The organism is Streptomyces sp. NPDC107546 (assembly GCF_055639175.1).
On record NZ_JBVKBA010000023.1, the window covers coordinates 55,283 to 112,953 of the forward strand.

Here is a 57,671-nt window from a genome sequence, read left to right on the forward strand (position 1 = left end):
CGACCGCCTTGTCGGCCTGCTGGGGCTCACGCGGGTGCGGCTTGGCGTTCTGCAGGACGCCGGCGGTCTGCTTCATCGACGCGGCGACCTTCTGCGGGCCCTTGCTCTTCTTCGTCTTCTTCGCGAACACCAGGCCGATGAGCCCGAGCAGGCCGGCGACCACCACGTTCGCGCCGAAGGAGAGCAGGAAGCAGACGGCCAGGTTCCAGCCGCTCCACGTCCGGATGCCGTACGCCAGCGCGAAGTTCAGCATCGGCAGCGAGAACAGCAGGACCGCGCCCGCGGCGGAGAACGCGCCGCCGCTCATCGCGCCGCGCTTGACGTCCCGTTTGAGCTGGGCCTTGGCCAGTGCGATCTCGTCGTGCACCAGTGCGGACAATTCGGTCGTCGCCGAGGCGAACAGCTGGCCGATGCTGCGTTCGGCGCCGACCGGGCTGCCGTCGGGTGCGCTCATCGCGATCTCCCTGCTCTCTGCGTGCGGGCTCCGCGGACGCTGCGGAGTGTGGTGATGTGTCAGATCATGCCGGACGCTCGTTCTCCTCGCTTGCCCTGCCCGCCACTTCCGCAAGCGCGCCGTCAGCGCCTGCGGCAGGCAGACCGGCGTCCGTGCCGCGCCCGGCCGACTTCAGCGCCGCGAGCCTGCGGTGTTCGGCGGCCTTGCGGTCGTGGATCTCGGCCATGCGCAGGTGGTACCCCGGGTCGTCCTCCGCGTAGACGTCCGGGATGCCGTCCAGGTCGTCGTCGCGGTCCTCCTCCGCGCACAGGGCGCGGTACTTGGCGTTGCGTATCTTCAGCAGCACCGTCGCGCAGGCGGCCGCGATCAGCGATCCGGTGAGGACGGCGGCCTTCACCTCGTCGCCGAGCGCCGGATCGCCGTCGAAGGCCAGTTCGCCGATGAGCAGTGAGACGGTGAAGCCGATACCGGCCAGGGAGGCGACCGCGAACACGTCGGCCCAGGCGAGGCCCTCGCTCAGCGAGGCCCGGGTGAAGCGGACCGTCAGCCATGTACCTCCGAAGATGCCGACCGCCTTGCCGACGACGAGGCCGAGCACGACGCCGAGTGTCTCCGGCCGGGTGAACACGTTCGCGAGCGCCCCGCCCGAGACCGCGACGCCCGCGCTGAACAGGGCGAACAGCGGCACCGCGAGTCCCGCCGACAGGGGGCGTACGAGGTGTTCGATGTGCTCGCCCAGGGAGCGCTCCTCACCCTCCCGCCGGTGGCAGCGCAGCATCAGGCCCATGGCCACACCGGCGATGGTGGCGTGGATGCCGCTGTTGTACATCAGTCCCCAGATCACCAGCGCCAGCGGCACGTACACGTACCAGCCGCGCACCCCCATGCGCAGCAGCACCCAGAACACGGCCAGGCCGGCGACGGCGCCGCCGAGGGCCGCGAAGTTCAGGCCGTCCGTGAAGAAGACCGCGATGACCAGGATGGCGAACAGGTCGTCGACGACGGCCAGAGTGAGCAGGAAGGCGCGCAGGGCGGAGGGCAGGGAGGTTCCGATGACCGCGAGGACCGCCAGCGCGAAGGCGATGTCGGTGGCGGTGGGGACGGCCCAGCCGGCGAGGGATCCGCCGCCGGCCGCGTTGGTCAGGGCGTAGACGAGCGCGGGTGCGGCCATGCCGCACAGTGCGGCGACCACCGGGAGGACGGCGGCGCTGGGGTCGCGCAGATCGCCCGCGACCAGCTCCCGCTTCAGCTCGATCCCGGCGACGAAGAAGAAGATCGCGAGGAGACCGTCCGCGGCCCAGTGCTCGACCGACAGGTTCAGGCCGAGGGCGGCGGGCCCGAGGTGGAAGTGGCTGACGCTCTCGTAGCTGCTGTGGAGGCCGGGTATGTTCGCCCACACCAGGGAGGCCACCGCGGCGAGCAGGAGCAGCACGCCGCCGACGGTCTCGGTGCGCAGCGCGTCCGCGACGAAGGTGCGCTCGGGCAGGGACAGACGTCCGAGAAAGGTGCGGGTGCGGGACGCGGCCACGGTGGGGACCTCCGGGTCGGTACGGCAGACGGACGGCCGTCACGGAACGTGAGGACCGCTTGCCGACCAGACTTCCCGGCACACCTGAATGAACCACTTTACCTGATCATTGCACTCGGGCGCTCCCGGGGGGCGGAGGTGGCGTGACAACAGGGCGCCCGGCGTACGGCCGGGCGCCCTGTCGAGGCGGGGACCTCAGTCCTCGCTCGGTGCCGCCGGGAGCTTGGCCTGGATCAGGTCCATCACCGTCGAGTCGGTCAGCGTCGTGACGTCGCCGAGCTGACGGTTCTCGGCCACGTCCCGCAGCAGACGGCGCATGATCTTCCCGGAGCGGGTCTTCGGCAGCTCCGCCACCGGCAGGATCCGCTTGGGCTTGGCGATCGGGCCGAGCGTGTTGCCGACGTGGTTGCGCAGCTCCGCCACCAGGTCCTCGGTCTCCGCGGCCGTACCGCGCAGGATCACGAAGGCGACGATCGCCTGGCCCGTCGTCTCGTCCGCCGCGCCGACGACGGCCGCCTCGGCGACCGACGGGTGCGAGACGAGGGCCGACTCCACCTCGGTGGTGGAGATGTTGTGCCCGGACACCAGCATCACGTCGTCCACGCGGCCGAGCAGCCAGATGTCGCCGTCGTCGTCCTTCTTGGCGCCGTCACCGGCGAAGTACTTGCCCTCGAACCGCGACCAGTACGTGTCGATGAAGCGCTGGTCGTCGCCCCAGATGGTGCGCAGCATCGACGGCCACGGCTCGGTGAGCACCAGGTAGCCGCCGCCTGAGTTCGGCACCTCGTTCGCCTCGTCGTCGACGACGGTCGCCGAGATGCCGGGCAGCGGCCGCTGCGCGGAGCCCGGCTTTGCCTCGGTCACACCGGGCAGCGGGGAGATCATGATGCCGCCCGTCTCGGTCTGCCACCACGTGTCCACGACCGGCGTGCGGTCCCCGCCGATGTGCTTGCGGTACCAGACCCACGCCTCGGGGTTGATCGGCTCGCCGACGGAACCCAGCACCCGGAGCGAGGACAGGTCGAACTTCGCGGGGATGTCGTCGCCCCACTTCATGAACGTACGGATCGCGGTGGGCGCCGTGTACAGGATGGTGACCCCGTACTTCTGCACGATCTCCCAGAAGCGGCCCTGGTGCGGGGTGTCGGGCGTGCCCTCGTACATGACCTGGGTCGCGCCGTTGGCCAGCGGGCCGTAGACGATGTACGAGTGCCCGGTGACCCAGCCGACGTCCGCCGTGCACCAGTACACATCGGTCTCGGGCTTGAGGTCGAAGACGGCGTGGTGGGTGTACGCCACCTGGGTGAGGTAACCGCCGGAGGTGTGCAGGATGCCCTTCGGCTTACCCGTCGTACCGGACGTGTACAGGATGAACAGCGGGTGCTCCGCCTCGAACGCCTCGGGCGTGTGTTCGGCGGACTGCCGGTCCACGAGCTCGTGCCACCAGATGTCCCGGCCCTCGCTCCAGGCGACCTCCTGGCCCGTACGGCGTACCACGAGCACGTGCTCGACGTTGTCGACCTTGCTGACGGCGTCGTCGACGGCAGGCTTGAGCGCGGACGGCTTGCCGCGCCGGTAGCCGCCGTCGGTGGTGATGACGACACGTGCGTCGGCGTCCTGGATGCGGGTGGCGAGCGCGTCCGCCGAGAAACCGCCGAAGACGACGGAGTGGGCGGCGCCGATGCGGGCGCAGGCCAGCATCGCGATCGCGGTCTCGGGGATCATCGGCATGTAGACGGCGACCCGGTCGCCCTTGCGGACGCCCAGCTCGAGGAGGGCGTTCGCGGCCTTGGAGACCTCGTCCTTGAGCTCGGCGTAGGTGATCGAGCGGCTGTCGCCGGGCTCGCCCTCGAAGTGGATGGCGACGCGGTCGCCCAGACCCGCCTCGACGTGCCGGTCGACGCAGTTGTACGCGACGTTGAGTGTGCCGTCCTTGAACCACTTGGCGAACGGCGGGTTGGACCAGTCCAGCGTCTCGGAAGGCTCCTTGGCCCAGGTCAGCCGGCGGGCCTGCTCGGCCCAGAAGCCGAGCCTGTCAGCCTTGGCCTGTTCGTACGCCTCCGCCGTGACGTTGGCGTTCGCGGCCAGCTCGGCGGGGGGCGCGAACCTGCGCTCTTCCTTGAGCAGGTTGGCCAGGCTTTCGTTGCTCACGACATCTCCCTTTCCCAGGGTGTCCGTTGTGTCCCAGGCCACAGCTCACCAGACCGGAGGGCCCGGTGACAAGGGCCGACCCGGAAAATGGTTTAGACCTTTCGCGTTCCGCGGCCGGACGTTCTGCCCCAGGTCACGTGCGGGCCGCCCGCCCGGTTCACATGGGGGGCTCGTTCGGCGACACATCTCACACTCGCCCGGAGGGGGGCCCGAGACGGTCCGGAAGGGGATCCGGGAGGGTCCGGTGGCCGGGAGGTCCGGAGGGGATCGGGAGGTCGGGAGGAGGTGTCGTCACGGTGGTGCGCGGCGCGGCGCGGTGGTGCGCGGCCCGGACCGGCCCGCGCACCACCGCCGTGTCACACCGGGTGGCGGAGGTCTCCGGTCGCCCCCACTCGGCTGAAGACGTCGCAGCCGCCCTCGGGCGGGGCCAATAGATACGCCTGGGCCTCGCCGACGTGGAAGTACATCCCGTGCAGTTCCAGCGCGCCCTCGCCGAGCGCCCGGGCCACGGACTCGTGCGCACGCAGATGCTCCAACTGCTGCACCACATTGGTCAAGCACAGCTGTTCGACCGTGTCGGCCGGCTCACGCCCGGCGATCCGGGCCCACGGCCGCTCGTCGTCGGCCATCCGCTCCAGGCTGGGCAGCCCGTGCCGCAGCCACCGCCTCAGCGGGGTCCGGGCGCCGTCCGCGTCCGAGGTGAGCAGGGCCTGCATCGCGCCGCACCCGGAGTGTCCGCACACCGTGATGGAGCGCACCTGGAGCACGTCCACCGCGTACTCGATGGCGGCCGCCACCGAGTCGTCCCCGCTCTCCGCGCCGGGCAGCGGCACCAGGTTGCCGACATTGCGGACGACGAAGAGGTCGCCGGGCCCGCTGGAGGTGATCATCGAGGTGACGAGCCGGGAATCGGCGCAGGTCAGGAACAGGTGCGATGGCCGCTGCCCCTCACGCGCGAGACGGGCCAGCTCCTCGCGGACCAGCGGGGCGGTGTTCTGCTGGAAGGCGCTGATGCCGTACGCGAGTTGCCGCCCGCTCGGTCCGGGGGCCTCGTCCGGTGCCTCCGGGCCGTCGCCTGCGGGCGCGGTCGGTGGGCGGTCGCACCGGTGGTTGCGCCACGGCGTCCAGGGCCGGCACCGGCATGCCGACGGCCCGGCGGACTCCGCGCCCGAGCCGGCCCGGGCCGAGCTCAGCGAGGGCACCGCGACCGGGGAGCCGTCCCGGCCGGTCAGGGCGACGGTGCCGCCCCGCGCGCGGTGGGTGCGCTGCCAGTCCTGCAGCGACTCGTGCGCAGCGTGGTCCATGAACGACCCGTCCAGCTCCACGACGGCCTGCGCTCCGGCGGGCACCAGGTGCAGTGCCCGGCTGAGCCGGGGAACCGCGAGGAACGTCAACTGGCCTCGTACGCGTACGTGATGGACTCCCTTCCGCTGCTCATGGGTGATACGGGTGCGGGTGAGGCGGTGCAGGGCGACGCCGACGGCAGCTGCCACGCCCAGCGCCACGCCCTGGAGGACGCCCAGGAGGACGACGCCGAGTGTGGTGACGGCGTAGACCAGCACCTCTCGGTGGCGGGTGACCGTGCGGATGTGGTGCAGGGACACCATCTGGATGCCGACGGCCATCACCAGCGCGGCAAGCGAGGCGAGGGGGATCAGCTCGAGCACCGGGACCATCAGCAGCGCGGCCACCACCACCCAAACGCCGTGCAGCATCGTGGAGTTCCGGCTGACGGCTCCGGAGTTGACGTTCGCCGTACTTCTCACGGCGACGCCCGCGATCGGCAGTCCGCCGAGGGCTCCGGAGACGATGTTCGCGGCGCCCTGTCCGAGCAGTTCGCGGTCCAGGTCGGAGCGGCCGAGGTGCGGATGGCGCCGGGCCGCCAGCTTGTCCACGGCGACGGCACCGAGCAGGGACTGCACGCTGCACACCAGCGTGATGGTGAGGACGGCGGCGGCGATGCCGAGCGCCGGGCCCTCGGGCAGCCCGGCCAGGGCGTGGCTGCTCCAGGACGGCAGATCGACCCTGGGCAGGGTCAGCCCGGCGAGCGAGGCGGTCGCGGTGGCGCCCGCCACGGCGACGAGCGGGGCAGGGACGCGGCGCAGCAGGTGCCCGGTCCGTCCGGGAAGCCGTGGCCAGGCCAGGAGCAGGGCCAGGGTCAGCACGCTCGCCGACACGGCCGCCGGGTGCAGGTGCGCCAACTGGGCGGGCAGTGCCCGGAGGTTGTCGAGGACGGCGCTCTGCGGAGTGCCGCCGAGCACGATGTGCACCTGGGCGACGGCGATGGTGGCGCCGATGCCGGCGAGCATGCCGTGCACGATCGCGGGGCTCACCGCGAGCGCGGTGCGCGCCACACGCAGGCAGCCCAGGGCCAGTTGGGCGAGGCCGGCGAGGACGGTGACGGCGCATGTCGTACGCCATCCGTAGCGGTGGATGAGGTCGGCGGTGACCACGGTGAGGCCGGCGGCGGGGCCGCTGACCTGGAGCGGGCAGCCTCCGAACCGGCCGGCGACGATTCCGCCGACGGCCGCTGCGACGAGGCCGGCCTGAAGCGGGGCGCCGGTGGCGAGGGCGATGCCCAGGGACAGGGGGAGGGCGATCAGGAAGACGGCGAGGGAAGCGGACAGATCGGCGCCCGCGAAGCGGAAGCGGCGGGGCGGGGCGGGTGGGGGGCTGTGGGGCGGGTGCACGCGCTTCGTCCGAGTCGAGTCGGCGGCGCGGGCGGGGATGCAGGCGGGCATGGTCCCGTCTCCTCCGGTGCGGCGCGGTCGCGGAACTGGTGGCCCCGGCGGGGCCAGGGGTCGGGCGCGGCCGTGGGTCACGGCGTAAGCGGCGGGATGTCTCACTGCTTCGGTAAATGGATCGTAATGGTCGGTAAAGGAAAAGTATCCAATATAGGGGCAAATGGTGCATCGAACCACTCAAAAGGGTGAAGCGGTTATTTCATCGGCTTGTCATACAAATTCCTTCAGTGTTCCGTGCGACCTTGATTTGGCCGCGTGGGCACGGGCTTCCGTTTGTGTCTGCCGCGTCGCACCACACCTGCTCAGCACCACACCTGCTCAGCGTGGCCCGACCGAAGGAAGAAGGTGGTTGGAAGATGACCGCCACCCCGCGAACCGCCATCCCGAGAACCGGAACACCCTCCCGCAGGACCGCCACGGGCGTCGCCCTGGCCGCCGTCTGTGCCACCGCGCTGGCAGGCTGTTCCCTCGGACCGGCCCGTTCCGAGCAGGGCACGCGGAAGGAGGCCGGTTCCGGTTCCGGTGCCGGGGCTCCGGGCAGCGCGGTCCGCCTGATCGGCGACGGCTCCACCGCCTACACGGGCGCCCAGCCGCATCTGCCGAGCCCCGAGCGGCTGAAGCCCGGCCGGAAGCCCCCGCAGTTCGTGGTCTTCTCGTGGGACGGGGCCGGTGAGGACAGCCAGAAGCTCTTCTCGCACTTCCGCGAGGTCGCCAGGGCCAACAACGCGACGATGACGTTCTTCCTGAGCGGTGTCTACATGCTGCCCGAGGAGAAACGTGACCTGTACCGGCCGCCGCAGCACTCGCCGGGCCGCTCGGACATCGGCTTCAACGACGAGAAGGGGATCAAGGACACCGTCGAGCAACTGCGGCTGGCGTGGCTCGAGGGCAACGAGATCGGCACCCACTTCAACGGGCACTTCTGTGGCCCCGAGGGCGGGGTCGGTCAGTGGTCGGTGGAGGAGTGGAAGGACGAGATCGCCCAGGCCAAGGCGTTCGTGAAGTCCTGGAAGACCAACTCCGGGCTGAAACAGGAGCCTTCGCTGCCCTTCGACTACGACAAGGAGCTCATCGGTGGTCGCACCCCGTGTCTGGAAGGGCAGCAGAACTTCATGAAGGCGGCCCGGGAGCTGGGTTTCCGGTACGACACCTCCGGCGTCGACGCGCAGGTCTGGCCGAAGAAGAAGGAAGGGCTGTGGGACCTGTCGATGCAGCTCGTGCCGTTCCCGGAACACACCTACGAGCAGCTGACCATGGACTACAACTTCATGGTCAACCAGTCGGGGACCCAGACCCAGGGCGACCCCGACAAGTTCGAGGAGTGGGGCGACCAGATGCGGGACGGCCTCTACCAGGGCTTCCGGCGGGCGTACGACGGAAACCGCGCGCCCCTGATCATCGGCAACCACTTCGAGTCCTGGAACGGCGGCACCTACATGCGTGCCGTCCAGGAGGTCGTCGAGCGCGTCTGCAACGAGCCCGAGGTGCGCTGCGTCTCGTTCCGCCAACTCGTCGACTGGCTGGACGCACAGGACCCGCAGGTCCTGGAGAAACTGCGCACTCTGAAGGTGGCCCAGGCCCCGGCCGAGGGCTGGAAGAGCTTCCTGGCCTCGTCACCGGCCCCGGCACCGAGGGGGGTGCCCGGGGCACCGCCGGCCAAGCGGTAGGCGGGGCGGCCGTCGTTCACACCGCGGCCGTCAGGGCCTCGCTGAGCACGAAGCCCGGGTCGATCTGGGCCGCGAGGTCCGCACCCGTGCGCTCGTTTCCCCAACTGGTCGCGTTCTTCCGGTGGAAGTGCACCATCTGGCGTGTGTACCGCTCCCAGTCGCGCAGTTCGTACGTCGCGTCGGCGGCCGCCCGGAGCACGCGAAGGGAGCGGCGGCTCGCGTCCTCCAGGGACTCGAACCGGGGCGGGCGGCCCTTCTCCATGGACCGCACCCAGTCCGAGTGCCCCACCGTCACGAGCAGGTCGTCACCCACGTGGGCGCGGAGGAAGTCGATGTCGTCCCGGCCCTGCACCTTGTTGCCGACGACCCTCAGGATGACCCCGTAGTCCCGCGCGTACTCCTTGTACTGGCGGTAGACGGAGACCCCCTTCCGGGTCGGCTCGGCGACCAGGAACGTCATGTCGAAGCGGGTGAACATGCCGGAGGCGAAGGAGTCCGAGCCCGCCGTCATGTCGACCACCACGTACTCGTCGCGGCCGTCCACCAGGTGGTTCAGGCACAGCTCCACCGCTCCGGTCTTGGAGTGGTAGCAGGCGACCCCCAGGTCGGCGTCCGTGAAGGGGCCGGTGACCATCAGACGGACGGTGCCGCCGTCGAGTTCCACCGGGCGCGCGCAGGCGTCGTAGACCGGGTTGTCCTCCCGCACCCGCAGCAGCCGCGACCCCTCCCCGGGCGGGGTGGTCTTGATCATCGTCTCGGCGGAGGCGATCCGCGGATTGGTGCCGCGCAGATAGTCCTTGATCAGCGGCAGCCGCTCGCCCATGGCCGGCAGCGCCGCGGCCTCGTCCTCGTCGAGCCCGAGGGCGGCCCCGAGATGCTGGTTGATGTCCGCGTCGATGGCGATGACGGGCGCACCGACGGCGGCGAGATGGCGGACGAACAGGGAGGACAGGGTCGTCTTGCCGCTGCCGCCCTTCCCGACGAAAGCAATTTTCATATTCACGAAGCGTAGCGTTGTCGTTGCTGTCCGTGGCAGGGCTGTGGAAAGAAGACCACCCCTTCGAAGGAGGGGCCCGGGGTGCGTAGGGTCGTACCCATGAGTACGACAGGTGCGTCCGCCGACCCGCTGGCGGCCCTGGGGGAGCTGCCCGGGGTCGCCGAGTCCGTGGAATCCGTGCGCAAGGCGGTGGACCGGGTCTACGGGCACCGGGTCATGCGGCGCCGCAGCAATGAGATCACCTCCGAGGCGGCGCTGCGTGGCGCGCGCGGCTCGGCCGCGCTGTCCGGCGCCGACTGGGCACTGGAGGAGGTGCGGCGGCGCACCGACTTCAGTGGTGACGACGGGGCCCGTACGGTGGGGGCCGCGCTGCGGCTGACCGCCGAGGCGGGGCAGTTGCTGTCCATCTGGCGGCAGTCACCCCTGCGGGTGCTGGCGCGGCTGCACCTGGTGGCGGCGGCGGATCCCGACCCACGCGTGGGGCGACCCCGGCAGGACGGTGAGGGCGTCGACGAGCCGCTGGTCGAGCTGCCGCTGCCGGACGCGGCCGAGGTCTCCGGCCGCCTCGAGGGGCTGTCCGAGCTGATCATCGCGGGCAGCTCCGCGCCCGCCCTGGTGACCGCCGCCGTGGTGCACGGCGAACTGCTCGCCCTGCGTCCCTTCGTGTCCCACAACGGCCTCGTCGCCCGCGCGGCGCAGCGCATCGTCCTGGTGGGGAGCGGACTCGACCCCAAGGCGATCTGTCCGGCGGAGGTGGGCCACGCGGAACTGGGCCGGGCCGCCTACGTCGCCGCCCTGGACGGCTATGTGTCGGGTACCCCTGAGGGCATGGCGGCCTGGATCGCCCACTGCGCGAAGGCCGTCGAACTCGGCGTCCGCGAGTCGACGGCCGTCTGCGAGGCGCTGCAGCGCGGGGCCGCCTAGGGATGGGGGAAGGCCCCTTCGGGGGCCTTTCGCAATGGTTGCGGCGGTACGAAGTCTCGTACCGCCGCTGGCATGTTCACCGAGTTACCAAGCGTCCTCGATGGTCGCCCATCAGGTCGGGAACTTTGCCCGTCACCTGGTGCGGCTGGCCCGTAATCGACGGGTCGACGTCGCGTGGGTGCCCGGTGTTCATGCTCGGTCCGTGGGGCCAATTGCGTTTAAAAGGTGATCCTTTCGGATGTCCTTTGGTCTCGCGGGCCGTTAACCCCTTTGTACTCCAGGGCACGGACAAGCGGAAGCCTTTGATGCAGTTCTTTACTTTTAGGTTCAAAGAGGTGTGAATCGGGCGGGAGTGTGCTTCTCCGATGCGTCCGGAGGTTCACACGAGGGGTGCGCGGCGCCGGCTCGCATACCAGACGAGTCCTGCGGTGGCCGCCGCCGCGCCTAGCGCCGCCACCGCGAGGAGTGCGGGGCGCGGCGGTACCGACAGTCGCTGCTTCAGCCGCACCGGGCGGTGAAAATCGAGAACCGGCCATCCTCGCGCGAGTGCCTCGCGGCGCAGCGCCCGGTCGGGATTCACGGCGTGCGGATGGCCGACGGCCTCCAGCATCGGCAGGTCGGTGATCGAGTCGCTGTACGCGTAGCAGCGCGCCAGGTCGTATCCCTCCGACTCCGCGAGTTCCCTGACGGCCTCCGCCTTCGTCGGCCCGTAGGCGTAGTACTCCACCTCGCCCGTGAAGCAGCCGTCGTCGCCCACGACCATCCGGGTCGCCACCACCCGGTCCGCGCCGAGCAGTTCGCCGATCGGCTCGACGACCTCGGCGCCCGACGTGGACACGATCACCACGTCGCGCCCGGTGCCGTGGTGCTCCTCGATGAGGGAGGCGGCCTCGTCGTAGATGATCGGGTCGATCAGGTCGTGGAGCGTCTCGGCGACGATCTCCTTCACCTGTCGGACGTTCCAGCCGCGGCACAGCGCGGACAGGTACTCCCGCATCCGTTCCATCTGGTCGTGGTCGGCGCCGCCGACCAGGAACACGAACTGGGCATATGCGGTACGCAACGCCGCCCTGCGGTTGATCAGTCCGCCTTGGTAGAAGGACTTGCCGAAGGTGAGAGTGCTCGACTTCGCAATGACCGTCTTGTCCAGGTCAAAGAAGGCCGCTGTGCGGGGCAGGGAGTGGTTTTCCACGGGCCTGAGCATAGGGGCCCACCATTCGGCGTAAGGTGGGGCGTGTGGGTTTGCCTGAGAGGGCTCTCGGGTACACCATGGAAGTCACGGATCGTTCGCGACCGTGCTAACCCGGTCCGACTCCTCCCCCCCCGAGTCGGCCGTGGGGACGACCCCCGCTCTCCCCCCCGGCGGGGGTCGTCGCATGTCCGGGTGGGTTTTTCTGTTTTTCGACGCGGTACCCCAGCCCTGTGGCGGCGCTGTGACGCGCGATTGATCACGCCCAGGCACGGTGACGCACCGTAGTCATGGCGCTGCTCTGCGGATGCCTCCGAGCCCTCACCGGTATGGGTGAAGGCGATATTCACAACCGCCGAGTTGTCCACAGTTATCGACCAAGATCCACACGATTTCCGGGTTCGCTGCACCTTGATTCCAGCGCGTCCGGCCGACGGCGAGTTCACGCCGGTTCACGGCAGCCAGTTCATGGCCCGTGTACGGCCGGTTCCGTTTGTCGGGCGCGTATGGCCGGTTCGTATCGGCCGGTCATAGGGAGGCCGGTTGCCGGTTCTCCACCCGGGCGGGAAGCGCGGGCCGAACAGGCCCGCGGACGCGCCGGAAGGAAGCAGCGAAGGGGGCTGGAAACCGTGGCGGGAGCCATCACACACGACGGACCGGCCGCCGCCGAGGGGCGGCGGAGCGGACCGCTGATCGTCACCGAGGACGCCGAGCTCCTCGACGACCTGCTGCGCCTGTGCGCGGCCGCGGGCGCCAGAGCGGAGGTGCACCCGGGGGTGCCCGTGCAGCGGGGCGGCTGGGAGGCGGCACCCCTGGTCCTGGTCGGCGACGACGCGGCGCGCCGCGTGCGCGGGGCCGTGCGCAGACGGGGAGTGGTGCTGGTCGGCCGGGATCAGGACGATCCCGGAGTCTGGCGGCGCGCCGTCGAAATCGGCGCCGACCACGTCCTGCTGCTGCCGGACGGCGAGCAGTGGCTGGTGGACCGCATCGCCGATGTGGCCGAGGGGGTCGGCCGGCCCGCTCTCACCGTCGGCGTGATCGGCGGGCGAGGTGGGGCCGGCGCCTCCACGCTCGCCTGCGCCCTCGCCGTCACCTCCGCGCGTGAGGGCAGGCGCACCCTGCTCGTGGACGCGGATCCGCTGGGCGGCGGACTCGACGTACTCCTCGGCGGCGAGACCACGAAGGGGCTGCGCTGGCCGGCGTTCGCCGCCTCCCGGGGACGGGTGGGAAGCGGCGCCCTGGAGGAGTCCCTGCCCCAGGTGCACGCGCTCCGGGTGCTGAGCTGGGACCGCGGCGACACCGTGGCCGTCCCGCCCCAGGCGGTCCGCGCGGTCCTCGCCGCGGCCCGGCGACGCGGCGGCGCCGTCGTCGTCGATCTCCCGCGCCGCGTCGACGAGGGGGTCGCCGAGGTCCTCGCGCAACTGGACGTCGGGATCCTGGTGGTCCCCGGAGAACTGCGGGGGGTCGCGGCCGCGCGGCGGGTGGCGTCCGCGGTCGGCATGGTCCTCGGTGACCTGCGGATCGCGGTACGGGGGCCGTACACGCCCGGGCTGGACGACCGGGAGGTGGCGCGACTGCTGGGGCTGCCGCTGGTCGGCGAGGTGCCGTACGAGACGTCACCGGCGGACGGTTCGGTACCGCCCGGGGGAGCGGCGCGGGGGGCGCTCGCCCGGTTCTGTTCGGCCTTCTGGGAGCGGGCGCTCGCCGAGGCGGGTGACCCCGTATGAGCACGGGCTGGGGCATGACGGCAGGTTCAGCGGGGCCCGGTGTCGGGGCGGACGTGGGGCCCGGCGGCGCGGTGGGGCCCGGCGAGCGGTCGCGGCTGCTGGACGGAGTGCGGCAGTGGCTGGCCGAGAGCGGGGCCGAGCCGACCCCCGCGCGCGTCGCGCAGGCGCTGCGGGAGCAGGGGCGGGTGCTCGGGGATGCGGAGGTACTGGGCGCGGCCCGGCAGTTGCGGTCCGAACTGGTCGGCAGCGGCCCTCTGGAACCGTTGCTCGCCGACCCGTGCGTGACCGACGTGCTGGTGTCCGCGCCGGACCGGGTGTGGGTGGACCGGGGAGCCGGACTGGAGCTGACGGAGGTGTCCTTCCCGGACGCGGCGGCCGTACGGCGCCTCGCGCAGCGGCTGGCGGCCGTGGCCGGGCGGCGGCTCGACGACGCCCGACCGTGGGTCGACGCCCGCCTGCCGGACGGCACCCGTCTGCACGCGGTGCTGCCGCCTGTCGCGGTCGGCTCGACATGCCTGTCCCTGCGGGTCGTACGGCCCCGGGCGTTCACCCTCGACGAACTCGTGGCGGCGGGCACGGTGCCGCCGGGCGGGGACCGGGTGCTGCGGGCGCTGATCGCCTCCCGGCTCTCCTATGTGATCAGTGGCGGAACCGGTTCGGGCAAGACCACGCTTCTGAGCGCGCTCCTGGGCGTTGTGGGGCCGGCCGAGCGGATCGTGCTCGCCGAGGACTCGGCTGAGCTGCGCCCCGACCACCCGCATGTGGTGCGTCTGGAGGGGCGGCCCGCGAACCAGGAGGGCGTGGGGCTCGTCGAGCTCCAGGACCTGGTGCGGCAGGCACTGCGCATGAGACCCGACCGGCTCGTCGTCGGTGAGGTGCGCGGCCCCGAGGTGGTGTCCCTGCTGGCCGCGCTGAACACGGGCCACGAAGGCGGCTGCGGCACGCTCCACGCGAACGCGGCGGCCCAGGTACCCGCCCGGCTGGAAGCGCTCGGCACGGCGGCGGGCCTGGACCGGGCCGCGCTGCACAGCCAGCTGGCGGCCGCGCTGTCGGTGGTCCTCCACCTCGTGCGCGACCGGACCGGGCGGCGCCGGATCGCGGAGGTGCATGTGCTGGAGCGGGACGCGTCGGGGCTCGTGGTGACGGTGCCCGCCCTGCGGTGGGGGCCGGAGGCCTTCACGCGCGAGCGGGGGTGGGAGCGGCTGTGGGAGCTGCTCCGGGACGGAAGCGAGGGGAGTGAGGTGGAGGTGCTGTGAGTGGGGTCGGTCGGGTGGCAGTCGATGGGACGGGGCTCAGGCAGATGACGGCTGGGGGTGTGACGGGGATCGGTCATCTGGCGGTCGGCGTCGGCCTGATGTGCGCCGGGACGGCGGCCTGGATGGTGAGCGGCTCGAACACGGCGGCCCGCCGTGCCCGGTTGCTGTTCGCGGGCGGTGGCGCCGCGGCGCGGGGTGGTCCGTCGCCCTGGGAGCGGTTCGTGCTGCGGGTGCGGCGGTTGCCCGTGGAGTGGTGGTCGGTGGCCGTGGGTGCGGTGGTCGCGGTGCTCGGCACCTCTCTTCTGCCCCTGGTGGCCGGAGCCGTCGGCGTGCCGGTGTTGCGCCGGGTGCGACGCACGCGGGAGGCGGGGCAGGCACGGGAGGCGCGTGGCGAGGGGGTGATCGCGCTGTGCGGAGCGCTCGCCGGGGAGGTGCGGGCCGGGCGTCAGCCGGGCGAGGCACTGCTGCGGGCGGCTCGTGACTCCGGCGGGCTCGGTGAGGCCCAGGCGGCGGTGCTGGCGGCTGCGCGGTTCGGCGGGGACGTCGCGGGCGCGCTCGTGGACGCGGCACGGCAGCCGGGGGCCGACGGGTTGTCCGGGCTCGCCGCGTGCTGGCGGGTGGCCGTGGACCGGGGTGCCGGCCTGGCGGCCGGGCTGGACCGGCTGGAGGCGGCACTGCGTGCGGAGCGCGACCAACGCGCCGATCTGCGGGCGCACTTGGCGGGCGTCCGGTCGACGGCGGTCCTGCTCGCCGGGCTGCCGGTCCTCGGACTGCTGCTGGGCACCGCGCTCGGCGCCCGCCCGCTGCACGTGCTGTTGCACACCGGGGCGGGACTGGCGTGTCTGGTGGCCGGTGGCGTGCTGGAGGCGGCGGGGCTTTGGTGGGCGCTGCGGATCGTGCGCGGGGCGGAGGCGGCGTGAGCGCGGGCGTTGTCCACAGGCTGGGGATGTTGTGCGCGGTACTGGCGCTGTGGTGGTCGGCGCGGACACTCGTCGTCGCGCGGCGGAAGCGGAGGGTGCGGAGGCGGGTGGATGCGGTCCTGGCGGGTGCGGCTGCGAGTGCCGGTGCGGCGCAGGAGCGGTCGCGCGAGCGGGTGCCGCGTGGAGTCCTGCGGCGGGCCGAGGTGCGGGACGCCGTGCGGCGGTGGCTGCCGGTCACCGGGGCGCTGTGTGCCGGCTGGGTGGTGATCGGAGGGTTCGTCGGGCTGGGGGTCGGACTGGTCACCGGGTTCGGCGTGGCGCGTTGGAGGGCCCGGCAGGAGCGCGACCGCCGCACCGAGGAGTACGACCCTGTCGTGGCCGCCCGTCAGCTCCCGCTGGCCGCCGACCTGCTGGCGGCGTGCATCGCGGCGGGCGCGAGCCCGGTGTCTGCGGCCCAGGCGGTGGGCGAGGCGTTGGCGGGGCCGGTCGGGGAGCGGCTGGCGCGGGGCGCGGCCGAGGTGCGGCTCGGCGCCGAACCGGCCGATGCGTGGCAGCGGCTGGCCACGCTCCCCGGCGCGGGAGCACTGGCGCGGCTCCTTGAACGGGCGGGCGATTCCGGGGCCCCGGCGGCCGCACCGGTCGGGCGCCTCGCAGCTCGGGCGCGGGCCGAGTGGGCCCGAGGGGCGACGGCGCGGGCACGCCACGCGGGCGTCCTGGTCACCGCCCCGGTGGGCTTGTGCTTCCTGCCCGCGTTCATCGCGGTCGGGGTGCTGCCCGTGGTGATCGGGCTGGCGGGAGGGCTGCTGGGAGGGGGTGGGAGATGAGGGTGCACCGCATCCGGTGACGACCGACGGACCGGACGGACGGACCGGAGAACGGCCGCGGCCGGACAGAGAACGACCGGACAAACGGCCACGCAAACGAGCAGACGACGACGAGAACCCACGGGGGTTGAAATGAGCAAGGCGGTACGAGTACGAGCCCGGGCGCGCGCGCTGGCGCGCCGGCTGCGGGCGGTGGTGCGCAGGGACGCGGGCATGGTCACGTCCGAGTACGCGGTGGGGATCATCGCCGCGGTGGCCTTCGCGGCGGTCCTCTACAAGGTGCTGACGAGCGGGCAGGTCAGCGCGGAACTGCAGGCGATCGTGAAACGGGCGCTCAGTGTCCGGATGTGACGGCGTGAGGGCGCGCACGGGAGCGGGCCGTGGCCGGGACCAGGGCTTCGTGACGGCGGAGACCGCGGTCGTGCTGCCCGCCCTGGTGCTCTTCGCGATGGCCCTCGTCTGGGCCTTGTCGGCCGCGTCCGCGCAGATCCGGTGCGTGGACGCGGCCCGCGCGGGGGCCCGGGCGGCGGCTCGGCAGGAGCCGCCGGGCGTGGTGCGGGACATGGCCCGGCAGGCGGCTCCGGACGGCGCGAGGATCACGGTGAGCCGGCAGGGCGACCTGGTACGCGTCCTGGTGGTGGCGCATCCTCCGGGCCCGGACGTGTTCCCTCTCGAACTGCGCCACGAAGCGGTGGCATTGGCGGAGGAGACGGTGGGGGTGAAGCAGTGAGGGGATGTGGACCGGCCGCCGTCCGGAAGCGCGTGGCAGCCCTCGACGTCCGGTTGGTGGCGGCCCGTTCGGATCGCGGCTCCGCCACCGTCTGGGTCCTGTGCCTGCTCGGCGCGATGTGTGCCGTGTTCGGCGTCCTGCTGGCCCAGGGCGAGGTCGTGCTGGCCCGGCACCGTGCGGCCGGTGCGGCCGACCTCGCCGCGCTCGCGGCTGCGGACCACTGGGTCGACGGGGGCGGCAAGGCGTGCGCCACGGCGGCCCGGGTGGCCCGGGTCCAGGGGAGCAGGCTCGTGCGGTGCGCGCTCGTGGGGGCGGTATCCGACGTCACGGCGGCGTCGGCCGCGGGGCCGTTCACCACCGAGGTCAGGGCGAGGGCCGGGCCGGCGGAGCCGAGGGCGCCGGAGCCGCCGGACCGCTCGCCGCCTCCTCGGGCGCCCCGCGCAGCAGCACCGTGAGGAGGCGTACGGCACCCCTCTTGTGCAGCGGATCGTTGCCGTTGCCGCACTTGGGGGACTGGATGCAGGACGGGCAGCCCGCCTCGCACTCGCAGGATGCGATGGCCTGACGGGTGGCGGACAGCCAGGCGCGGGCCGTGTGGAAGGCGCGCTCCGCGAAGCCCGCGCCGCCCGGGTGGCCGTCGTACACGAAGACCGTGGGCAGGAGCGTGTCCGGGTGCAGCGGCACGGAGACGCCGCCGATGTCCCAGCGGTCGCAGGTGGCGAAGAGCGGAAGCATGCCGATCGAGGCGTGTTCGGCCGCGTGCAGCGCGCCGCCGAGGATCTCCGGGCCGATCCGGGCCTGGTCCAGCTGGTCCTCGGTGACCGTCCACCACACGGCGCGGGTGCGCAGCGTGCGAGGAGGGAGGTCGAGTTTCGTCTCGCCCAGCACCTCACCGGTGATCAGACGCCGGCGCAGAAAGGAGACGACCTGGTTGGTGACCTCCACGGAGCCGTAGCACAACCGGCCCTCGCCCCAGGGGATTGCCACGTCCGTCTCCAGGACGGAGATGGAGGTCGTGTCGCGGGCGACCGTCGTGTACGGCGGGTTGGCCTCCTCGACCAGGGCGACGGAGTCCTCCAGGTCGAGCGACCGCACCAGGTACGTACGGCCCTGGTGCAGATGGACCGCGCCCTCGTGGACCGTGGTGTGGGCGGCGCCCGCGTCGACCGTGCCGAGCAGCCGACCGGTGCCGGCCTCGACGACCTGGACCGGGCGCCCGCCCGCACCGCGGATGTCCGTGAGGTCGGCGGCACGCTCCCGGCGCGTCCAGTGCCAGGTCTTCGTGCGGCGGCGCAGCAGCTTCGCGGCCTCCAGCTGTGGCAGCACGTCCACGCACGCGGGACCGAACAGCTCCAGGTCGTCCTCCGTCAGCGGCAGCTCGGCCGCTGCCGCGCACAGGTGCGGCGCGAGGACGTAGGGGTTGTCCGGGTCGAGGACCGTGGACTCCACCGGCTGGTCGAACAGGGCCTCGGGGTGGTGGACGAGGAACGTGTCCAGAGGGTCGTCACGGGCGACCAGCACCGCGAGGGCGCCCTGCCCGGCACGGCCCGCGCGCCCTGCCTGCTGCCACAGCGACGCGCGTGTCCCCGGGTATCCGGCGATCACCACGGCGTCCAGCCCGGACACGTCCACGCCCAGCTCCAGGGCGGTCGTCGCGGCGAGGCCGAGGAGTTCGCCGGAGTGGAGGGCCCGCTCCAGGGCGCGGCGCTCCTCGGGAAGGTAGCCGCCGCGGTAGGCGGCCACGCGGCGGGCCAGGGAGCGGTCGACCTCCGCCAGGCGTTCCTGGGCGATCACCGAGATCAGCTCGGCGCCGCGGCGGGAGCGGACGAAGGCGACCGAGCGCACGCCCTGCACGGTCAGGTCGGTCAGCAGGTCGGCGGTCTCGGCGGTGGCCGTGCGCCGGACGGGCGCGCCCCGCTCTCCGTGCAGCTCGGTGAGTGGCGGCTCCCAGAGGGCGAAGACCAGCTCACCGCGCGGGGAGGCGTCGTCCGCGACCTCGACGACCGGCAGGCCGGTGAGGCGGCGGGCGGCCACCGAGGGCTCGGCGGCGGTCGCGGAGGCCAGCAGGAAGACGGGTGAGGCGCCGTAGCGGGCGCACAGGCGGCGCAGTCGGCGCAGGACCTGGGCGACATGGGAGCCGAAGACGCCGCGGTAGGTGTGGCACTCGTCGATGACGACGTACTTCAGGGCGCGCAGGAAGGAGGACCAGCGCGGATGGGAGGGCAATATGCCGCGATGCAGCATGTCGGGGTTGGTGAGGACGTAGTTGGCGTACTGGCGTACCCATTCCCGTTCCTCGGGCGGTGTGTCGCCGTCGTAGACCGCGGCGCGGATCGCCGTGCCGAGAGGGTGTGAAAGTTCCTTCACCGATCGGCACTGATCCGCCGCGAGGGCCTTGGTGGGGGCGAGGTACAGCGCGGTCGCGCCCCGGCCGTTCGGAGCCTCGGCGCCGTCCAGCAACCGCGACAGCACCGGGGCCAGGTAGGCGAGCGACTTGCCCGACGCCGTGCCCGTGGCGACGACCACCGAATCGCCGTCCAGGGCGTGCTCGGCGGCGAGCGCCTGGTGGGCCCAGGGGTGCTCGATGCCCGCGCGGCGCACGGCGGCGACGACCTCGGCACGGATCCGGTCCGGCCAGAGGGCATGGCGGCCCTCTCGCGGGGGCAAGTGCTCCGTATGAGTGATGCGCGCAGCCCGGCTCGGACCCGAGGCGAGTCGGTCCAGCACCCTGCCCGGCGAGGGGCGGGACACGGGGCCCGTCGTGGGTCGATCGGATCGGTGATTCTTGGCCATCGGCACCGAGTGTGTCACTGGCGTGACGGACAATGGGTCCAAGGCGTCGTACACGCCTGCCGGTAAGTGATTGAATGCCATCGCGGCTGGCGAACCGTTCCGGGGGCTGAAGCCGAGGTGCCCTTGGGGCGACCGCTCGATAGCAAGGTGCTGGAGGATCCGTGGACCTGTCCCTGTCGACCCGTACCGTCGGCGATCGTACGGTCGTCGAGGTCGGTGGCGAAATCGACGTATATACCGCGCCCAAGCTGCGCGAGCAGCTGGTCGAGCTGGTGAACGACGGGAATTTCCACCTCGTCGTCGACATGGAGGGCGTGGACTTCCTCGACTCCACCGGGCTCGGCGTGCTGGTGGGCGGCTTGAAGCGTGTTCGAGCCCATGAGGGCTCCCTGCGCCTGGTGTGCAACCAGGAGCGCATTCTCAAGATCTTCCGCATCACCGGCCTCACCAAGGTGTTCCCGATCCACACCTCGGTCGAGGAAGCGGTGTCGGCCACCGACTGACCCCGCTTCCGGGCCGTGGCGCCCGGACGGCAGAAGCAAGAGCGGGGGGTGCGGGCCAGTGCGGCCCGGGCCCCCCGACCGCACGCCCGAAGTTCTGAGGGGGATGCATGGCCACCGTTGAACTCCGCTTCAGCGCGCTGCCCGAACACGTCAGGACCGCCCGGCTCGTGGCGGCGGCGGTGGCGCGCCGGGCCGGAGTGGAGGAGGCCGCACTCGACGAGGTCAGGCTCGCCGTCGGGGAGGCCTGCTCCCGGGCCGTCGGACTGCACCAGAGCAACGGCATCTCGGCGCCGGTGCGTGTGCTGTTGACCGAGGAGGAGAAACAGTTCTCCATCGAGGTCGGCGACGAGGCACCGCACATCGTGCCCGGGGACGAGCCGGCGGGCGCCGACGCGGTCGAGGCGGAGGCCGAGGAGGACGAGATGGGTCTCGCGGTCATCAGTGGCCTCGTCGACGATGTGGAGGTCACCACCGGGGAGAACGGCGGACTGATCAGAATGAGCTGGCCCACCACGCCGCCCGGCACCGCCCCGTTCCCGGCCTGACGGCACGTTTCTCCCCCAAGCCCCGAAGACTTCTCCGGAAGGGCCCTGCCTGTGCAGGGCCCTTCTTTTTGTAAAGTCGTATCCTAATTCGTGAACCGCTTCACGTGAATACGTTCACGATCAATAGCGCGATAATTTGATCAAGGGTCTATCTCGTCAATGGTTTTGAGGCGTTACCACTTTCGGGTTCTGTGGCTGACGTGCGATCTTTTCCTGAAGAGCAAGTGACGTCTCAATCGGTTTACCGCGCACTGTTTTGATCAGGTTCCGGTACCTACAATCCGTCCACATCTTGAGCTCAGCCCAAGCGTCAAGGAGGACGAATGGCGGGGCTTTCTACCCCTCAACAGTTTGACTACCCCTCAGCCCTCGCGGCCGCGGTCCTGACACACGACAACCGCATGATCGTGGTGGTCATCGGGGCCGTCGCGCTGGCGGCCCTCGTGGTGGCCGGGATTCTGGTGCGCGAGGTGCTCGCGGCCGGCGAGGGCACCGACAGCATGAAGAAGATCGCGGCCGCGGTCCAGGAAGGCGCGAACGCCTATCTGGCCCGGCAGCTGCGCACGCTCGGCGTATTCGCCGTGGTCGTGTTCTTCCTGCTCATGCTGCTGCCCGCGGACGACTGGAATCAGCGCGCCGGACGGTCGGTGTTCTTCCTGATCGGTGCGGCGTTCTCGGCGGCCACCGGCTATATCGGTATGTGGCTCGCCGTGCGCAGCAATGTGCGCGTCGCCGCGGCGGCGCGCGAGGCGACCCCGGCGGAGGGCGAGCCGGAAAAGGACCTCACCGCCGTCTCGCACCGGGCGATGAAGATCGCTTTCCGCACAGGCGGTGTCGTCGGCATGTTCACGGTGGGGCTCGGTCTGCTGGGCGCCTCCTGTGTGGTGCTCGTCTACGCGGCGAACGCCCCGAAAGTCCTCGAGGGCTTCGGTCTGGGCGCCGCGCTGATCGCCATGTTCATGCGTGTCGGCGGCGGCATCTTCACCAAGGCCGCCGACGTCGGCGCCGACCTGGTCGGCAAGGTCGAGCAGGGCATTCCGGAGGACGATCCGCGCAATGCCGCGACCATCGCCGACAATGTGGGCGACAACGTCGGCGACTGCGCGGGGATGGCTGCCGACCTCTTCGAGTCGTACGCCGTCACGCTCGTCGCCGCGCTGATCCTGGGCAAGGCCGCGTTCGGCGACTCGGGGCTGGCGTTCCCGCTGATCGTGCCCGCGATCGGGGTCGTGACCGCGATGATCGGCATCTTCGCGGTGGCCCCGCGCCGGGCCGACCGCAGCGGCATGTCCGCGATCAACCGGGGCTTCTTCATCTCCGCGGTGATCTCGCTGGGGCTCGTCGCGGCGGCCGTCTTCGCCTATCTGCCGTCGTCGTACGCCGCCCTGAAGGGCGTCACCGACGCGGCGATCCGCGCCAAGAGCGGCGATCCGCGGATCCTCGCGCTCGTCGCGGTCGCCATCGGCATCCTGCTCGCCGCCCTGATCCAGCAGCTGACCGGCTACTTCACCGAGACCAGCCGCCGTCCCGTGCGGGACATCGGCAAGACCTCGCTGACCGGTCCCGCCACCGTGGTCCTCGCCGGCATCTCCGTCGGTCTGGAATCGGCGGTCTACACGGCGCTGCTGATCGGTCTCGGCGTCTACGGGGCGTTCCTGCTCGGCGGTACGTCGATCATGCTCGCGCTGTTCGCGGTGGCGCTGGCCGGCACGGGCCTGCTCACCACGGTCGGCGTGATCGTCGCCATGGACACCTTCGGTCCGGTCTCCGACAACGCACAGGGCATCGCCGAGATGTCCGGCGACGTCCAGGGCGCGGGCGCGCAGGTGCTCACCGACCTGGACGCCGTGGGCAACACCACCAAGGCGATCACCAAGGGCATCGCCATCGCCACCGCCGTCCTCGCGGCCTCGGCGCTGTTCGGCTCGTACCGCGACGCGATCACCACGGCCGCCCAGGACGTGGGCGAGAAGGTCGGCGACGGCGGGCCGATGAGCCTGGTCATGGACATCTCCCAGCCCAACAACCTGGTCGGCCTCATCGCCGGCGCGGCGGTCGTCTTCCTCTTCTCGGGGCTGGCGATCAACGCGGTGTCCCGGGCGGCCGGTGCGGTGGTCTTCGAGGTGCGGCGGCAGTTCCGCGACCGGCCCGGGATCATGAACTACACGGAGAAACCGGAGTACGGCAAGGTCGTCGACATCTGCACCAAGGACGCCCTCAGGGAGCTGGCCACGCCCGGCCTGCTCGCCGTCATGGCGCCCATCGCCCTCGGGTTCACGCTCGGCGTCGGAGCGCTCGGCGCGTACCTCGCGGGCGCGATCGGCACCGGCACGCTGATGGCGGTCTTCCTCGCCAACTCCGGAGGCGCCTGGGACAACGCCAAGAAACTCGTCGAGGACGGCCACCACGGCGGCAAGGGAAGCGAGGCGCACGCCGCGACGGTGATCGGCGACACGGTCGGCGACCCGTTCAAGGACACCGCGGGCCCCGCGATCAACCCGCTGCTCAAGGTGATGAACCTGGTGTCGCTGCTGATCGCGCCCGCGGTCGTCAAGTTCTCCTACGGCAGCGACAGGAACATCGGCGTGCGGATCGCCATCGCGGTCGTCGCGCTCGTCGTGATCGTGCTCGCGGTGTACATCTCCAAGCGGCGCGGGATCGCCGTGGGTGACGAAGACAACGCCGAGAAGGTGTCCAAGCCCGCTGATCCGGCGGTGGTGTCGTAGCCCGGCGGCACGGCACCCCGCACTTACGCCTGGTCAGATACGGGCACACGGGCGGGCGTACGGCGCTCCTCAAGAGGCCGTGCGCCCGCCCTTGTCCGTGTGCGGAGCCTTCTCGTGAGCCTTCTCTCGCTTGGTACAAAAGGCTGCAATAACAGTCAAAGGTGATATTCGGCCATCGGGCGTCGCCCGATTGGCGTGTATCTTCCGGGCCGAGAGAGCCATGGAAGGGACCAATCCGGTGAACAAGAAGCTCGCGGCCACAGTGTCCGGCGGTGCGGTGCTGGTACTGGCGCTGTCGGCCTGCACCAGCGGTGGCAAGAGCCAGACCGACGACAAGCTGGCTTCCTGGGCCAAGCAGGTCTGCGACGCGGTGCCGGCGCAGAACACGAAGATCAAGGCCGCCAACGACGCGATCACGAAGGCGGCCTCGGACGCCACGAACCCGCCTCAGGCCATCCAGAAGACCGACTCGCAGGCCTTCCAGGACATGTCCGACGGCTACAAGGCGCTCGCGACCGCCCTGAACAACGCCGGAGCGCCCCCCGGTGTCGACGGCGGCGCGCAGCGGCAGCAGGACGCCGTCAAGACCCTGAACAACCTCTCCGCGTCCTACGCCGACCTGAAGAAGAAGGTGGACGCGCTCAACACGAAGGACCAGGGCAAGTTCGCGTCCGGGCTGCACGACATCGCGGCGCAGATGACCGAGCTGGAGAAGCAGAACCAGAGCGGGACCACGGCGCTGAAGAACCTCGAGCAGGGCGACGTGAAGAAGGCGATCGCCGAGCAGGCGAGCTGCAAGAAGGCGGCCGCTACGGCCTCGGCGACCGCGGGCTGAGTCCGTCCGCACGCCACAATGGGGTCGTGAGTACCCCCAGTCGAACCCTGCCCTCCCTGGACCGCACCGATGTCGCCGCACGGCTGCGGGACGCCCTGCTCTGCGCCTCCTTCACCGCCGACGGGCTGCTCGACCTGCTCGGAGCGCCCGCGTACGCGGCGCTCGCGCGGAGCGAGACCGTCCCCGCACTCCGGGCGACGCGCGGGGACACGCCGCTGGAGACACTCGTACGGCTGTTCCTGCTGCAACAACCCGTGCTCCACGCGCGCGTGGCCGACGTCCTGCCCCTCGACGCCTGCCTGGAGGCCGACTGGCTGGTGCGCACCGGCGGGGACGAGGTCGCCGCGACCGTGGACGTGCGGCCGTACGGCGGACCGGACGGCGAGGACTGGTTCATCGTCTCCGACCTCGGGTGTGCCGTCGGTGGTGCGGGGGGCATCGGCAGCCGGGACGAAAGCGTCGTCCTCGGGGTCGGCGGCGCCTCCACCACACTCGCCGGCATCACCGTACGGACCCCCGTCGGCTCCGCCCTCGACCTCGGCACCGGCTCCGGGATCCAGGCGCTGCACGCCGCCCAGCACGCCACGCGCGTGATCGCGACCGACGTCAACGCGCGCGCCCTGCACATCGCCGCACTCACCCTGGCACTGTCCGGCGCGTCGGCCGCCGATCTGCGCGAGGGTTCGCTCTTCGAGCCGGTCCGGGAAGACGAGACGTTCGACCTGATCGTCTCCAACCCGCCCTTCGTGATCTCCCCCGGCGCCCGGCTCACCTACCGCGACGGCGGAATGAGCGGGGACGATCTGTGCCGCACGCTCGTTCAGGGATCGGGGGAGCGGTTGAACGCGGGCGGGTTCGCGCAGTTCCTCGCCAACTGGCAGCACGTGGAAGGGGAGGACTGGCAGGACAGGCTCAGGTCATGGGTGCCGCGCGGCTGCGACGCGTGGGTCGTGCAGCGCGAGGTGCAGGACATCACGCAGTACGCCGAGCTGTGGCTCAGGGACGCCGGGGACCACCGCGGCGATGCGGCCGACTACCAGGCGCGGTACGACGCGTGGCTGGACGAGTTCGAGGCGCGCAAGGTGCGCGCCGTCGGATTCGGCTGGATCGCCCTGCGCAGGACCGACGCGGCCGAGCCCTCGATCACGATCGAGGAGTGGCCGCATCCGGTCGAACAGCCGCTCGGAGACACGGTGCGTGCCCACTTCGACCGCGTCGACTACCTGCGGGCGCACGACGACGCGGCCCTGCTCGCCGGGCACTTCAAGCTCGTCGCCGAAGTCGTCCAGGAGCAGGTCGGGCTGCCAGGCGCCGAGGACCCGGAGCACGTGGTGCTGCGCCAGAACCGGGGGATGCGTCGCGCCACCAAGGTGGACACGGTCGGCGCGGGCTTCGCGGGCGTCTGCGACGGCACGCTGAGTGCGGGACGGATCCTGGACGCCATCGCCCAGCTGGTCGGCGAGGACCCCGTGCTGCTGCGCGACCGAACGCCCGCACAGATCCGGCTGCTGGTCGAACAGGGTTTCCTGGAGCCCGCGCGTTGACGGAGGTGGCGCGGCCGAGTGGGGCCCGGGCCGTGGAGCCCGATGGCGGCGCTGGGGCTGCGATTGGGCCACTCTTCGGCGCGAACCGCCGCACCAACGAGTTCGAGCCGAGTTCGTTCCGGTGGCCGGCCGCCGGCCGCCGGCCGCCGACCCCCGGCCCCCCGGCCCCCCGACCCCCCGGCCCTGAACGCTGTCGCGCCGGAGCGCACAGGGCGTGCGGGGTGAATTGTCCGCCGCCCGCCACGCGTTCACCTCACGTTCGCGTGCAGGCTTTCCCGGCGTGCCAGCCTCCCGTCGCCGGGGCGGGTCGGGCGGGAAGGAAGCCGGGTCGGCCGGGCGGGAGGGAAACGACATGGAGAGCGGGCCGGCGATCATCACGGGGACGGTGTTCGCCCTGTTCGGCGGCGGTCTGCTGACCTGGACCGCGACCAGGCTGTACCGTGGTGAGCCGGTGGCGGACGGTGTGAGCCGTATCGCATCCGCCACGCTCGCGGGCCTCGCCGCCGTGGCCGCGCTCGCGGCCGGTACGTGGTGCTTCCTCCGCCTCTGACATCACCGTTCCCGGTTCCCGGGCGACCGGAGCGGGAGTAATGGGGAGATCACGCTCCGGACCGGCAGGAAAAGGCCGCTGGACAGTCCGGGCGGCAGGAATGCCGGTAGTCGGGTTACCGTTCGAGTGGCCGTTGTGGGCTTTTCCCGTTTGACACGGGGGCGGGATGTACCGTCACACTCCGCAGCGTCACCAGCGAGCCAGAAAGCGACCTCACCCCGGGACCAAGGCCTGGGGAGGCCCCAGCGTCGACCGGAGAGAAGAGCGAAGTTGTCCCCGACCAGCGAGACCGCACAGGGCGGCCGCCGACTCGTCATCGTCGAGTCGCCTGCCAAGGCGAAGACGATCAAGGGCTATCTCGGCCCGGGCTACACCGTCGAGGCGAGCGTCGGGCACATCCGCGACCTTCCGAACGGCGCCGCGGAGGTGCCCGAGAAGTACACCGGCGAGGTCCGCCGCCTCGGCGTGGACGTCGAACACGACTTCCAGCCGATCTACGTCGTCAACGCCGACAAGAAGGCGCAGGTCAAGAAGCTCAAGGATCTGCTGCGCGAATCCGACGAGCTCTTCCTCGCCACCGATGAGGACCGCGAGGGCGAGGCCATCGCCTGGCACCTCCAGGAGGTGCTGAAGCCCAAGGTCCCGGTCAAGCGGATGGTCTTCCACGAGATCACCAAGGACGCGATCCAGCAGGCCGTGCGCAACCCGCGCGAGCTGAACCAGAAGCTCGTCGACGCCCAGGAGACCCGCCGCATCCTCGACCGGCTCTACGGCTACGAGGTCTCGCCGGTCCTGTGGAAGAAGGTCATGCCGCGCCTGTCGGCCGGCCGTGTCCAGTCGGTCGCCACCCGTCTCGTGGTGGAGCGGGAACGCGAGCGCATCGCGTTCCGTTCCGCCGAGTACTGGGACCTGACGGGCACCTTCGCCACCGGCCGCGCGGGTGACCCCTCGGACCCGTCGTCGCTGGTCGCGCGTCTGCAGAGCGTCGACGGCAGGAGGGTCGCGCAGGGGCGCGACTTCGACTCCCTGGGACAGCTCAAGAGCGGCCAGGTCCTGCACCTCGACGAGGCGGACGCCCGCGCCCTCGCCGCCGCCCTGGCGGACACCCGCTTCTCGGTCAGGTCCGTCGAGTCCAAGCCGTACCGCCGCTCGCCGTACGCCCCGTTCCGTACGACGACGCTGCAGCAGGAGGCGAGCCGCAAGCTCGGCTTCGGCGCGAAGGCCACCATGCAGATCGCGCAGAAGCTGTACGAGAACGGCTACATCACGTACATGCGTACGGACTCCACGACGCTGTCGGACACGGCGATCGCCGCCGCCCGCGCCCAGGTAACGCACCTGTACGGCGGCGAATACCTGCCCGACGCGCCGCGCACCTACGCCGCCAAGGTCAAGAACGCGCAGGAGGCGCACGAGGCGATCCGGCCCTCGGGTGATCGTTTCCGCACCCCGGCGGAGACGGGACTGACCGGCGACCAGTTCAGGCTCTACGAGCTGATCTGGAAGCGGACCGTCGCCTCCCAGATGAAGGACGCGACCGGCAACTCGGTCACCGTCAGGATCGGCGGCACCGCCGCCGACGGCCGGGAGGCCGAGTTCAGCGCCTCCGGCAAGACGATCACCTTCCACGGCTTCCTGAAGGCCTACGTCGAGGGCGCCGACGACCCGAACGCCGAGCTCGACGACCGCGAGCGCCGGCTGCCGCAGGTCGCCGAGGGCGACGCGCTGAGCGCCGAGGAGATCACCGCCGACGGCCACGCGACCAAGGCCCCGGCCCGCTACACCGAGGCCAGCCTGGTCAAGGAGCTCGAAGAGCGGGAGATCGGCCGTCCGTCGACGTACGCGTCGATCATCGGCACGATCCTGGATCGCGGCTACGTGTTCAAGAAGGGCACGGCCCTCGTGCCGTCCTTCCTTTCCTTCGCCGTGGTCAATCTCCTGGAGAAGCACTTCGGGCGGCTCGTCGACTACGACTTCACCGCCAAGATGGAGGACGACCTCGACCGCATCGCCCGGGGCGAGGCGCAGGCCGTGCCGTGGCTGAAGCGGTTCTACTTCGGCGAGACGGCATCCGGCAGCGGCTTCCCCGCGGGCGCCAACGGCACCGCGGCCGACGCCGGGAACGGTGACGGGGATCACCTCGGCGGCCTCAAGGAGCTGGTGACCGACCTGGGCGCGATCGACGCGCGCGAGGTGTCGTCGTTCCCCGTCGGGGACGACATCGTGCTGCGGGTCGGCCGTTACGGCCCGTACATCGAGCGCGGCGAGAAGGACACCGAGCAGCACCAACGCGCCGACATCCCGGCCGACCTCGCGCCCGACGAGCTCACCGTCGAGCTGGCGGAGGAGCTGCTGGCCAAGCCGAGCGGCGAGCGCCCGCTGGGCACGGACCCGGAGACGGGCCGCCCGATCGTCGCCAAGGACGGCCGCTACGGCCCGTACGTCACCGAGATCCTCCCCGAGGGCACCCCGAAGACCGGCAAGAACGCGGTCAAGCCGCGCACGGCGTCGCTGTTCAAGTCGATGTCGCTGGACACGGTGACCCTCGACGACGCGCTGAGGCTGATGTCGCTGCCGCGTGTCGTGGGCACCGACGCCGACGGGCAGGAGATCACCGCGCAGAACGGTCGCTACGGCCCGTACCTGAAGAAGGGCACGGACTCGCGCTCGCTGCAGTCCGAGGACCAGATCTTCACGATCACGCTTCAGGAGGCCCAGGCGATCTACGCCCAGCCCAAGCAGCGTGGCCGGGCGGCCGCCAAGCCGCCGCTGAAGGAGCTGGGCGAGGACCCGGTGAGCGGGAAGCCGGTCGTCGTCAAGGACGGCCGCTTCGGGCCGTACGTCACCGACGGCGAGACCAACGCGACCCTGCGCTCCGGCGACAGCGTCGAGGCGATCACGCCGGAGCGGGGCTTCGAGCTGCTCGCGGAGAAGCGCGCCAAGACGCCCGCGAAGAAGACGGCGAAGAAGGCCGCGGCCAAGAAGGCACCGGCCAAGAAGGCGACGTCGACCGCGGCGAAGAAGACGGCCGCCAAGAAGACCGCCGCGAAGAAGACAACGGCGAAGACGACGACGGCGAAGAAGACCGCTGCCGCCAAGACGGCGGCGTCGAAGGGCACCGCGGAGGACTGACGCGGACGAGGGACCGGGCCCGCAGAGCCACCGGTTCCTCACAATCCCTTCGTCAAACACACGGTCCGGCATCGGTTCGGTGTCGGGCCGTGTGTACATGGCGAGTGGCCGCATCGAGCTGTCGGTGGCTCCCGATAGTCTGAATGCATGACGCGAGCCGAGCAGCCAACGGCCCCCCAAGCGGCCCCCGACGACGCCCTGGTCGCAGATTCCCGCGAACGCGCCGTGCGCGCCCTGCTGCGCCAGCCGCAGCTGAAGCGGCTGTGGAGCGCCCAACTCGTAAGCGGCATCGGTGACGCGCTCGCCGTGCTCGTCCTGGTCCTGCTCGTCCTCCAGGCGGCCATCGCCGAGGGCTCTTTCGGCGGCGGCTACCGGGGCGTGGCGTTCGCGATCGCGACCGTCTTCGGCGCGCGGATTCTTTCCACTCTGCTCTTCGGGGCCGTGCTCCTCGGTCCGCTCAGCGCGCTGACGTCCCAGGAGGGGCCGCTCGACCGCCGCTGGACCATGGTCGGCGCGGACGGTTTGAGGGCCGCCCTGCTGATCGTCGCCCCCCTGTGGATCGACTGGACCCCTGGCAACGCGCTCGCGCTCCTGCTGGTCACCGCCTTCGTCACCGGTGTGGCCGAGCGCTTGTGGACGGTGTGCCATGAGAGTGCGGCGCCCGCCCTGCTGCCCGCGCCGCCACTCGAGGGCGCGACGGTACGTCCGCTGCCGGACCACATGGACGCCCTGCGCCGTCTGTCGCTGCGGACGGGATTCGTGGCGGTGCCGCTCGCCGCTGCCGGACTGGTCGTGGTGGCGCTGGTGAACAACCTGCTGGGCACGGGCATCGCCTGGTTCGGCCAGCACCAGGCGGCCCTCGCGTCGTACGTGGCGGCCGGGCTGTTCGCCGCCTCCCTGTCGGTGGCCACCTCGCTGGAGGTGCCCGACACCCGCACCCCCCGGGCGCGGTCGCCGCTGGAGGGCCTGCGCCGTCCCCGGACGGACGCGGGCGTCGCGAAGGGCCGCACGGGCGCACTCCCGCTTCTGGTGCTCGCCTGCGCCGCCGTCGCCGGAGCGGTCGCGGCCGCCGTCGCCGTCTGTGTGCTGCAGGCCAAGGACCTGGGCGGCGGCCCGGTGCTGTACGGCCTGCTGGCCCTCGCGCTGACCGGCGGCACGGTCGTCGGCATCCGTACGGCGCCCCGCGTGCTGCCCGCGCTGTCGCGGCGCCGGCTGCTCGCACTGGCGATCGCCTTCACCGGGATAGCGCTGCTCGCCGCCGGGCTCGACCCGGACGTCACCAGCGTGCTGCTGATCGCGCTGCTCGCGGGCATCGGCGCGGGTGTGGCCGCGAACACCGGGCACACGCTGCTCGACCAGGAGGCCGAGGAGCACCGCCGGGCGCGGACGACCGAGCATCTGCACGCGGTCGTCCGGGTGTGCGTCGCGCTCTGCGCGCTCGCGGCGCCGCTGGTGGCCGGGGCCATCGGACCGCACCGGATGGAGAACGGCAGGTTCGTGTTCGCGCACGGCGGCGCCGCCTTCACGCTGATGCTGGTCGGCGCGCTGTTGTTGCCCGTGGCCGCACTGGTGCTCGCCAAGGTCGACGACCGCTCCGGTGTGCCGCTGCGGCAGGACCTGCTCGACGCCGTGCGTGGCGGCGACGATCCGCAGCACGCCCCCGCGGCGAACGGATTCTTCATCGCCCTGGAGGGCGGCGACGGCGCCGGGAAGTCCACCCAGGCCGAGGCGCTCGCCGAGTGGATCCGCGGCAAGGGCCACGAGGTGGTGCTGACCCGCGAGCCGGGCGCCACTCCGGTCGGCAAGCGGCTGCGGTCGATCCTGCTGGACGTCTCCAGCGCCGGCCTGTCGCACCGCGCGGAGGCGCTGCTGTACGCGGCGGACCGCGCGGAACACGTGGACACGGTCGTACGACCGGCCCTGGAGCGGGGCGCCGTCGTGATCTCGGACCGCTACATCGACTCGTCCGTGGCCTACCAGGGCGCGGGCCGTGATCTGTCCCCGACCGAGATCGCCCGCATCAACCGCTGGGCGACCGACGGCCTCGTGCCGCACCTCACGGTCCTGCTGGACGTCGCGCCGGAGACCGCGCGGGAGCGGTTCACCGAGGCGCCGGACCGGCTGGAGTCGGAGCCGGCCGAGTTCCACGCACGTGTGCGGTCCGGTTTCCTCACGCTGGCCGCCGCCGACCCCGCGCGCTACCTGGTCGTCGACGCCGGACAGGAGCCCGAGGCGGTCACGACCGTGATCCGGGCCCGGCTCGACCTGATGCTCCCGCTGTCCGAGGCCGAGCTGAAGGCGCAGGAGGAGGCGCGCCGCAAGGCCGAGGAGGAGGCCCGGCGCAAGGCCGAGGAGGAGGCAGCACGCAAGGTCGAGGAGGAGCGGCTGGAGCGCGAGCGCCAGGAGCAGCTCGCCAAGCTGCGAGCCGAGGAGGAGGAGCGCAAGCGGCGCGAGCTGGAGGAGGCGCAGCGTCGCGAGGCCGAGCGGCAGGCGGAGGAGGCCCGCCGACGGGCCGAGGAAGCCCGGCGGCGCGCCGAGGAGGAGAAGGCGCGGCTGCTGGCCGAGGAGAAGGCCCGGGCCGAGGAGGAAGCGCGGCGCAGGGCCGAGGAGGAGCGGCGGCGCAGGCAGGCCGAGGAGGAGGCCCGGCTGCGGGCGGAGGCCGAGGAGCTGCGGCTGGAGAAGCAGCGGAAGGCCGAGGAGGCGCTGCTGCGGGCCGAGGAGGCGCGCAGGGCCGCGGCGGAGGCGGCGGCGTCGGCCGCGGCGGCATCGGCCCCGCCCACCACGGGAGCCGCCGGACCCGACGCGCCCGCACGGGGCGCGTCGCCGGACAACGAGACGACGGTCCCCACGCCGCTGGTGACGCCGACGAACGCGTCCGGCGGTCCGGTGGACGAGACCGCGGTCCTGCCGCCGGTGCGGGCGCGCGACACCGACGCCGAGACCACGGCGGAGCTGCCGGCGCCGCCCGAGCCGCACGGAGCGGCCGACGAGACGGCGGTGCTGCCTCCCGTAGTGCCGGGATCCGCCGACGAGACGGCCGTCCTGCCGCCCGTCCGGGACACGGGCGCCGGTGATCCGGCGGACAGGGTGCCGCCCGGCTTCTTCCGCGACGGGCGCTCGGCTCCTCGACCGGACGGCGCCGAGGACCGCACGCGCGAGCTGCCGCAGCTGGATGCCGACGGCCGCCCTCGCCGCCCGCGCCCGGACTGGGCGGAGGAGACGCCCCTGGACGACCTCCCGACTCTGGCGGACGAACTGCTCGGCCCCCGTCACGACGAGGACTGGGACGACGGCCGGGACGGGCGGGGGCGCGGCAGGCGCCGCTGAGCGGGGCCTGCCCCGGCTGCCGGTGGCCGCCGCCGTTGTCAGTGGTGACCCGCACAATGGATCGCGGTAGGGCGCAGTACGCGCAGTACGACGGAAGGGCGGTGTCCCCGTGAGCGTGTGGGACGACCTGGTGGGCCAGGAGAAGGTGTGCGAGCAGCTCGATGCGGCTGCCCGGGACGCCGACGCCCTGGTCACCGCGGCCGCCGCCGACACCCCGCCGCCCAAGGCGTCCAAGATGACGCACGCCTGGCTGTTCACGGGTCCGCCCGGCGCGGGACGTACGCAGACGGCGCGGGCCTTCGCCGCGGCGCTGCAGTGCGTGAGCCCTGACCGCGCGCTCGGCGGAGCCCCCGGCTGCGGCTTCTGCGACGGTTGCCACACCGCCCTGATCGGCACCCACGCGGACGTCACCACGGTCGCCGCCGTCGGCACCCAGATCCTCGCCGACGACATGCGCGACACGGTCCGCAAGTCGTTCACGTCGCCGGCGACCGGCCGCTGGCAGGTGATCCTCGTCGAGGACGCCGAGCGGCTGAACGAGAAGTCGGCCAACGCGGTCCTGAAGGCGGTGGAGGAGCCCGCCCCCCGCACGGTCTGGCTGTTGTGCGCGCCGTCCCTGGAGGACGTCCTGCCGACGATCCGCTCCCGCTGCCGCCACCTGAACCTGCGCACGCCCTCCGTGGAGGCGGTCGCGGACATGCTCGTACGGCGTGACGGCATCGAGCCGGAGATCGCCGCCGCCGCCGCCCGCGCCACCCAGGGACACGTCGACCGTGCCCGCAGGCTGGCCACGGACGAGCGGGCCCGCGCCCGCCGGGCCGCCGTCCTGAAGCTCCCCCTGCGGCTCGACGACATCGGCGGCTGCCTCAGAGCCGCCCAGGAGCTGGTCGACGCGGCCACGGACGACTCCAAGCAGCTCGCCGAGGAGATCGACGCCAAGGAGACCGAGGAGCTCAAGGCGGCGCTCGGCGCGGCGCAGGGCGGCCGGATGCCGCGCGGCACCGCGGGCGTCATCAAGGAGCTGGAGGACAAGCAGAAGCGCCGCAGGACGCGCACCCAGCGCGACAGCCTGGACCAGGCCCTCACCGACCTCACGGGCTTTTACCGCGACGTCCTCGCCCTCCAGCTCGGCTCCCGCGTCGCCCTCGCCAACACGGACGCGGAGGACGTCCTGGAGCGGCTGGCCCGCGGCAGCACACCCGAGGCCACCCTCCGCCGTATCGAGGCGATCGCCGCGTGCCGGGACGCCCTGGACCGCAATGTGGCGCCGCTGCTGGCGGTGGAGGCGATGACGATGACGCTCAGAGCGGGATGAGGAGCGAAAGCCTTCGCTCTTTCGTGGGCAGGCGGGCGGTCGATCGACCGCGTACTTGACCGTGTCACTCGTACGAGGTACCTGCGTCACTGAACGGCATCAATCCGTCGCCCACGGTTACGCTCACGAAATGCACACCAGGCGCATTCCCGGACCGTCCCGCCTACTGCACCCCCTCCGCCGTCCCCGAAGCTCCCGTCGTTCCCTCACGGCGATGCGGACGGGCGGCACGCTGCTCGCCGCCGCCGCGCTGCTTGTCTCCGCCTGCTCCACCGGCGGTTCGACGACCGCACAGACGGCCCTGGCCGCGCTGCCCCAGTCGCCTCCCTCGGCGCTGGCCCGGTACTACACACAGAAGCTGACCTGGCGCACCTGCGGCGTCCCCGGCTTTCGATGCGCCACCATGAAGGTCCCGCGCGACTACGCCAAACCGGACGCGGGCGACGTACGGCTGGCCGTGGCCCGCAAGAGGGCCACCGGCCAGGGCAAGCCCCTCGGGTCGCTGCTCGTGAACCCGGGCGGGCCGGGCGGCTCGGCCGTCGGCTATCTGGAGCAGTACGCGGGCGTCGGCTACCCGGCCGAGATCCGCGCCCGCTACGACATGGTCGCAGTCGACCCGCGCGGCGTGGCCCACAGCGAGCCGATCGAATGCCTCGACGGACCCCGGATGGACGCGTACGCGCAGACCGACATCACCCCCGACGGCCCTGCGGAGACCCGCCGCCTGGTGGATGCCTACAAGCGGTTCGCGGAGGGCTGCGGGCGGCACTCGGCGGCCCTGTTGCGCCATGTCTCCACGGTCGAGGTGGCCCGGGACATGGACATCCTGCGCGGGGTGCTCGGCGACCGGAGGCTGAACTACGTGGGAGCGTCGTACGGAACGTTCCTCGGGGCGACGTACGCGGGACTGTTCCCGGAGCGGGTGGGCCGGATGGTGCTGGACGGCGCGATGGACCCGGCCCTGTCCGCGCGCAGGCTCAACGAGGAGCAGACGGCGGGGTTCGAGACGGCGTTCCAGTCCTTCGCCAAGGACTGCGTCCGGAGACCGGACTGTCCGCTGGGCGGCCAGGGCACGTCGCCGGCGGAGGTCGGCGACAAGCTGAAGGCGTTCTTCAAGAAGCTCGACGCGTCACCCATCCCGACGGGCGACGCGGACGGCCGCAGGCTCGGCGAGGCCCTGGCGACGACGGGAGTGATCGCCGCGATGTACGACGAGGCGGCCTGGCCGCGGCTGCGCCAGGCGCTGACCTCGGCGATGAAGCACCGCGACGGCGCCGGGCTGCTCATGCTGTCGGACGGCTACTACGAGCGGGACGCGGGCGGCAGGTACGCGAATCTGATGTCCGCGAACGCGGCCGTGAACTGCCTCGACCTGCCGCCCGCGTTCGCGGGCCCGGAGGACGTGGAAAAGGCGCTCCCGGCGTTCGAGAAGGCATCCCCGGTGTTCGGGCGGGGACTGGCCTGGGCGTCGCTGGGCTGCGCGTACTGGCCGGTGCGCGCGACCGGACGGCCGCACCCCATCCACGCGAAGGGGGCGGCGCCGATCGTGGTGGTGGGCACGACCCGCGACCCGGCCACCCCCTACCGCTGGGCGCGCTCCCTCGCCTCCCAGCTCTCCTCCGGCAGGCTCCTCACTTACGACGGTGACGGCCACACCGCATACGGCCGCGGCAGCAGGTGCGTGGACTCGACGATCGACGCGTATCTGCTCCGCGGTACGCCACCGGCGAAGGGAAAGCGCTGCTCGTAGGCGCCGCGCCACTCCCTGGGGGTTCCCCCTCCGGGGGATGGTCAGAGCACCCCCGGAATCTGTGTAGACTTACCGATGTTGCTGATCGCACCATAGTGCGGGCAGCGCGCCGCCTTAGCTCAGATGGCCAGAGCAACGCACTCGTAATGCGTAGGTCTCGGGTTCGAATCCCGAAGGCGGCTCACCTGAACCCCAGGTCGGAAATGCTTCCGACCTGGGGTTTTATCGTTAGGCGGACGCGACGGCGACGCCGGGAGCGGGCCGCGCGGGTGTCGGCAGGGCCTCCCGATGCTGTCCGGCTGCTCCCGGTATCCGACGGCCCCCGGTCATCAGTGACCGAGGCCCAGCACGGACCGTCGCGGCCCGCACAGGTGGACAGGACCTCACCCCGCTTGCCGCGGCCCCCCTGCTGACGCGCGCCAGAGAGCCGGCGAGCGGGGCGAGTGCGACACCGCGCGAGTCCCGTCGGCCGGGCCAGCCGGCACCGCCGTGCAGGGCCCTGTCCGGCCGCGCCACCGAGTGACGCACTCGAATCCCGAAGGCGGCTCCAACGGACCCCGGGGCGGATATCTTTGCGCGGCGTCCAGGCCGCGGTCCTCCAGAACGGCCGGGTGCAGCCCGCGCACCAGACTGCTCAGCTCCTCTATCGCCTCCTTCGCCTCCCGGTGCGCCTCGTCGATCACCCGGCGGGCGTCCTCGGGCAGGTCCCCGAGCGGGGCCTTGGCCAGCCCGAGGTTGACCGCCAGTGAGACCAGCCCCTGCTGGGCTCCGTCGTGCAGGTCCCGTTCGATGCGCCGCCGTTCGGCGTCGGCCGCGTCCACCAGGCCCGCCCGGCTCTCGGCCAGGGCCTCGACCCGGCGTGCCAGTTGCTCCTCGCGGCTCGGGCCGAGCAGCACGGTGGCGGCCCGGGTGTCGAGCCGGACGAGGGCTCCGGAAAGCCAGGAAGCCGCGTAGAGGAGGGCGATTCCGGCAGCGGTGACGTAGGCCGCCCAGGTGGTGTAGCCGGGGTGGTCGACGCGCCAGTCCAGTGGCACCAGCCAGAGCCACACGTAGACGGAGGCGGCGGCGATGGCCGCGGCCCATGTCAGAAGGACGAAAGCCGAGGCGAGGGCCAGCAGCGGCCCGTCCAGCAGGTGGTACATGAGCTGCCGCCGGCCCTGCGGGGACCGTAGCCACTTGCGCAGCGGGGGTCGCCTCCCGCTGTAGGGGGAGGGGATGTCCACGCCCAGCCGGGCATGGAAGCGGTCGTGCTGTGCCACGGTCAGCAGCGGGCCGGAGAGCACGACGGCGGCGAGCGGGACGAGCACCGCGAGGAGGACGGCAGCCATCGACACCGGGACGAAGAGCATCCAGGGCAGGGCCATGACCAGCAGTACGCCGAGTTGGATCAGGACCCCCGTGGCGATGAACGCGACCGGTCGTCCGGCTCCTTGGAACGGCCGCAGGACAACACCCCGCAGACGGGCGGTAATGGGCATGGGCCAACGGTAGGTGTCGAGGTCAGGGGCGGTCCATGGCGTAAATGGCCGCCTTGGGGGTGCAACCGGTGCCACCCCGGAACGGACACCTGCGTTACTGACCGTGAGCACCACGCGCTGAAGGCTTGAGGACGTGAAGGAAAGCGGGGAACACGAGGAGACCGAGCCGATGAGCGTGCTGTGTGTCCGTCGCGGTCAGGGCCGTAGGTCGAGCTCCGCCGGGATGCGGATTCGCCGCCGGTGCCGTGCGGAACACGTCCTGGTCGTCTGCGGGGTGGCTCTGCTGCCCTGGCTGGTCGTGTTGGCCAACGGCCTGCCGGGAACCACCACCGCCGCGCACTGGTGCAGTGCCTGGATCGGCCTGGATGCCTTGGAGGCACTGGGCCTGATCACCACGGGAGTGCTGGCCGTACGCGGCCATCATCTGCACGCGCTCACGGCCGCCGCCACGGCGACGCTGCTGGTGGTCGACGCCTGGTTCGACACGATGACGGCGGCACCCGGCGCGGACCGGTTCTCGGCGGTGGCGATGGCGTTCGGCGCGGAGCTGCCGCTGGCGGTGGTGTGCGCCGTGCTGGCTGTAAGAGGGCGTGTCCGCGCGACGGCCTGACCACCTCCTGGCCCTAGGCCTCGTTTCCCGCTGCCGCCCACCACCGCATCGGAGAAGACCCATGCCCCACCCTGTCCTGACCAAGCCCGGCGTCCGCTGGGCACTCGCCGCGGGTGCCGTCGCCGCGGGCGCCTGGTGGTTCGGCGACCAGGCCCCTTACCCCTACAGCCAGCGAAGGCTGCTCGACCTGCAGTTGCCCTGCCTGACATCGCGCAACCTGGACTCCGTACTCAGGCCCCGGCCGGGGGAGCGGATGCTGGAGGTCGGCCCCGGCAGCGGCCTGCAGTCATTGCATGTCGCGCCGCAACTCGGGCCGGACGGACGGTTGGACGTTCTGGACATCCAGCCGGAGATGCTCGACCACGTGATGCGCGGCGCGCAGCGGCGGGGTATCGCCAACATCACGCCGACCCGGGCCGACGCCCGCGAACTCCCCTTTGCCGACGGGACGTTCGACGCCCTGTACCTGGTGACCGCACTGGGCGAGATACCGGAGCCGGAGCGGGTGCTGGCCGAGGCGGTCCGGGTGCTGGCCCCCGGCGGCCGAATCGTGGTCGGCGAGTTCTTCGACCGCCACTGGATCCCGTTCGGCACGTTGCACCGCCTCGCCGACGGGTCCGGCCTCCACCTGGCCGGCCGCCACGGGTCCACCTTCGCCTACCTGGCCCGCTTCCACCCCTGCTCAGCGGCGGCCTGACCCTGCCGTCCGGCCGACCACGGGGAGGCGGGCCGGTCCGGCCGGACGTCCCGTCCTGAAGGCTCGTTTCCACCGCAACGGTTGCCCATCCACCGCCACGGTTTCCCATCAACGCGAAGGGGCCCGCGTGCGCCCTGGTCAGGACGCACGCGGGCCCGTTCTCACCCGGTGTCCGAGTGCGGGATCGATCTCCCGCCGGTACCGGTCAGCTCAGCCGGTAGCCGCCGTAGCCGAATCCGACCTTGACGCGGGAGGCCAGCGGGTGCGAGACGTCGCCGGTGCCTTCGTACAGCCACAGGTTGTTGCTGCTGTCGCGGGCGATCAGGTCGGAGTGACCGTTGCCGGTCATGTCCCCGTTCATCACGTACGCGTTGTAGTGGAAGCCCCAGCCGATCTTCACGCGGGGCGCCAGCGGGGTCGACGGGTTGCCGGTGCCCTTGTACAGCCACAGGTTCCCGGAGGAGTCCTGAGCGAGCAGGTCGAGCTTGCCGTCGCCGGTGAAGTCGCCCTTGCCGAAGACGTTGCTGCCGTACGCGCCCCAGCCGGTGCCGATCTCGACACGCGAGCCGAAGTTGCCGTGGCCGGTGCCCGGGTAGCGCCAGAAGTTGCCGCTGGAGTCGATGGCCAGCATGTCCTGCTGGCCGTCGCCGGTGAGGTCGCCGGGCACGAGCAGGACCTTCATGCTGTTCCAGCCGGCCCCGAGCTTGGTGACGTCGGTGTTGCCGGTGGACAGGTTGAGGTGCTGCCAGTACAGGGTGCCGTCGGTGGTGCGCACCAGCAGGTCGGCGTAGCCGTCGCGGTCGAGGTCGGCCTGGCGCACCAGGTTGACCCCGCTCCAGTCGCCGAGCGAGATCCGCGGCGCGAAGGACTTGCCGCGCGAGTCGTACTCGTAGCCCTGGCCGTTGGAGGCGATCGCGAACATGTCCGCGCGACCGTCACCGCTCAGGTCGGTGTCGTCGATCCGCGGTTCGGTCGCCCCGACGTACGTGCTCAGCTTGGTGAAGACGCTGTACGAGCCCTTGGCCACGCAGTCCTGCACGCCCCACGACACGACGCCGACGACGCGTCCGTTCACGACCAGCGGACCGCCGGAGTCGCCGTTGCAGGTGGCGACGGTGTCGGTGTCCGTGCCGCTGGCCGGATTGCCCACGCACGTCATGGCGCCCGTGACGAAGTCGCTGCCGTAGAAACTCGAGCAGGTCGAGTCGCCGTTCACCGGCACGGTGGCCTTGCGCAGGGTCTGCGAGATGTCCTGGCTGGTGGAGCTGGTGCGCCCCCAGCCGTAGATCTGCGCCGGGGTGCCCGCCTTGTACGACGTGGTGTCGTCGGAGGTGGTGATGGGCAGCGGTTGGGCGCTGATCGGGTCGGGCAGCGTCAGCACGGCGACGTCGTTGACGGCGGTGCCGGTCGAGGTGATCCGGAACGAAGAATCGTTCCACTGCCGCCAGACGCCCGCCACCGTTCCGCCGTGGAAGTCGGTGGTGTTGGTCGACGAGTCGGTGGTCGGCAGCTGGGCGGTGCCGTAGATGATGGCGCCGTTGTTGTGCCAGTCGTAGCCCGAGACGCAGTGCGCGGCGGTGAGGATCTTCGTGGGCGACACGACGGTGCCACCGCAGAAGAAGCCGACGTCGTCACTGGTGTCGCTGGTGCCCTTGTCGTCGTAGTACCACAGCTGCACCATCCACGGGGCCGTGGAGATGCTGGTGGTCGTGCCGCCGATGATCTGCGGGCTGGCGGTGCCGGAAGCCGACGGCTGCGGCTTCGGGCTGGTGGTGGTGCCGGACGCCGTGCCCGCGCTCGCGGCGGGGCGCAGGCTGGCGGGGGTGTTGGCGGCCGGCGCGGTGATCGCGCCCTGCACGCGGGCCTTGAGCTGCGACTTGCCGACGCTGTCGTGGCCCTGGACGCCGATGTCCGTCGGCAGGGGCGCCGCGTTGGCGGGCGCCATGAGGAACGCGCCGGCGCCGCCGAGGAACAGCGTGGCGGCAGCGGCGCGTACGGCTATCCGGCCCCGGCGGCGGTGATTCCCGCCTCTGTGGGCAGAGGACACTCAGGTCTCCTGATGAGTGAAGATGCTGGAGAAGTGCTTGAAGACAAGCGGCTGATAGTACTGTCGACTCGCTGATCTTCACCAGTCGCACAGGCCACAGATGCTTAAAGTTTTCGCCTAGGACACCGGTTGCCCCTCCTGTGCGGAAGCGGATCGCGAACGCTCGTGCGGCGAAGTCGAGTTGTCGCTGTCAGCGCTGTCAGCGCTGTCAGCGCATCGCCGTGTCCCGCGTGCGGGGGCACGGCTGCACCGCAGGGCGGCGACCACGCGCGGGGCTCGGCCGGAACTCCCCTTCACGGACGGGACGTTCGCCGCCCCGCCTCAGCGTCGGCCCGACGCCATCCGCTGCCGTACGGCCTCGTAGGTGAACAGCGCCGCCGACACTCCGACGTTGAGCGAGTCCACCTGGCCGAACATCGGGATCTTGGCCTTCGTGTGGCTGCCCCCCAGCCACCGGTCCGACAGGCCGTACTTCTCGCTGCCGACGAGGATCGCCGTGGGCCCGGTCATGTCGACGTCCGCCATCAGGACGTCGGTGTCGGGGGTGGTGGCGACGACGTTCACCTCGTGGTCGGCCAGCCAGCGCATGACCTGTTCGGAGTCGGCCGAGGCGATCGGGACGGCGAACACCGTGCCCTTGCTGGCCCGGATCACGTTGGGGTTGCCCCAGTCGGTCACCGGGTTGGCGGAGATGACCGCGGTCACTCCGGCCGCGTCCGCGGTGCGCAGCATCGAGCCCAGGTTGCCGGGCTTCTCGACGCTCTCGCAGATCAGGAAGAGGGACCGGTCGTCGACCTGGATGCGGGAGAGGTCGGTCTCGATGTCCGGGACGACGGCGAGCCAGCCGTCCGGGCCCTCGCGGTACGCCGCCTTGTCGAACGCCTGCCTGCTGAGGCTGTACAGGGCGGCGCCGCGCTCGGCCGCACGGGCCACCACGTCCCGCGGGTCGGACCCGCCGGTCAGCGCGGGGCAGAAGTACAGCTCACGGGGGCGCACACCGGCCCGCAGCGCGAGGTCCAGTTCCTCGTACCCCTCCACGAGGGTCACTCCGGCTGCCTGCCTGCTGCGTCGGCGGCGGAGGGCGGCGAGTTCCTTGACGTGGGGGTTGCTCGGGCTGGAGATCTCCTTGGGCGACCCGGCCCGGGGGTTGGACGGCATGGGCGGTGGGAGTCACGGTCCGCGGCGGGCTCCGATCCTCCGCCCCCTTTCTCGTGTTCTCGCTCGTGCTGCTGTGGTGCGCTGCGCTGCCGCGCGGTTGCGGCCAGCGTACATGCGGGCCCGGGGACGGGGCGCCGCGTGCCCGCGCGCCCCGTCCCGTCCCCTACGCCCCGGAAAGTCGTCCGGTACGGGGGGAACCGGCGGACACCGGGCGTCCTCTTGGTGAACGGCTAGCATCGCGTGGTCAGTCGTCGGTGGGATGGGGTGGGTGTCGTGTCGCAAGCGCAGGCGCAGGCGCAGGCGCAGGCGCAGGCGCAGCCGCAGCAGGAGCAGGGGCCCAGGATCGCCGTCGCCGTCGTGACCATGGGTAACCGGCCCGCCGAGGTCGACGCGCTCCTCAGGTCCGTCGCCAAGCAGGACCTCGCCCCCTCCCGCATCGTGATCATCGGCAACGGCTGCCCGCTGCCCGAGTTCGCCGAGCGCCTTGACCTCCCGGGCGAGGTCACCTGCATCGAGACCGACGAGAACCTCGGCTGCCCCGGCGGCCGCAACGTGGGCCTCGCCCGGTTGCGGGAGTTCGGGGACGTCGACGTCGTGGTGGAACTCGACGACGACGGGTTGCTCGTGGACGCCGACGTGCTGCGCCGCGTACGGGACCTGTACGCCGCCGACCCCCGGCTCGGCATCGTCGGTTTCCGCATCGCCGACGAGCACGGCGAGACCCAGCAGCGGCACGTGCCCAGGGTCGGGGCCGCCGACCCGATGCGCGGCGGGGAGGTGACCGGCTTCCTCGGCGGCGGGCACGCGCTGTCCATGGCCATGCTCGCCGAGACCGGCGACTGGCCCGCGGAGTTCTTCTTCGCACACGAGGAGACCGACCTGGCCTGGCGGGCCGCCGACGCCGGGTGGACCATCCTGTACGCGCCGGAGTTGCTGCTCCAGCACCCGAAGACCTCACCCGCCCGGCACGCCGTCTACTACCGCGTCACGGCCCGCAACCGCGTCTGGCTCGTACGGCGGCGACTGCCGCTTCCCCTCATCCCGGTCCACCTCGGGGTGTGGATCGCCGTAACCCTCCTGCGCACCCGGTCGGTCGGCGGGCTGAAGGCCTGGTTCGGCGGGTTCCTGGAGGGACTGCGGACCTCCGGCGGCGCACGGCGGCCCATGCGCTGGCGCACGGTGTGGCGGCTCACCAGGCTCGGCCGGCCGCCGATCATCTGAGGGTTCCGGGGTGATCCGGAACCCCCGGATCGGATGGTCCGGAACCCCGGATGGTCCGGGACCCCGGATGGTCCGGGACCCCGGATGGTCCGGAACCCCGGATGGTCCGGGACCCCGGATGGTCCGGAACCCCGGATGGTCCGGACCGCCGGTTGCCGGAGGCCCCGGTTGCGGGACGCCCGAGGAGTAGCCCGCGCGGTGGTGGGCAGGCGCACCCCATGGAGGCGGCCCGCGCGCGGAGACGACGAAGGACCCGGTCGTTCACCTCTACCGACCGGGTCCTCGTGCGATCCCGGATCCGGCCACGGCGGCGACACTCCCCCGAGCTACGCGTGAACGCGCGCACCGTCGGGCCAGATCCGATGAAAGGATCACATCAGGCCACGCCAACAGATCGCTAACATGGGGCCAACGGCTGGCGAGGAAGCCGTGAGCTGGCCTGTTTTACTAGGAGTTGTGGCCCGGTTCGATGGAAACGCGCCGTTCGTCGACGCGATCCGACGGCGGGACGCGGGGGTCGGGCCGCGCGATCAGGCGTTACGCGGCGGTCGTGCCGCACGGTGAGGCGAGGCACGGCGAGCGTGCCATCGGGGTCCCCCCTGCTCGAGCGAAGCCGAGAGGTCGGGGGAGGAAGGGCGACGGGGCGGCGATGCGGGACGGGCTGCGGTTCGGACTGCTGGGTCCGCCCGTCGTGTACGGCGCCGACGCCGAGGTGCGCACGATCGGCAGTGGCAAGGTGCGCGCCCTGCTGGTCGCGCTGCTGCTGGAGCCCGGCCGGGTCGTCTCGGTCGAGGCCCTGAAGGACGCGCTGTGGGCCGGCGCGCCGCCGGCCTCCGCACAGGCGTCCCTGCAGAACCACGTCACCCGGCTGCGCCGCCTGCTCGGCGACGACGGCAGTGAGCGGCTGCGCGCGGTGCCGCCCGGCTATCTGCTGCGCGTCGACGAGGGCGAACTGGACGTGCGCGTCTTCGAGGAGCACCTGATCGCGGCCCGCGCCGCACACGCCGCCCGGGACTGGGAGGGCGCCCTGCGCGAGGCGTCCGCCGCGCTCGCACTGTGGCGCGGCACCCCGCTCGCCGGGCTTCCTCACGAGACCGGAGCGCATGCGCTGGTGCAGCGGCTTCAGGAGGCGCGGCTGCTCGTCCTGGAGTGGCGGTACGACGCGGAACTGCAGCTCGGTGGGGCGCGGCTCGGGAACCTGGCACCGGAGTTGGCCGCGCTGGTCGCCGAGCATCCGCTGCGGGAGGGGTTCCACCGGCTGCTGATGCTGGTCCTGCACCGCGCTGGGCGCCCGGCGGAGGCCCTGGCCGTCCACCGCGACCTGCGGGCCCGTCTCATCGAGGAGCTCGGCGTCGAGCCCGGCGCCGCGGTGCGCGAGGCGCATCTGGAGATCCTCCGGGAGGGGCAGGCCGCGAGCGGCGACGGGACGGGAGCGGACGCTCAGCAGGCGGACGACCCGTGCACCGACCACCCGGGCCGCGACCGTACGAAGGCGCCCAGGCCCGCCCAACTCCCACCCGCTCCCGCGCACTTCACCGGTCGCGAAGCCGTCCGCGAGGATCTGCTGCGGTTCCTCGCCGCCGAACGCGACACGCCTGGCATCGCCGTGGTCAGCGGTATGGCCGGGGTCGGCAAGAGCGCGCTGGCCCTGCATGTGGCGCATGGACTGCGAGAACGCTTCCCCGACGGTCAGCTCTACGTCAATCTGCACGGCGCCACCCCCGGCATGACCCCGCTCGTCCCCGCGCAGGCACTCGCCGCGCTGCTGCGCGACCTCGGCGCCGAGTCGCACCGCATCCCGGAACACCCGGACGCCGCCGCCTCGTTGCTCCGCTCGCTGCTCGCCCCGACCCGCACCCTGATGGTGCTGGACGACGCGGCGCACGCCGCCCAGGTGCGTCCGCTGCTGCCCGGCGGCCCGGGCTGCGCGGTGATCGTGACCAGCCGTTCCCCGCTCACCGCGCTCGACGGCGCGCACCGGGTCCCGCTCGCCCCGCTCAGCGACGAGGACAGCGCGGCCCTGCTGCGCGCGCTCTCCGGCCGGGACGGCCTGCACGCCGGGCACCCGCTCGTCGAACTCGCCGGGCGGCTCCCGCTCGCCCTGCGCATCGTGGCGGCGCGACTCGCCGCCCGCCGCGCCCTCACCCCGGACGTGCTGGCCGGTCAACTCGCCGCCACCGAGGGGCGGCTGCACCATCTGGAGTACGACGACCTGAGCGTGCGCCGGTCGCTCGCCGTCGCACACGACGCGCTGCGCGCCTCCGACCGCGAGGCCGACCGGGACGCGGCACGCGCCCTCGCCCGGATCGGCGCCCTGGACCTGCCCGGCTACGGCGCGTCCCTCCTCGCCCGCCTCCTCGGCACGGACGAACGCCGCGCCGAGGCCGCCCTCGACCGCCTGGTCGACGTCGCCCTGCTGGAGGAGACCGCCTACGGCCGGTACGCGCCGCACGACCTCGTCCGGGACTTCGCCCAGGAGACCGTGGCGAGCGAACAGGGCGTCGAGCCGGAGCGCTGCGGCGCCGAGGTCGCCCTGCGCTGGTACGCCGCGATGGCCACGCGCGCCCTCGAGGCGCTGGTCGAGCCGGGCACCGAGCGCACGGACCGGCTCCGGGCGACCCCCTCACAGCCCCGGACGCACACGGCGGACGTGGCGTCCGTGCCCGCCTTCGGCTCCGCCGAGGCCGCCGCCGACTGGATCGTCCTCGAACTGGAGAACATCGTCGCCCTCGTGGAGCGTCACGCGGACACCTTCGCCCATGTGCCCCTGCTCGTCCGCATGATCGCCTCCCCCTTGCAGCGCCGTGGCCGCGTCGCCGAGTCGGAGGCGCTCGTACGCGCCGCCCTGCGCGGGGCGCGGGCCCTCGCGGACGCACCGGCGGAGGCCTACGCGCTGCTGGACATGGCCGGGGTGCAGTTCCTGAAGGGCCGGGGCAACGACGCGCTCTCCCTGCTGGACGAGGCGCTGGAGATCTGGCGGCGGCTCGGCGATCTCTCCTGCCTGTGCCGTGGCCTGAACAACCGGGGGCTGCTGCTGGGGGTCCTCGGGCGCTACCAGGAGTCCGGTGAGGCGCTCAGGCAGTGCCTGGAGTACACGCGTGTGCTCGACGACCCGATGCAGGAGGCCATCACCTACAGCAACCTCGGCAACCTGTACGAGCACACGGACCCGCGGGGCGCCATCGGCCACCACCGCCGCAGCCTGGAGATCGGCGAGCGGATCGGTCATGTGATCGTCCGTCACTCCGCACACTGCAACATGGGCTTCGCCCATCTCGCGCTCGGTGAACCGGACGCCGCGGTACCCCACTTCGAGGAGAGCCTGCGCATCCTCGGCGGACACGGCCACTGGCAGGGCGAGTCCCAGACCCGGCTGGGCCTGGTGCGGGCGCTGCGGGAACGGGGGGACCCCGGGCGGGCCGCGCGCGAGTGCGATGTGCTGCTGTGTCTCGCCGCCCGGCGCGGCGACCGCTACACCGAAGGGCTCGCCCGCCACCAACGGGGCCTGCTGTGCCGGGCCGAGGGCGACGCCGAGGAGGCCCGCCGGCAGTGGGAGGCGGCCCTTTCGGCCCTGGAGTGCACGGACAGTCCGGTGGCGGGGGAGCTGAGGGAACTGCTGGCGGAGGGGTGAGACCGGACGGGCGCCGGCACTCGGCACCCTCGGTTCCGCGCCGCCTCACTTGGCGTCCGCGTAGCACTCCACCACCGCCGTCGTGAACGGAATCCGCACCGGTGTCTCGCCGAACGTCAGCCGCATCGCCAGGTCCGACGCCTCCTGGACGGCCGCGGCCACCGTCTCCGCCTCCTTCGCCGGGCAGTGCACGATCACCTCGTCGTGCTGGAAGAAGACCAGCTCGGCGGCGAGGTCCGCGCAGGCGCGGCGGAGCGCGGCGAGCATCAGCAGCGCCCAGTCGGCGGCGCTGCCCTGCACCACGAAATTGCGCGCGAAGCGGCCCCGGGCCCGGTTGGGGGACCTCCCTGCTCGAGTAGAGTCGAGAGCTTGGGGGACGGTGGAGGCGTACCCCGGCATCCACTGCTGGGGTTCGTCGGTCGGCGCCGGTGCCGTGTCCTCTTGCGGAATGCCCGCTTCCTCCGCAGCGTCGTCCGACGCCCCGGCCGCCGGCGGCGAAGTACGCCCCAGCCAGGTGCGCACCAGGCGGCCCTCCTCGCCGGCGCGGGCCGCGTCGTCGACGTAGGCGACGGCCTTCGGGAAGCGGCGGCGCAGCGCGGCGAGGTTCTTCAGACCGTCGCCGGACGTCTGGCCGTAGATCGCGCCGAGAACGGCGAGCTTTGCCTGGGCGCGGTCGCCGGAGAACGCCCGGTCGGACACCGACTGGTACAGGTCGGCGTCGCGGCCGGCGACCTCCATGAGCGCAGGGTCGCGGGAGATCGCGGCCAGGACGCGCGGCTCCATCTGGGCGGCGTCGGCCACGACCAGCCGCCGGCCGGGGTCGGCGACCACGGCACGCCGGATGACCTTGGGGATCTGCAGGGCGCCGCCGCCGTTGGTGACCCAGCGGCCGGTGACCGTGCCGCCCGGCAGGTACTCGGGGCGGAAGCGGCCGTCGCGCACCCAGTCCTGGAGCCAGGACCAGCCGTGGGCGACCCAGATGCGGTAGAGCTTCTTGTACTCGAGGAGCGGCTTCACCGCGGGGTGGTCGACGGACTCGATCTCCCAGCGGCGGGTGGAGCGCACCTTGATCCCGACCTGGGCGAACGCCTTGACGACGTCCGCGGGCAAGTCGGGGCGGACACGGCGGCCGAAGGCGGCGGACACCTCGTCGGCCAGCTCCGCCAGGCGCCGGGGCTCGCCCCCGCCCGCGTACCGCTCGCCGAGCAGTTCGTGCAGCACCTCCCGGTGGACGTCCGCGCGCCATGGCAGACCGGCGTGGTGCATCTCGGCGGCCACCAGCATGCCGGCCGACTCGGCGGCGGTGAGCAGCCGCATGCGGTCCGGGTGCGTGGCGGTGTAGTGCCGCCGCTGCTGGTCGGCGTAGACCTCGACGAGGTCCTTCAGGGGGACGTGGACGGGGCTCGGCTCGAACAGCGAGGACTGCGCGCCGGGCTCGGCGGAGCGCGGAGGCGGATCGGGCGGTACGGGGCCGCCGCGCAGCCGGGCCAGCGCGGCGGCGGCCGACCGGGGCTCGCCGAGGCGTCCCTCGTGGCCGAGGAGGAGGGCCTCGGCGGCCTCGACGTCGTAGCACCGGTCGACTCGCACCCCCGTGGCGAGCAGACGTGGCTGGACGTCGGCGGTGGACCGCCACACCCACCGGGTGACCTCGGGCCGTGTGCGCACGGCCTCTGCGAGGTCCTCCTCCCTGACCACCGGCCCGGCGAGCAGCCCGTCCGGGCCGAGTGCGGCGACCTCCACGCCACCGTCCCCGGCCGGAGCGAGAGCCCAGCGCCCGGTCATGCTGCGAGTGTGACAGGGGGGTCTGACAATGGGCACTGACCTGCAAAAACGCCTTAGTGGTCCTTCTTGTCACGGGTCTTTAGGGCATCGGTGATCTCGGTCAGCTCCTTCTTGACGTTCTCCTCGGCCGTCGCCTTGTCGATGCCGAGACCGCTGAGCGGGCCCTCGCCGTTCTCCTGCTCGAGGAGCGCGAGGAGGATGTGCTCGGTCCCGATGTGGTTGTGGCCGAGGCGAAGAGCCTCGCGGAACGTCAGCTCCAGGGCCTTCTTGGCGGCGGGGGCGTAGGGGACGAGTTCCGGGACGTCCTCGGCGGGGGCCGGGAGTGCCGCGGCGGCCGCCTCGCGCACCGCCTCCAGGGAGACGCCCTGCGCGGTGATCGCCTTGGCGGCGAGCGCCTCCGGCTCGCTGAGGAGCCCCAGCACCAGGTGGGCGGGGGCGGTCTCGGCGTTGCCTGCCTCCTTCGCGGCGTTGTGCGCGGCCATGACCACCCCCCGCGCGCGGGGGGTGTAGCGGCTGAAGCCCTGGCTGGGGTCGAGGTCTGCGGACTCCTTGGGCACGAAGCGCTTCTGGGCCGCCTGCCGGGTGACGCCCATGCTCTTGCCGATCTCGGTCCAGGAGGCGCCCGAACGCCGGGCCTGGTCCACGAAGTGGCCGATCAGGTGGTCGGCCACGTCGCCGAGGTGCTCGCCGGCGATCACGGCGTCCTGGAGCTGCTCCAGGGCGTCGCTGTGGACCTTCTTGATGGCGTCGATGAGGTCGTCGAGACGCAGGTTCGCTGAGATGTAGGGATTCACCGTCATGTGTCAACCGTAAGTTGACGGCCGGGGGAGTGTCAACCTGAGGTTGACAATTGCCGGGTGCCCGCCCGTGTCACGATCGACCGTGTGAGTACGACGACCACCGTGGACCGCGCCTTGCGGGCAGCCCTCTACGACGACACCGACTCCGCCCTCGACACCGGCGCCTCACTGCTCGCCGCCGATCCCGCGGCCGACGCGGAACTCGCGCGCCGTGGGCAGGAGTTCGTCGCGGCGGCCTGGCGGCGCGGCTGGCAGCCCGCCGACGTCGTCCGCTTCGTGCGCCGCGAAATGGACGACGTGCACGTACGGCTCGTTGCGCAGCTGATCATCGGCGAGGCGGGCCGGCGGCCCGCCCCCACGCCGCGCTGGGCCGCCCAGCTGAAGGAGCTCAGGGAACTCGACGGCGAACCGCAGCGCGGCCCGGACCGTTTCTCCCACGCCACCGCAGTCCTGGAGCTGTACCGCCTGCTGTTGCGCCTGCCCGCCCTCGAACGTCTCGACGAGGCCCGGCCCTCCGCCGCCCCCAGGCAGCCGGAGTCCCGCATGCTCACCCGCATCCGCGCCCTGCTCGCCAAGGCGGAGGCGACCGGATACCCGGAGGAGGCCGAGGCGCTCAGCGCCAAGGCGCAGGAGCTGATGGCGCGGCACAGCATCGACGAGGCGTTGCTCGCGGCCCGTACGCACCCCGGGGACGCGCCCGGCGCCTGCCGCATAGGCGTCGATCCGCCGTACGAGACGGCCAAGGCGGTGCTCCTGGACGCCGTGGCCGCCGCGAACCGCTGCCGGGCTGTGTGGCACGACGCGCTCGGCTTCTCCACGGTCGTCGGCTTCGAACCCGACCTGGAAGCCGTCGAACTCCTCTACACCTCGCTGCTGGTGCAGGCCACCACCGCGATGACGAGGGCGGAGACGGCACAGCGCAAGGGCGGCCGGAAGCGTACGAAGACGTTCCGGCAGTCGTTCCTGGCCGCGTACGCGCACCGCATCGGCGACCGGCTCCGCGCCGCCGCCGAGGGGGCCGAGGGGCAGGTGACCGGCGGCGGGAGCGAGTTGCTGCCGGTGCTCGCGGCCCGGGACGTCGCCGTCGCGGACCGCATGGAAGAGATGTTCCCCGACACGGTCACCACCCGGCTGCGCGGCGTCAGCGACGCGGCCGGATGGGAGCAGGGGGCCGCGGCCGCCGACCGTGCCCAGGTCACGGGGCGGCCCCGGCTCCCCTGAACGTCGCGTCAGTCGCCCGCGACCTGGATCGGGCTCACCGAGGCGTCCGGGGTCTTGCCGCCCTTCAGTGCGACCTCGCCGTACGACCACGGGTAGCTGTGCGCGTCACCGGCGCCCGGGACGGTGATCTTCACGTTCTTCGCCGCGGCGCTGTCGGTGCCGCCCGCCTTCCCGCGCACGTAGGTGATCGTGAAGGTCGCGGTGTCGCCCTTCTGCAGCGTCACCTTCTCCGGGTTCGCACCCTCCTGGTAGGCCACCTTCCAGCCGGTGTCACCGCCGGTCAGCTCGATGGCCGGGAAGCCGTCGAAGGCGCACGGACGGCTGCCGTCGTTGGTGAGGGTGACCGGGACGTTGCCGGTGTCGCCGGCGGTGGTGGCGGCGTTGGCGGGGCCGACCTTGATGCCGAGGGTGCACTCGGCGGTGTTCTTGCTCTTGCCGCTGTCGCCGCTCTTGTCGGCGCTGCCGCTGTTGCTGCTGCTGTCACAGGCGGTCAGCGCCAGGGCCGCCACGAGGGCGGTGACGGCGAGACGGACGGGAAGGGCGCGCATCGGGCTCCTCTGGTTCGTGATGGTGCTCATGGATCATCACGCAGGCGTGCGGTCCCTCGTTGCGCGCCCTCCCCTTACGCGGGCGCCGTCGGCCACGGTTGTCGCGATTCGCCCCGTATGCTGCCCGCCGCCGGTCCGGGTCGGGGCCGCGGTGAAAGGGCGGGTCGTCACGGCCCCGGGCTCGCCGCCGGGAACCCGCTCGGGAGCTTGCCGCCCTCCGCCTTGGTGTACGTCTCCGTGCCCCCGCCGCCCTCCCACGTCACCTTCATGCTGCTGGAGGTGACCGAGTCGACCATGCCGGTGCTGCGGCTCTTGCCGCCGCCGGTGCACTTGAGGTGGATCATCTGCATGCCCGCCTCCTCGCCCGCGGTCCCGCTGCACACGGTCCCGCCCATCGCGAAGAGCCCGGCCTGCCTGCCGTTGATCACCAGGGCCACGGCCTTCCCGCCGGTCGTGGCCAGCCAGCTCCCCTCGAGCTTCCCGGCCTTCCCCGCCGAGGAGGCGGAGCTCCCGCCGTTGTCCGCGGAAGCCGAGGACGAGGACGCGCCGGGCGTGGCCGACGCGCCGCCGCCCGAGGCGCCGGAGCCGCTGCTGCAGCCGGTCAGCATGAGCGCCGCCGCACAGCCCGCGGCCGCGAGCGCGACGCGGGCCTGTCGACGCGTGACATGGGTCGCCGTGGTCACTGAAGTCTCCCAGGGGTGCCGATGACGTCGTGGGGACGGCCGCTGGCAAGCTACCAGGACATCGGCGACCACCATAGGTAGGGGATCTCCTACGTTTGACGGGTAGGAGATCCCCTACCTATTGTGCGGCCATGACCATCACGCACGCTTCTTTCGTCACCCTCCCCGTCGCCGATCAGGAGCGAGCCCTGCGCTTCTACACCGACGTCCTCGGGTTCCAGGTCACCGCGGACCTGGACGTGCCCCAGGGGCGCTGGCTCCAGGTCGCCCCCGAGGGCGCCCGGACCGTCTTCACGCTGTCCGGGCCGGGAATGGGTGATTTCGAGCCCGGCAGCGCCCGGGGGATCATGTTGGTCACGACCGATGTCGACGCCGACTGCGCCCGCCTGGCCGAGGCGGGGGTCTCCGTACAGGGCCCGGACGACCTCCCCTGGGGCCGGATGGCGTCCTTCCGGGACCCGGACGGCAACGGTCTGATGCTGCTGACGGAGGCTCACGGATAGGAAGACCGCCATGACCACGACCGGGGCCGGGGCGGACACCGCCGCGGAGGACCGCGTCTTCGCCGCGCTCGCCAACGCCACGCGCCGCGAGGTACTGCACCTGCTGCGGGAGAAGGGGCCGCAGCCCGTCCAGGCCCTGGCCGACCACTTCGCCATGCGCCGACCGAGTCTGTCGGAACATCTGAAGGTGCTGCGCGAGGCCGGTCTCGTCTCCGAGCAGCGCTCCGGCCGGCAGCGCATCTACCGTCTTCAGGCCGCGCCGCTCGCCGAGGTGCAGGACTGGCTCCATCCGTACGAGCGGTTCTGGCGCGAGGCGCTGAAGGGTCTCGGCGATCTGCTCGACCGTATGCCCGACGATGACCAGCCATGAGCACCGCAGACGACGACGATCTCACCACCGTCCGTGTCGAGCAGTTCCTGCCGCACCCGCCCGCCAAGGTCTGGCGCGCCCTCACCGAGCCCGTACTGCTCGCCCAGTGGCAGATGCCCGGCAGCGAGAACTTCCGGCTCGAGGTCGGCCACCGCTACACGATGACCTCGGTGCCGCGACCCAATGCGCGCTTCTCCGGCACCGTCGAGGTGCGGGTTCTCGCCTACGAGCCGGAACGGATGCTGCGCGTCCGCTGGGCCGACGCCGACCCCGGCAACCCCGCGGACTGGACCATCACGTGGACATTGGAACAGGAAGGCCGTGGAACGCGTCTCTTCCTAGTGCACGAAGGGTTCGACCCGGACGACCCGGCACAGATGATGGCGCGGAAGATCATGCACGGGGGCTGGAGCTCACATGTGATGCGAGCTCTGGGGCAGACGCTTGACCGACTGTAGCCAGACCGCAGCCGGAGCGTAGTCAAGGAACTGTAAAAGCTGTAACCACAGGGCCACCCCGCGTGCACGTGCATCTGCTCCTGCATCTGCACGTGAACGGGGTTATGATCCGGGGAAGTTGACCGCTGCATCAATGGCCATACCAGCCACAGCACCACCCGGGGAGCGACCTGTGGACCACGACGTGTGCGACGTGGACGACGTGTACAACGGCATGGCTGCGACAGAGCTGGAGGGAGTGGCCTGGCAGAAGAGCCGGCACAGCAACTCCCAGGGGTCATGTGTGGAGTTCGCCCGGCTGCCCGGGGGAGAGGTGGCGGTGCGCAACTCGCGCTTCCCCGACGGGCCCGCGCTGGTCTACACCCGCGCGGAGATCCAGGCGATGCTGCTGGGCATCAAGGACGGCGAGTTCGACCATCTGATCGCGTGAGACGCCGCACCGGCGTTGCATCCGGTGGATCACGGGAGCGGCGGACGTCTCCCGCCGCAACAGGGCCGGTTCGGTGGCGCGTGGAAGCGCGCGCGTCCGCAACAGGCTGAAGCCTGCGGCCACATGGGGCGTCGCAGGCATGTAACACGCGTAGAACTCCGGCACCCGAAAATGCCGCGGGACATCACTCAGGACACACCTGCGCCGGCGGCAGCCGGAACAGCGCCCAGACCACCTTGCCGCTCAGCGTGCCCGCCAGCGGGTGCCAGCCCCAGCTGTCCGCGAACGATTCGACGAGGAACAGCCCGCGGCCCGACTCGGCCGAGCAGTCCTCCGAGTCGCCCGCGACCGGACTGTCATGACTGGGGTCGCGCACGGCGCACACCAGACGCGTGGTCCAGCGCATCAGGTGCAGTCGTACCGGTGCGTCCTGCTCGCCCGAGCGCACGGCGGAGGCCGGAAGGGCGTGGCGCAGGGCGTTGGTCACGAGTTCGGAGACCACCAGGCACACGTCGTCGAAACGCTCGCCCACATCCCACTGCCCGAGCGTGGCCCGGGTGAACCGCCGTGCCTCGCGCACCGCTTCGAGGCGGGCGGGCAGGGCACAGGAGGCGGCGCTGGACACGGCCGCGGGATCGAGCGGCGGAAGTCCCTGCCGTAAGGGCTCGAGCATGGTCGATCCATTCGTCCCCATGCGAGGCACTCCCGGGTGTTCGCGGTCGAGGCGATGCAGCGGTGGCGCGGAACCATGGTTTCGGATGAGCCAAGCAGATGCAAGGGCAGATGCACGTGCACGCGCCGGAATTGGCCGTTCCCGTACCGCTTTCCCCTTATTTCTTCAGCCACTTTCTTCCCTTGTGCTTGCCCTCTCCCATCTCTCCCTGCGCCTCATCTTTGTCTCCTTTCCATTTCTGTAACCGCACGAGTACAGCTCGGAGTGTTTTAGTGGCAGACTGCGCGATCTGAAGGACGTTGGGGAGGCTGACGAAGTGAGCGCTGGGGACTCGAGCGGTTCGGTGGTGCGGCGCATTCTGCTGGGATCCCACCTCAGGCGGCTGCGGGAGGCGCGCGGCATCACCAGGGAGCAGGCCGGCTACTCGATCCGCGCCTCCGAGTCGAAGATCAGCCGCATGGAGTTGGGACGCGTGAGCTTCAAGACGCGGGATGTCGAGGACCTGTTGACGTTGTACGGGATCACCGACGAAGCCGAACGCACGTCCCTGCTCTCCCTCGCGAAGGAGGCCAACGTCGCGGGGTGGTGGCACAGTTACTCGGACGTCCTGCCCAACTGGTTTCCGACGTACGTCGGCCTGGAGGGCGCAGCGCACCTGATCCGGTCCTACGAGGTCCAGTTCGTGCACGGCCTGCTGCAGACGGAGGCGTACGCGCACGCGGTGGTCTCCCGGGGCATGAAGGGCGCGAGCGCCGAGGACATCGACCGCCGGGTGGCGCTGCGCCTGGAGCGGCAGAAGTACCTCGTCTCGGAGAACGCCCCGCAGTTCCACGTCGTCCTGGACGAGGCGGCCCTGCGCCGCCCCTACGGCGACCGGCAGGTGATGCGCGGTCAGCTGCAGCATCTGATCGACATCTCCGAGCGCCCCAACGTACGGCTGCAGGTCATGCCGTTCAGCTTCGGCGGCCACTCCGGCGAGAGCGGTTCCTTCACGATTCTCAGCTTCTCCGAGTCCGACCTGTCCGACGTGGTGTACATGGAACAGCTCACCAGCGCGCTCTACCTGGACAAACGCGAGGACGTGACCCAGTACGAGGCCGCGATGAAGGAGCTGCAGCAGGACAGCCCCGGCCCGGACGAAAGCCGTGATCTGCTGCGAGGGCTGCTCCAGCTTTCCTGAGAGTCTCACCGGGAGTATCCCCAGGGAGCCCTCCAACGCCCGGCTGCCGCAAGTACGATGACGCGCAATCAGGCCGTGACGTGAGCGCGGGTGCGGAAACGGGTGTCTGCTTCGGCTGCCAAGGGATTGAGGGATCACATGTCGTCGTCCTACTTCACCGATCTGGCTCGGCAGTACATCGGCGGTGAGTGGCGCCCGGGCACCGGCTCCTGGGACATCATCGACTTCAACCCGTACGACGGCGAGAAGCTGGCGTCGATCACGATAGCCACGGTCGACGAGGTCGACGAGGCCTACCGGGCCGCCGCGGCCGCGCAGAAGGAGTGGGCCGCCACCAACCCCTACGTCCGCCGCGCGGTGTTCGAGAAGGCGCTCGGGCTCCTTCAGGACCGCGAGGCCGAGATCACCGAGGCGATCATCGCCGAGCTGGGCGGCACTCGGCTGAAGGCCGCCTTCGAGCTGCACCTCGCCAAGGAGTTCCTGCGCGAGTCCATCCAGCTGGTGATGCGCTCCGAGGGCAAGATCCTCCCCTCGCCCGTCGACAGCAAGGAGAACCGCCTCTACCGCGTGCCCGTCGGCGTCGTCGGTGTGATCAGCCCCTTCAACTTCCCGTTCCTGCTGGCGATCAAGTCGGTCGCCCCGGCGCTCGCGCTCGGCAACGGCGTCGTCCTCAAGCCGCACCAGGACACTCCGGTCGTCGGCGGCTCCCTGGTCGCCAGGATCTTCGAGGACGCGGGGCTCCCGGGCGGACTGCTCAACGTGGTGATCACCGACATAGCGGAGATAGGCGACGCTTTCCTCGAGCACCCGATCCCGAAGGTCATCTCCTTCACCGGCTCCGACAAGGTCGGCCGCCATGTCGCCACCGTCTGCGCCGCCCACTTCAAGCGCTCGGTCCTGGAACTGGGCGGCAACAGCGCGCTGGTGGTCCTGGACGACGCGGACGTCGACTACGCGGTCGACGCGGCCGTCTTCAGCCGGTACGTGCACCAGGGCCAGGTCTGCATGGCCGCCAACCGCGTCCTGGTGGACCGCTCGCTGCTGGGGGAGTTCACCGAGAAGTTCGTCGCCAAGGTGAAGTCGCTGAAGGCGGGCGACCCGCGCGACGCGGAGACCGTCATCGGTCCGGTCATCAACTCCTCGCAGGCGGACGCGATCACCGGTGTGGTGCAGCAGGCGATCGCCGAGGGCGCCACGGCGCTGGTGCACGGCGCGACCACCGACAACCTGGTCGAGCCGACCGTCCTCACGGACGTCCCCGCCGACTCCCCCATCCTGCGGCAGGAGATCTTCGGCCCGGTCGCGCTGCTCATCCCCTTCGACGGCGAGGAGGAGGCCGTCCGCCTCGTCAACGACACCCCCTACGGCCTCAGCGGCGCTGTCCACACCTGCGACGTCGAGCGCGGTGTCGCCTTCGCCCAGCAGATCGACACCGGCATGTTCCACGTGAACGACGGCACGGTCCACGACGAGCCACTGGTCCCGTTCGGCGGCGAGAAGAACTCGGGCATCGGCCGCCTGAACGGCGAGACGACGCTGGACGCCTTCACCACGCTGAAGTGGATCTCGATCCAGCACGGGCGGAGCGCCTTCCCCTTCTAGTGCTGTGGCCGGAAAGGTTTGCCGGACAGTTCGCGGCGTCCGGTGCGGTGCATCGCAAGGCGGAGCGTCGCCCGCGTACTGGATGTACTCGGGCGATGCGACAACGCGGCGAGGTGCCGTGCCGGGCGTCGCGAGCCGGTGAACCTTTCCGGACACAGCACTAGTCTCCGCGACGCGTAAGTGGCGGGCCCTTGCGGACAGAACCTGACCGCAAGGGCCCGTAGCGTCGTGGGTGTCAGGGAGAACCGGACCGACGAAGGGCGGCAGCCATGGTCACGCACGTACGAGCCGAGGCGCAGGGAGACGAGCGAGGGGCGCTGCTGTCGTTCGTGGAGGAGCAGCGCGGCGGCATCCGCCGGGCGGTGCTGGGGCTGACCGAGGAGCAGGCCAGGACCCGCCCGAGCGTCAGTGAGCTGTCCCTCGGCGGCCTGCTGAAGCATGTCGCCGA

The 57,671-nt window shown here is 71.7% G+C and carries 46 protein-coding genes and 1 tRNA gene (2 of these 47 running past the window's edge); 32 read left to right on the forward strand and 15 right to left on the reverse strand.

Features of this window, described 5'->3' with window-relative positions:
* The 4 genes from ACZ7L1_RS28340 to ACZ7L1_RS28355 all read right to left on the reverse strand — a co-directional run.
* Positions 1 to 454: the 5' portion of a phage holin family protein gene (locus ACZ7L1_RS28340; protein ID WP_471440874.1), read on the reverse strand. It extends 26 nt beyond the left edge of the window; 454 of the gene's 480 nt are visible here — the first part of the coding sequence; it begins with the start codon at positions 452 to 454; the stop codon falls past the left edge of the window.
* A 64-nt stretch (positions 455 to 518) separates the two neighbouring features.
* Positions 519 to 1,982 (reverse strand): Na+/H+ antiporter NhaA, encoded by a 1,464-nt coding sequence (nhaA, locus tag ACZ7L1_RS28345; protein ID WP_471440876.1) that lies wholly within the window; start codon positions 1,980 to 1,982, stop codon positions 519 to 521.
* Positions 1,983 to 2,177: 195 nt separating this feature from the next.
* Positions 2,178 to 4,133: an acetate--CoA ligase gene (acs, locus tag ACZ7L1_RS28350; RefSeq protein WP_471440877.1), complete on the reverse strand. Its 1,956-nt coding sequence runs from the start codon at positions 4,131 to 4,133 to the stop codon at positions 2,178 to 2,180.
* A 356-nt stretch (positions 4,134 to 4,489) separates the two neighbouring features.
* Positions 4,490 to 6,874 (reverse strand): SulP family inorganic anion transporter, encoded by a 2,385-nt coding sequence (locus tag ACZ7L1_RS28355; RefSeq protein WP_471440879.1) that lies wholly within the window; start codon positions 6,872 to 6,874, stop codon positions 4,490 to 4,492.
* A gap of 359 nt (positions 6,875 to 7,233) precedes the next feature.
* Between ACZ7L1_RS28355 and ACZ7L1_RS28360 the strand changes: the two genes are divergently transcribed.
* Positions 7,234 to 8,544 carry a polysaccharide deacetylase family protein gene (locus ACZ7L1_RS28360; protein WP_471440881.1) on the forward strand — a complete coding sequence of 437 codons (1,311 nt, stop codon included), beginning with the start codon at positions 7,234 to 7,236 and terminating at the stop codon, positions 8,542 to 8,544.
* A 16-nt stretch (positions 8,545 to 8,560) separates the two neighbouring features.
* On the opposite strand, the gene ACZ7L1_RS28365 is transcribed toward ACZ7L1_RS28360, so the two are convergent.
* Positions 8,561 to 9,541: an ATP-binding protein gene (locus ACZ7L1_RS28365; protein WP_471440883.1), complete on the reverse strand. Its 981-nt coding sequence runs from the start codon at positions 9,539 to 9,541 to the stop codon at positions 8,561 to 8,563.
* Between the two features lie 99 nt (positions 9,542 to 9,640).
* On the opposite strand from ACZ7L1_RS28365, the gene ACZ7L1_RS28370 reads away from it, so the two are divergent.
* Positions 9,641 to 10,465 carry a Fic family protein gene (locus tag ACZ7L1_RS28370; RefSeq protein WP_471440885.1) on the forward strand — a complete coding sequence of 275 codons (825 nt, stop codon included), beginning with the start codon at positions 9,641 to 9,643 and terminating at the stop codon, positions 10,463 to 10,465.
* 379 nt (positions 10,466 to 10,844) lie between these two features.
* Here the strand turns inward: ACZ7L1_RS28370 and ACZ7L1_RS28375 are convergent, their stop codons facing one another.
* Positions 10,845 to 11,669 (reverse strand): HAD family hydrolase, encoded by an 825-nt coding sequence (locus ACZ7L1_RS28375; protein ID WP_471440886.1) that lies wholly within the window; start codon positions 11,667 to 11,669, stop codon positions 10,845 to 10,847.
* Between the two features lie 614 nt (positions 11,670 to 12,283).
* Here ACZ7L1_RS28375 and ssd point away from each other — a divergent pair.
* From ssd to ACZ7L1_RS28410, 7 genes are all read left to right on the forward strand, one after another.
* A complete protein-coding gene (gene ssd / locus ACZ7L1_RS28380; RefSeq protein ID WP_471440888.1) occupies positions 12,284 to 13,381 on the forward strand; it encodes a septum site-determining protein Ssd in 1,098 nt (365 codons plus the stop codon).
* A complete protein-coding gene (locus ACZ7L1_RS28385) occupies positions 13,378 to 14,637 on the forward strand; it encodes a TadA family conjugal transfer-associated ATPase (RefSeq protein ID WP_471440890.1) in 1,260 nt (419 codons plus the stop codon). The genes ssd and ACZ7L1_RS28385 overlap by 4 nt, the downstream gene beginning before the upstream one ends.
* A 44-nt stretch (positions 14,638 to 14,681) precedes the next feature.
* Positions 14,682 to 15,557, forward strand: a complete 876-nt coding sequence (locus ACZ7L1_RS28390) for a type II secretion system F family protein (protein WP_471440892.1) — start codon at positions 14,682 to 14,684, stop codon at positions 15,555 to 15,557.
* On the forward strand, positions 15,554 to 16,381 hold the full coding sequence (locus tag ACZ7L1_RS28395) for a type II secretion system F family protein (protein ID WP_471440894.1): 828 nt from the start codon (positions 15,554 to 15,556) through the stop codon (positions 16,379 to 16,381). The genes ACZ7L1_RS28390 and ACZ7L1_RS28395 overlap by 4 nt, the downstream gene beginning before the upstream one ends.
* A gap of 132 nt (positions 16,382 to 16,513) precedes the next feature.
* Positions 16,514 to 16,732, forward strand: a complete 219-nt coding sequence (locus ACZ7L1_RS28400; protein ID WP_471440896.1) for a DUF4244 domain-containing protein — start codon at positions 16,514 to 16,516, stop codon at positions 16,730 to 16,732.
* Positions 16,733 to 16,736: 4 nt separating this feature from the next.
* Positions 16,737 to 17,111 (forward strand): TadE family type IV pilus minor pilin, encoded by a 375-nt coding sequence (locus ACZ7L1_RS28405; RefSeq protein ID WP_471440897.1) that lies wholly within the window; start codon positions 16,737 to 16,739, stop codon positions 17,109 to 17,111.
* A gap of 32 nt (positions 17,112 to 17,143) precedes the next feature.
* Positions 17,144 to 17,566, forward strand: coding sequence for an Rv3654c family TadE-like protein (locus tag ACZ7L1_RS28410; protein ID WP_471440899.1), 423 nt, complete (start codon positions 17,144 to 17,146; stop codon positions 17,564 to 17,566).
* On the opposite strand, the gene ACZ7L1_RS28415 is transcribed toward ACZ7L1_RS28410, so the two are convergent.
* Positions 17,475 to 19,985, reverse strand: coding sequence for a DEAD/DEAH box helicase (locus ACZ7L1_RS28415; protein WP_471440901.1), 2,511 nt, complete (start codon positions 19,983 to 19,985; stop codon positions 17,475 to 17,477). The two genes, ACZ7L1_RS28410 and ACZ7L1_RS28415, sit on opposite strands and share 92 nt — an antisense overlap.
* 80 nt (positions 19,986 to 20,065) lie before the next feature.
* Between ACZ7L1_RS28415 and bldG the strand changes: the two genes are divergently transcribed.
* The 11 genes from bldG to ACZ7L1_RS28470 all read left to right on the forward strand — a co-directional run bounded on the left by bldG (position 20,066) and on the right by ACZ7L1_RS28470 (position 36,313).
* Entirely contained in the window at positions 20,066 to 20,407 is a 342-nt protein-coding gene (bldG, locus tag ACZ7L1_RS28420) for an anti-sigma factor antagonist BldG (RefSeq protein ID WP_103840429.1), read from the forward strand.
* Positions 20,408 to 20,514: 107 nt separating this feature from the next.
* The gene (locus tag ACZ7L1_RS28425; protein WP_471440903.1) at positions 20,515 to 20,952 is read left to right on the forward strand and encodes an ATP-binding protein; all 438 of its coding nucleotides are present in this window, start codon (positions 20,515 to 20,517) and stop codon (positions 20,950 to 20,952) included.
* A gap of 323 nt (positions 20,953 to 21,275) precedes the next feature.
* On the forward strand, positions 21,276 to 23,678 hold the full coding sequence (locus ACZ7L1_RS28430; RefSeq protein ID WP_471440905.1) for a sodium-translocating pyrophosphatase: 2,403 nt from the start codon (positions 21,276 to 21,278) through the stop codon (positions 23,676 to 23,678).
* A gap of 220 nt (positions 23,679 to 23,898) precedes the next feature.
* Positions 23,899 to 24,513 (forward strand): small secreted protein, encoded by a 615-nt coding sequence (locus ACZ7L1_RS28435; RefSeq protein ID WP_471440907.1) that lies wholly within the window; start codon positions 23,899 to 23,901, stop codon positions 24,511 to 24,513.
* Positions 24,514 to 24,539: 26 nt separating this feature from the next.
* On the forward strand, positions 24,540 to 26,057 hold the full coding sequence (locus tag ACZ7L1_RS28440; protein ID WP_471440909.1) for a DUF7059 domain-containing protein: 1,518 nt from the start codon (positions 24,540 to 24,542) through the stop codon (positions 26,055 to 26,057).
* Positions 26,058 to 26,409: 352 nt separating this feature from the next.
* Complete coding sequence (locus ACZ7L1_RS28445; RefSeq protein ID WP_471440911.1) at positions 26,410 to 26,607, forward strand: hypothetical protein; 198 nt, start codon at positions 26,410 to 26,412, stop codon at positions 26,605 to 26,607.
* Between the two features lie 270 nt (positions 26,608 to 26,877).
* Positions 26,878 to 29,739, forward strand: coding sequence for a type I DNA topoisomerase (gene topA / locus ACZ7L1_RS28450; RefSeq protein ID WP_471440912.1), 2,862 nt, complete (start codon positions 26,878 to 26,880; stop codon positions 29,737 to 29,739).
* 147 nt (positions 29,740 to 29,886) lie between these two features.
* Positions 29,887 to 33,066, forward strand: coding sequence for a dTMP kinase (tmk, locus tag ACZ7L1_RS28455; RefSeq protein ID WP_471440914.1), 3,180 nt, complete (start codon positions 29,887 to 29,889; stop codon positions 33,064 to 33,066).
* Positions 33,067 to 33,175: 109 nt separating this feature from the next.
* Entirely contained in the window at positions 33,176 to 34,381 is a 1,206-nt protein-coding gene (locus ACZ7L1_RS28460) for a DNA polymerase III subunit delta' (protein WP_471440916.1), read from the forward strand.
* 130 nt (positions 34,382 to 34,511) lie between these two features.
* Positions 34,512 to 36,131 (forward strand): alpha/beta hydrolase, encoded by a 1,620-nt coding sequence (locus ACZ7L1_RS28465; protein ID WP_471440918.1) that lies wholly within the window; start codon positions 34,512 to 34,514, stop codon positions 36,129 to 36,131.
* Between the two features lie 108 nt (positions 36,132 to 36,239).
* A tRNA-Thr gene (locus ACZ7L1_RS28470) sits at positions 36,240 to 36,313 on the forward strand.
* Between the two features lie 201 nt (positions 36,314 to 36,514).
* Here the strand turns inward: ACZ7L1_RS28470 and ACZ7L1_RS28475 are convergent.
* Positions 36,515 to 37,609, reverse strand: a complete 1,095-nt coding sequence (locus tag ACZ7L1_RS28475; RefSeq protein ID WP_471440920.1) for a sensor histidine kinase — start codon at positions 37,607 to 37,609, stop codon at positions 36,515 to 36,517.
* Between the two features lie 133 nt (positions 37,610 to 37,742).
* Between ACZ7L1_RS28475 and ACZ7L1_RS28480 the strand changes: the two genes are divergently transcribed.
* Together ACZ7L1_RS28480 and ACZ7L1_RS28485 are read left to right on the forward strand one after the other, a co-directional pair.
* Positions 37,743 to 38,219: a hypothetical protein gene (locus ACZ7L1_RS28480; protein WP_471440921.1), complete on the forward strand. Its 477-nt coding sequence runs from the start codon at positions 37,743 to 37,745 to the stop codon at positions 38,217 to 38,219.
* 61 nt (positions 38,220 to 38,280) lie between these two features.
* On the forward strand, positions 38,281 to 38,916 hold the full coding sequence (locus ACZ7L1_RS28485; RefSeq protein ID WP_471440923.1) for a class I SAM-dependent methyltransferase: 636 nt from the start codon (positions 38,281 to 38,283) through the stop codon (positions 38,914 to 38,916).
* 205 nt (positions 38,917 to 39,121) lie between these two features.
* Here the strand turns inward: ACZ7L1_RS28485 and ACZ7L1_RS28490 are convergent, their stop codons facing one another.
* Both ACZ7L1_RS28490 and ACZ7L1_RS28495 read right to left on the reverse strand, forming a co-directional pair.
* Positions 39,122 to 40,963, reverse strand: a complete 1,842-nt coding sequence (locus ACZ7L1_RS28490) for a trypsin-like serine protease (RefSeq protein ID WP_471440925.1) — start codon at positions 40,961 to 40,963, stop codon at positions 39,122 to 39,124.
* A gap of 321 nt (positions 40,964 to 41,284) precedes the next feature.
* Positions 41,285 to 42,121, reverse strand: a complete 837-nt coding sequence (locus ACZ7L1_RS28495; protein WP_471440927.1) for a TrmH family RNA methyltransferase — start codon at positions 42,119 to 42,121, stop codon at positions 41,285 to 41,287.
* Between the two features lie 342 nt (positions 42,122 to 42,463).
* Here ACZ7L1_RS28495 and ACZ7L1_RS28500 point away from each other — a divergent pair, with 342 nt between their 5' ends.
* A complete protein-coding gene (locus ACZ7L1_RS28500) occupies positions 42,464 to 43,342 on the forward strand; it encodes a glycosyltransferase family 2 protein (protein ID WP_471440960.1) in 879 nt (292 codons plus the stop codon).
* 649 nt (positions 43,343 to 43,991) lie between these two features.
* Positions 43,992 to 46,973: an AfsR/SARP family transcriptional regulator gene (locus ACZ7L1_RS28505; protein ID WP_471440929.1), complete on the forward strand. Its 2,982-nt coding sequence runs from the start codon at positions 43,992 to 43,994 to the stop codon at positions 46,971 to 46,973.
* 45 nt (positions 46,974 to 47,018) lie between these two features.
* Here ACZ7L1_RS28505 and ACZ7L1_RS28510 read toward each other — a convergent pair whose 3' ends face one another.
* Both ACZ7L1_RS28510 and ACZ7L1_RS28515 read right to left on the reverse strand, forming a co-directional pair.
* A complete protein-coding gene (locus ACZ7L1_RS28510) occupies positions 47,019 to 48,755 on the reverse strand; it encodes a bifunctional 3'-5' exonuclease/DNA polymerase (RefSeq protein WP_471440930.1) in 1,737 nt (578 codons plus the stop codon).
* Between the two features lie 53 nt (positions 48,756 to 48,808).
* Positions 48,809 to 49,555: a Clp protease N-terminal domain-containing protein gene (locus ACZ7L1_RS28515; RefSeq protein WP_471440932.1), complete on the reverse strand. Its 747-nt coding sequence runs from the start codon at positions 49,553 to 49,555 to the stop codon at positions 48,809 to 48,811.
* A gap of 84 nt (positions 49,556 to 49,639) precedes the next feature.
* On the opposite strand from ACZ7L1_RS28515, the gene ACZ7L1_RS28520 reads away from it, so the two are divergent.
* Entirely contained in the window at positions 49,640 to 50,776 is a 1,137-nt protein-coding gene (locus ACZ7L1_RS28520; protein ID WP_471440934.1) for a DUF2786 domain-containing protein, read from the forward strand.
* An 8-nt stretch (positions 50,777 to 50,784) separates the two neighbouring features.
* Here ACZ7L1_RS28520 and ACZ7L1_RS28525 read toward each other — a convergent pair whose 3' ends face one another.
* On the reverse strand, positions 50,785 to 51,354 hold the full coding sequence (locus ACZ7L1_RS28525) for a DUF4232 domain-containing protein (protein WP_471440935.1): 570 nt from the start codon (positions 51,352 to 51,354) through the stop codon (positions 50,785 to 50,787).
* A gap of 137 nt (positions 51,355 to 51,491) precedes the next feature.
* A complete protein-coding gene (locus ACZ7L1_RS28530; protein ID WP_471440937.1) occupies positions 51,492 to 52,007 on the reverse strand; it encodes a hypothetical protein in 516 nt (171 codons plus the stop codon).
* A 131-nt stretch (positions 52,008 to 52,138) separates the two neighbouring features.
* Here ACZ7L1_RS28530 and ACZ7L1_RS28535 point away from each other — a divergent pair, with 131 nt between their 5' ends.
* The 4 genes from ACZ7L1_RS28535 to ACZ7L1_RS28550 all read left to right on the forward strand — a co-directional run bounded on the left by ACZ7L1_RS28535 (position 52,139) and on the right by ACZ7L1_RS28550 (position 53,768).
* Positions 52,139 to 52,510, forward strand: a complete 372-nt coding sequence (locus ACZ7L1_RS28535; RefSeq protein WP_471440939.1) for a VOC family protein — start codon at positions 52,139 to 52,141, stop codon at positions 52,508 to 52,510.
* A 10-nt stretch (positions 52,511 to 52,520) separates the two neighbouring features.
* Complete coding sequence (locus ACZ7L1_RS28540; RefSeq protein ID WP_471440941.1) at positions 52,521 to 52,880, forward strand: ArsR/SmtB family transcription factor; 360 nt, start codon at positions 52,521 to 52,523, stop codon at positions 52,878 to 52,880.
* On the forward strand, positions 52,877 to 53,338 hold the full coding sequence (locus tag ACZ7L1_RS28545; protein ID WP_471440943.1) for an SRPBCC family protein: 462 nt from the start codon (positions 52,877 to 52,879) through the stop codon (positions 53,336 to 53,338). Before ACZ7L1_RS28540 ends, ACZ7L1_RS28545 begins: the two co-directional genes overlap by 4 nt.
* Positions 53,339 to 53,510: 172 nt before the next feature.
* On the forward strand, positions 53,511 to 53,768 hold the full coding sequence (locus ACZ7L1_RS28550; RefSeq protein WP_200422377.1) for a DUF397 domain-containing protein: 258 nt from the start codon (positions 53,511 to 53,513) through the stop codon (positions 53,766 to 53,768).
* 184 nt (positions 53,769 to 53,952) lie between these two features.
* Here ACZ7L1_RS28550 and ACZ7L1_RS28555 read toward each other — a convergent pair whose 3' ends face one another.
* Entirely contained in the window at positions 53,953 to 54,441 is a 489-nt protein-coding gene (locus tag ACZ7L1_RS28555) for an ATP-binding protein (protein ID WP_471440945.1), read from the reverse strand.
* Between the two features lie 343 nt (positions 54,442 to 54,784).
* Between ACZ7L1_RS28555 and ACZ7L1_RS28560 the strand changes: the two genes are divergently transcribed.
* The 3 genes from ACZ7L1_RS28560 to ACZ7L1_RS28570 all read left to right on the forward strand — a co-directional run.
* Positions 54,785 to 55,621 carry a helix-turn-helix domain-containing protein gene (locus ACZ7L1_RS28560; protein WP_471440962.1) on the forward strand — a complete coding sequence of 279 codons (837 nt, stop codon included), beginning with the start codon at positions 54,785 to 54,787 and terminating at the stop codon, positions 55,619 to 55,621.
* A gap of 138 nt (positions 55,622 to 55,759) precedes the next feature.
* Complete coding sequence (locus ACZ7L1_RS28565) at positions 55,760 to 57,223, forward strand: aldehyde dehydrogenase family protein (protein ID WP_471440947.1); 1,464 nt, start codon at positions 55,760 to 55,762, stop codon at positions 57,221 to 57,223.
* Positions 57,224 to 57,492: 269 nt separating this feature from the next.
* On the forward strand, positions 57,493 to 57,671 hold the 5' portion of the coding sequence (locus ACZ7L1_RS28570) for a DinB family protein (RefSeq protein WP_471440949.1). Its footprint extends 361 nt past the window's final position; 179 of the gene's 540 nt are visible here — the first part of the coding sequence; the start codon lies at positions 57,493 to 57,495; its stop codon lies beyond the right edge, outside the window.

Bases quoted from the DNA above. Each gene is read 5' to 3' on its own strand.
- ACZ7L1_RS28385 (WP_471440890.1), top strand. From the start codon at position 13,378: ATGAGCACGGGCTGGGGCATGACGGCAGGTTCAGCGGGGCCCGGTGTC.
- ACZ7L1_RS28495 (WP_471440927.1), bottom strand. From the start codon at position 42,121: ATGCCGTCCAACCCCCGGGCCGGGTCGCCCAAGGAGATCTCCAGCCCG.
- ACZ7L1_RS28390 (WP_471440892.1), top strand. From the start codon at position 14,682: ATGACGGCTGGGGGTGTGACGGGGATCGGTCATCTGGCGGTCGGCGTC.
- ACZ7L1_RS28545 (WP_471440943.1), top strand. From the start codon at position 52,877: ATGAGCACCGCAGACGACGACGATCTCACCACCGTCCGTGTCGAGCAG.
- ACZ7L1_RS28485 (WP_471440923.1), top strand. From the start codon at position 38,281: ATGCCCCACCCTGTCCTGACCAAGCCCGGCGTCCGCTGGGCACTCGCC.
- ACZ7L1_RS28415 (WP_471440901.1), bottom strand. From the start codon at position 19,985: ATGGCATTCAATCACTTACCGGCAGGCGTGTACGACGCCTTGGACCCA.
- tmk (WP_471440914.1), top strand. From the start codon at position 29,887: ATGACGCGAGCCGAGCAGCCAACGGCCCCCCAAGCGGCCCCCGACGAC.
- ACZ7L1_RS28510 (WP_471440930.1), bottom strand. From the start codon at position 48,755: ATGACCGGGCGCTGGGCTCTCGCTCCGGCCGGGGACGGTGGCGTGGAG.
- ACZ7L1_RS28400 (WP_471440896.1), top strand. From the start codon at position 16,514: ATGAGCAAGGCGGTACGAGTACGAGCCCGGGCGCGCGCGCTGGCGCGC.
- ACZ7L1_RS28365 (WP_471440883.1), bottom strand. From the start codon at position 9,541: ATGAAAATTGCTTTCGTCGGGAAGGGCGGCAGCGGCAAGACGACCCTG.
- ACZ7L1_RS28505 (WP_471440929.1), top strand. From the start codon at position 43,992: ATGCGGGACGGGCTGCGGTTCGGACTGCTGGGTCCGCCCGTCGTGTAC.
- ACZ7L1_RS28540 (WP_471440941.1), top strand. From the start codon at position 52,521: ATGACCACGACCGGGGCCGGGGCGGACACCGCCGCGGAGGACCGCGTC.
- ACZ7L1_RS28360 (WP_471440881.1), top strand. From the start codon at position 7,234: ATGACCGCCACCCCGCGAACCGCCATCCCGAGAACCGGAACACCCTCC.
- ACZ7L1_RS28425 (WP_471440903.1), top strand. From the start codon at position 20,515: ATGGCCACCGTTGAACTCCGCTTCAGCGCGCTGCCCGAACACGTCAGG.
- ACZ7L1_RS28430 (WP_471440905.1), top strand. From the start codon at position 21,276: ATGGCGGGGCTTTCTACCCCTCAACAGTTTGACTACCCCTCAGCCCTC.
- ACZ7L1_RS28370 (WP_471440885.1), top strand. From the start codon at position 9,641: ATGAGTACGACAGGTGCGTCCGCCGACCCGCTGGCGGCCCTGGGGGAG.
- ACZ7L1_RS28535 (WP_471440939.1), top strand. From the start codon at position 52,139: ATGACCATCACGCACGCTTCTTTCGTCACCCTCCCCGTCGCCGATCAG.
- ACZ7L1_RS28555 (WP_471440945.1), bottom strand. From the start codon at position 54,441: ATGCTCGAGCCCTTACGGCAGGGACTTCCGCCGCTCGATCCCGCGGCC.
- ACZ7L1_RS28445 (WP_471440911.1), top strand. From the start codon at position 26,410: ATGGAGAGCGGGCCGGCGATCATCACGGGGACGGTGTTCGCCCTGTTC.
- ACZ7L1_RS28355 (WP_471440879.1), bottom strand. From the start codon at position 6,874: ATGCCCGCCTGCATCCCCGCCCGCGCCGCCGACTCGACTCGGACGAAG.
- ACZ7L1_RS28475 (WP_471440920.1), bottom strand. From the start codon at position 37,609: ATGCCCATTACCGCCCGTCTGCGGGGTGTTGTCCTGCGGCCGTTCCAA.
- ACZ7L1_RS28465 (WP_471440918.1), top strand. From the start codon at position 34,512: ATGCACACCAGGCGCATTCCCGGACCGTCCCGCCTACTGCACCCCCTC.
- ACZ7L1_RS28435 (WP_471440907.1), top strand. From the start codon at position 23,899: ATGGAAGGGACCAATCCGGTGAACAAGAAGCTCGCGGCCACAGTGTCC.
- ACZ7L1_RS28525 (WP_471440935.1), bottom strand. From the start codon at position 51,354: ATGAGCACCATCACGAACCAGAGGAGCCCGATGCGCGCCCTTCCCGTC.
- ACZ7L1_RS28375 (WP_471440886.1), bottom strand. From the start codon at position 11,669: ATGCTCAGGCCCGTGGAAAACCACTCCCTGCCCCGCACAGCGGCCTTC.
- ACZ7L1_RS28515 (WP_471440932.1), bottom strand. From the start codon at position 49,555: ATGACGGTGAATCCCTACATCTCAGCGAACCTGCGTCTCGACGACCTC.
- ACZ7L1_RS28565 (WP_471440947.1), top strand. From the start codon at position 55,760: ATGTCGTCGTCCTACTTCACCGATCTGGCTCGGCAGTACATCGGCGGT.